Genomic DNA, 57,671 nt, shown 5'->3' on the forward strand with positions numbered 1-57,671 from the left:
GAATCAATGAGGAAAAAAATTAAAAATAAACGTTAACTTCAGCACCAAAATGAGTCGATCTCGTGCACTTGATTTGCACTGCTCAGTTTAATCCGCCGCAGGTGGTATACATTGACCGCCCTATCCAGCAAAGAACAAGGTTTAACTTCTAATTGCAAATACACTCAATAATAATGATTTCAATAACTACCTTCAACGCAAACAATTTCTTCCTTAGATACAAGTTTTCAAAAAATCTGCCTAATTCTAAATCAAAAGACTCCTTGATTGAAGCGGGAGAAGTGATTGGCTATCTTCCAGGAATAGCATTTGGGAAATATACCAAAAACTTCATTGTATGGGACTCAAAAAGAAGGAATTTAGCATCGGAAGCTTTAAAAGCTCCCGATGATAAGTTTCCTGATATAATCTGTTTTCAAGAAGTAGAAAACATTGAAGCAATCAGGATATTAAATCAGAGATATTTCAACAATGAATATCAATATTCAATGTTGATTGATTCATATGATCCAAGAAATATTGATGTTGGAATCCTATCAAAATTTCCCATTAACTCGATGAAGAGCCACATTGATGATTTCAATGATGCGGGAGACCGAATCTTTAGCAGAGATTGTCTAGAAGTAGAATTGCAAATCAAAAACGAACCTCTCTATTTGTTTCTAAATCACTTCAAATCAAAATTGGTGAAAAGGGATAAGGATGATACAGACGAAAAGTATAAAAATAAGTTACTTAAAAGCCATACTAGAAGACTTAATCAGGCTGCCGAAGTGGCAAAGATTATCAAAGAAAAATTTAAAGGGTCCTATAATACCGCTTTATTCGCTGTAATTGGTGATTTCAATGATACACCTTTCAGTCCGTGGTTGAAACCTTTAATGGATTCTCCACATTTAATCGATGTCATTTCAAGGCATCTACCTTACGAAAGTCGCTGGACATACTATTGGAAATCTAGGAGTAGAGTTTCTCAAATAGATTATTTCTTGGTTTCAAAAGAATTAAACAAAAGAATTGAAAAAGCTATTGAAGTTGATGATTCCTTTACTCCTTACATAGAAAGAAGGGGTATTGGTTTTCGAAAAATGAACGCAGCAGGTGATAATACACTGCCTGCGGAAGTCAATTATATGGCATACGAAACAGATGAAGTAACGGCAGAAAATGATGATGCTCCTGCAACCCAAAAGCAGACTTTTAGATTTCCACGGTTTGAGGAAGTACTTGCGAATCCCAAGAATAACATCTCAGATCATTGTCCAGTAAAAATCTGGTTTAAACAAAACTGATTCCAACCCAAATGAAAAAATCGATTCTCACATTATTGGTTCTATTCTCATTTCAAATTGCAACTAGTCAGGAAAAAGAGGAACAAAAACAAAAGGAACAAAAAGTCATTAGAGAAGAAAATGGATCTGTTGTTTTAAAGTCTTATCAAAATGTAACCGTTGACACCAAAAAGGAGGAGAAAAAAAAGGAAGAAAAAACAAGTTCAGAAACCCCATTTGGAATACCGTTGGAAGTAAAAGTTACATTGCCTGATAGTCTAATCCTGACTGAAAAACCTTTTTATTTAAGGACGCTTAAAAAGGAATACTCCAAAGAATACTTTAAAGAAGGTTCTCCTTTACAAATTTTTAGCAATTCAAGAAACAAGAATCCAGAACATTTCTTAGAAAAAGACGAGACCCAACTATCCTTTGAAAAGAATAAGGACAAAAGTTTTTCGGTATACGTTCCTTCACTTAGAGCCAACAAACTATATTTTCTTGAAACTAAAACTATCTCAGAAATAGTAAAAGTATTCATCTTAATTAAACAAGAAGGGGCACCTAATTATGAGTGTCCAAAGAAATGGATGGTGCTTCTTAAAAGGCTTAATGATAAAATCCTTGCAAAACCAGAAAAATTTAATGGTCAAAGCATATATTTTTTCCCAACTAAAAAGGAATTAGAGGAGTTTAGAGCAAAATTAAAATCAGAAAATCTAACTAAAGAGAATCTATTTGACCAACCAGAAGATGCCATAATTGAACTCGCGATTGAAACATTCCCTATTTTAAACTGTTCCAATCCTAAACTTGATTGTCCTGATTTCAGTAAGTCAAAAATATTACGCTTTATTGAATGGGTGCTTGACCCGAAGAAACAAGAGTTTACAAATGATGACACTTGGGTTTTTGGGGATTTTGGCCAGGAGGCATATGGTATAGGCCTGTATCTAGATTATGAGAATGTCTACGAGTTTTATGAAAAACATTTATCATCAAAGTTAGAGGTGCTAGATAATAATAGAGGAGATGAAATTACAATGATAGTAGAAAGAGAGTTTGAAAAGCAAATTAAGAGATATAATGAATTAAATGAAATACCACCAAACTACCCTTTTATAAAGCCTGGTACGAATGATGAAATTAATCCAAACCTTTTTAAAGATTTTTCAACTTATCCGGCAAAATTCGAAACCTCTTTTATCAACTCAATTACCCTTGACTTTGGTTTATCAACTTTTTTTACTAGGTCCCATAGAAGATATGGACTTTAAAGGGGCACTCTTTTTGGGGGCAAACGTGGCACTGGAGCCAGTTAACAAAAATGTTCCTATGGCACTGTCCGATTTAAGTTGTAAGCAACGGTTGGCGTTTCATACGGGAATAACCATTACTTCCTTGGAGGAATCTAACAAGAGAGAAGATTTCTTTAATAGAGTTTCGTGGATGATTGGAGGTAGTTATAAAGCTTTTACTCAGGCCACCCGATTGAATACCGGAGTAATACTTTATAACAAAATCGATGCTATTAGCGGGGACAAATCTTTGGGTTTTGCACCCTACTTTGGTCTTTCCATAGATTTGGAAATTGGCAAATGGATACAAAAATCAATCCCTTCAATCGGTGGTAACTTCAAAAATTAACAAAATGAGGAAAATCACTTTTCTAATGATACTAAGTTTAGTCTACGGGTGTGAAAATCCTGAAGATTTTAACCCTTCTAACTTAATTGACGTTATGGATATACAAGTTAGAAATGACAACACACCAGCTGATGGCATTTCTAGAATAACCGTTGTTGCTTCTTTTGATGAAGAGTTTTCTACTGAGGATGACCAAAAAATAGATTTTGTAGTCTTTAAGGATAGTTTGGAAAGCAGTAGTCAAAATTTGGTTTTCACATCGGTAAATGGTATTGAACAACGAATTTCAGAACTATTCGTTGTACATAATAAGCAGGAAAGACTTCAAGTAAAGGCAACAGCATCAGTAAACGGAGCTCAGTTCTCCAAAACTGTCGATGTGAACTTTGAAAATGCATATCCTGAAGCCATAAATGTCTTCACAGACTCCTTAACAATCAATCCAAACTCCTTTAATCAGATTAAAATAACTACGGAGCTTTCTAGGTCAGTTGGCATGGTAAATTCGGGCATAAAAGCAGAGACTCATGTTGTGGACACATTGGGAAATACCTTGGGTTTATTTAATAATTATCAAAACACATTATTTACCAGAGATTCTGGCAGAATAGAAAATAGGTTCTCATTGGGTAATGAGAGTTATTTGGGCAAATTACTTATTGTGGCCAAAACAGAAACTCCAGCAGGCGAATTAAGAGATACTACTATAATATTTTCAAAAAATAACTAAATCATGGAGTCAAAAGAATTTAGAAAAAAAATAAAGGAAATACCAACTGCAGAATTGTACTCAGAAATTGAAGTTTTATTGGCAAATAATGGATTGGAAAATGTAAGGATTAATGGGTTCTCTGTTCAGTCTGAATTTAATTTAACAGACAAGATTGAATGCGAAAATGATGAAGGCCGCTATGTATGTAGAGTGGAAAATGGAAAATTAGTATGTAAGTGCCTGGGAAGGAAAAGTGGAAGTAACTAATTAATGGATAACAAGAAAAATATCAACTATGACATCGAAAGAATTTAGAGAAAAGGTAAAAGCAGCTTCTACTGATGAATTATACTTTAAAGTAGAAGAATTGTTATCGAAGTATGGGTTGGAAAATGTTAAACTTCGAGGTTTGTCCATTTCACCAAATTTTGAAATTGCAGATCAACAACAATGTATTCAGAATGGAGGAAGATGGATATGCAGAACTTACCCTAACGGTATCATCAGATGCAAATGCGTTGTTTAGATTTAAAATTTAAGTCACCTATTCGGTGAGTATTTTTTTTGAAAAGTTCGGAAAACCCTTGCTTATTGGGCTTTTAAAAGATGGGTTCTAGTCCCTCCGGCTCCACTTCACTCAAAAATACGTGGCATATCGGCTATATAAAATTCCAAGCTTGCTTGAGTATTTTATTAAAAGTCAAGATGCCCATCGTCAATGCGATGGGTATTTTTATTTGCAAGAATGCGAGTTTCAGAGAACAACGAAGTTATTCTCCCCGACTCCACTTTTAATGCACCATTCTAAGTCATTAAACCTGTAAATTATTAATTAACAGATTTCTTAATTTTATTGATATCCTATGGAAACTGTCTACATTTATTCTGTATTTAAATCTTAAGAAAATAAATTACTTGGATTTAAAATCCAAAAAGTAACTCCACATAGCCATACGATGTATTAAATCAATCGTAAAACTTCAAGTGATTCTGAAATAAACCATTTAAGTAAATTAATAATTAGTTAGTCTTTTCAATTTCCAGACATCATTAAAAACAATCAGATAGCAAAAGTGATAAAAGGCGTAAATAATCCTAAGAGGAAATCTTTAAAAATTATCCTGTTTAATAGCATTTATTTTCTCTATCTCCCTAATCATCTAAAAATTTAGAGACGAAACCTGCATTTCAATTTTCACAGAAATATGTACAAATGACTATTTGACAATTTTGAGATTTTATTACTTAATTGCTTAGAAATAATATCCACATAAAGCTTACCCTTTCATCGATTATACTGTATTTGACAACACTTTATCGACAAAATACAACATAATATTTTAATATATAGTCAATCTATATATGTTTGAATATTCTTACATCATATATAGTTTAAATATTATAAAATGTGTTTTATTTTATCTAAAAAAAGTAGAATTTTCTTTATTGCAATTTTCTTTATCTTACTAAATCAGACATGGGCCCAGAACTGTTCAGTAAATGCCGGTGTAGCTGAAACCATTTGTGAAAATACATCGTTTAATTTATCTGGGGCAGCTACAGGTCTAATACAATCAAGCCCAATTTGGTCGCAAGTAGGCGGCCCATCAGCCATTATTGATGACCCTTCGGATTTGAACACTACTATTACCGGATTAATTGGCGGTAATGACTATACCTTTCGTTTGTCAGTAACATGTACAGACGGTAGCGACCAATTTCAAGATATTGTGATTTCAGTTGAACCTATCACAATAGCAGATGCAGGTGTTGATATGGCGTCGTGTCCTAATAATACAGGAAATGTCTCTATATCTGGAAATACACCTCTTAATCCTGGTGAAACAGGGCTTTGGAGCATTGATGGAGAAAATAATGCCGGAGTGGTAATCAACTTTCCGAATTCGGCAACTTCTACAATTACATTACCAGAAGACAGTGCAGGAGTCACTACCTTAAGATGGACCATAACCGGACCTGATTATGCCGTAGGGCAGGACTGCGAATCATTTGACACTATAACCATCACCAATTATGGTGGAGAACAGCCGGTGACTGCTGGTGCGGACCAAACCTTGGATAACTGCTATACAGTCTTTCAATCTACTAATTTAAACGGAAGCTTTGGTGGAAATGGGATTGGAGGTCAACAAGGCACTTGGTCTTTTGTAAGTGGCCCTAGCACACCAAATATTGCGGATGTAAACAACAACCAATCGAATGTTACCAATCTTATCGAAGGTACTTATGTTTTTAGGTGGACTGTCGAAGGACCTTGCGCATCTGGTCAAGATACAGTTACCATTACAGTTGGTGAAGCCACTCAAGATATAACTAATGCCAGTACTGAAAATAATGTCATTAGATTTTGTGACCCAACAATAACAAGTGCCACTCTTAATGGCTCTCAGCCTCAATATTCGGGCGAAACCGTAGAATGGACGCAGACCTCCGGGCCTACAGCAAGTATTTTAAACCCTACCAATAGTACTACACAGGTTTCCGGGTTGGATGGAAGCAGTACCTATCAGTTTACCTATACTATTACCAATGCAACTACAGGATGTGAAGATTCTGCAAGCACGACTATACGATATTCGACAAACCCAATTACGATAACTGCAAATAGCGGAAATGACATCATTGCCGCATGTGGTCAAACTGAGGTTGACATTCCATTTACTACGACTGGCAATGGTGGCAATACCTATGCTATTGTTAATGGTCCTTCAGGCTCTTCATTAATTGATTCCAATAATTTTCAAAATACTGGAAGTTCACCACTCTCAATTGATTTTGATGTAGAAGGCACATATACCGTCTTACTAAGAAGAGCGGTTGGTGGATCGGTACAAACAGGTTGTAATGTTGCGACCGATGCCATCAATGTTACCATTTCTCTTACTCCAACAAACGCAAATGCAGGCACACCTCAAATATTAGCCTGTAATGTAACCAACACCTCACTAACAGGAAATACAGTCTCAATCGGTCAGTCTTTATGGTCACAAATAAGTGGACCAAATATTGCTACCTTAAATAACCCTTATGAGCAAACCACAGGGGTTTCAAACTTAATCCCAGGTATTTATGAATTTCAATATAGTATTTCAGGAGGAAACGTTTGCTCACCATCAGCTGAGTCATTGGTAACCGTTGAGGTTTCTTCAGATGCACCTATCGTAGTTGATGCGGGTCCTGACCAAAGCATGGTGTGTTTTGAGGCTCCTATCTTTATGATAGGTGATGTGCCAACAGCAAATCTGCAGGGAACATGGTCAGTAGATAGTGCTCCTTTAGGTACTACTATAATCTTTGAAGATGAGAACGACCCTAACACTATGGTTTCTGGCTTAGACATTGCCAATGAGACCTATGTATTACGCTGGACCATAGAAAATCCCAACGATATTACATGTCCTGCACCAGGTAGTGATACCGTCACTATAACGACCGGCGGAACTCAGGGTCCTTCACTATCGGATGCCGGACCAGATCAGTGCTTACCTGTTGGAACAACTTCTGTGACCCTCTCAGCTAACTCACCTCAAGCAGGTGAAACTGGTCTATGGACAGCTTTTCCATCTACTGGAATTTCATTCAATGATGCCACACAATTTAATACATCAGCAAATATTTCAATAGAACAGAGCTATATACTTACCTGGACAATTTCTAAGACGGGTTGCCAATCAACTTTTGATGAGGTAGAGATTACAATTGGCACCATTGCTTCTGCCGATGCTGGGCCCGATCAATCGGCATGTTCAGACACATTTACCATGGCGGCAACGAGTTCAACTGGTACCGGTCGTTGGACACAGGTAAGCGGGCCCGGCGGTTTTACCATTGATAATGATACCAGTACATCCGCGCAATTTACCTTTACTTTTTCAGGCCAATATATTTTTGAATGGACTGTAAATAATGGTTCATGCTCAACAGATTCAGATCAAGTTATTCTTAATGTAGGTATTCCTCCCACTATAGCAACTGTAGGGACAGATCAAACAATTTGTAATGCAACCAACGCCATTTTATCTGGTAACGGCTTTGATTCAAACATTGAAACCGGTTTTTGGACACTTCTCTCCGGTGCTCCAAACACGCCAATCATAGCAGATGTAAATAATCCTAATACCAATGTTACCAATCTGGTTGCAGGATCCTATATCTTTAGATGGACAATAGTTGGAGATTCAAACTGTCCCAGTTCTTTTGCTGATTTAAATATCGATGTTTTTGTTCCTGCTGATGCAGGTCCGGACCTTAACTTTTGCGAGACCACAAACTTTTTATTGGAAGCGACTTTTGGTTCAACAGGAACTTGGACCCAAACACCAAACGGAGCTCCGGCGGCTACTATTACACAAAACCCGGTAAACAGTAATGTTGCAGAAGTATCAATTACTCCCGGCAACACGTATATCTTCAGATTTACCACCGATTATGGAGCCTCATGTGGATCAACTTTTGATGAGGTGACCGTTATTTCTAGTACTTCCCCATCAGTAGACCCCAATGCGGGCCCCGACCAAATTTTGTGTCAAGGAGATTTAGTGGTACCAAATCAGACAACTTTGGCTGGCAATACCCCTCCTGGGGATGTTACCAATGCCGAATGGCGCTTTGCCGAACAACCTTCTGGAAGCGTGGCAACAATAGATTTGCCCAATAACCCTTCCTCAACGTTATCAAATCTTTCTGTACCAGGCATTTATATCTTGGAGTGGAATTTCGAATCAGGAAGCTGTTCCAATACCGCAGATGTTGTTCGAATAGAAGTTTTTGAGGCTCCTTCAACGGCTGATGCAGGTGCTGATCAATCGAATGCATGCCAATTGGATGTTCAAATGAACGCGGTAGATCCTTTGGTCGGTATAGGCACTTGGTCCTTTTCAGTTGATCCATCCGGAGGGAGTGCTGTTATTGACAGTCCTAACTCACCGACTACAACACTTTCAAACATTACTACTTTAGGGACTTATGAACTGACTTGGACCGTAACGAACGGAACATCATTTTTTTCACCATCAGTTTGCTCGCCATCAACCGACACGGTTAGCATTACTTTTACAGATGACCCACCATCAACAGCTAATGCAGGGCCTGACCAAGAGTTTTGTGATGCAACACAAACCAACTTAAACGCCGTGGCATTGACTATTGGTACGGGTACTTGGTCGCAGACCGCAGGACCAGGTGTAACGGATCCAGGTACAGTTGCCAATATTACCTCGCCCAATAATCCGAATTCCTTAGTATTGAATTTAGAGCCTGGGGTTTACGAATTTACATGGACAGCTTTAAATGGTGGTTGTACGTTAACCGATGAAATGGAAGTAGAGATAATTAGCCAACCTGTTGCGGCTGAAGCCGGCCCAGATCAAAGTTTACAACAATTTTCAACCTTGACTTTAGGGGCAACACCTCCGACTTTTGGAAATGGAATTTGGTCACAGCTTTCAGGTCCTACAACCGTGTCATTCATTGATGATACTGATCCAACAACAGATGTTATTGGCACCAATGTAGGAACCTATGAGTTTCAATGGACTGTTTCTAACGGTATTTGTTCAGATGTAAGTGATACCGTCACGGTTATTATTGATGGTTTAGCAGATTTAGAATTAACCAAAACAGTCAGTCCAAATACTGTTAATCCAGGCGATACCGTGACATTTACTATTTCAATTTTCAATAATGATATTTCAGCAGGTTCCGATGCCGCAGGCGTATCTATTAGAGATGTTATTCCTAATGGATACACATTAGTTTTAGGAACTGTTAGCAATGATGGAGTATACAACTCAGGAAACTTCACTATAGATTGGTCAAATCTTTCAATTATCAATGGCAGTACATTAGATCTCACTTTTGATGCTATAGTAAATGCGACTGGAGATTATGACAACACGGCAGAAATTACGGGAAGTAATGAGTTTGATCCTGACTCAGCACCAAACAATGATATTTCGACTGAAGACGATCAAGACAATGTTTCTGTTACCATTCAATCGGCCGACCTGAGCATGAACAAAACTGTTAGCCCCTCTACGGCAAGTGTTGGCGAGACTGTGACCTTCTCATTGGAGGTAGTCAATGCAGGTACCGACAATGCGACGGGGGTGAGTATTCAAGATATTGTGCCTTCGGGGTACAACATCACCACAATCAACGATGGTGGGGTACAATCGGGTAATACCATCACCTGGTCGGGGCTTTCCGTTACAAACGGGGGGTCCACAACGGTGACCTTCACTGCTACCCTGAACCCACCAACAGGAGTCACAAACGAATACCTGAACACCGCACAGGTGATAGCCAGTGACCAAAACGACCCTGATAGCGACCCGAACAATGACAATGGAGACCAAAGCGAAGATGACGAGGACAGCGCCCAAGTGACTTTAGAACAAGTGGACCTTCAACTGGGCATCAATAATTCAACGTCCAGTGGAAATGTGAACGACACCGTAGATTACACCGTATCGGTATTCAACAACGATGCCATAGAAACTGGTGATGCGACCAATGTCGAAGTGGTAGTCACACTACCTTCCGGTATGGACATCGTACCCGGAAGCATAACCAACGGCGGAGTTTATAATCCAGGAAGCGGAACGATAACCTGGAGCGGTCTCGATGTTGCCAATGGTGTAACACTGGACTTGGAATACCAGGTCACCATCAACGATAATGGAAACTACGGTACAATAGGAGAGATTACCGCCTCTGACCTGCCTGATACCGACAGTACCCCAAACAACGATGACGGTGACCAGAGCGAGGATGATGAGGACAGTGCTGCCTTTGCCCTACAATCGGCTGACCTGAGTTTAGTTAAAGATGTTTCAGCCTCTTCTAATGATACACCCAATGTTGATGATACTATTGTCTTTGAACTAACAATAACCAATTCCGGGCCAGATACCGCAACAAATGTTAGATTGGAAGACGAGGTACCTTCAGGATATACATTAGAAACCGTAAACAATGGAGGAACTGCCATTGCAGGTACTTTTTTAAGTTGGGATATTGCATCACTTCCCGTGGGAAGCACCACGGTAACTTATGAGGTTACCGTAAACGAGCCCAACGGCTTTTCAGACGAATACTTGAACATTGCGGAAATCACTGCAAGCAACCAAGATGATCCCGACAGCGAGCCTTTCAATGATGATGGAGATCAAAGTGAGGACGATGAAGACTTTTTTATAGTAACACCCCAAGTTATTGATTTGGAGTTAAATATAAATGTTAGTAATACAAACCCAAATGTTGGCGATGTGGTCACGTTTACCATTGATATAAGCAACTTGGGTGATGTCTCAGCAAACGGAGTAGCCATTGAAAATCTTTTACCTTCAGGGTTTGGAAACATAACCGGAATAAATAACGGAGGTTCATTAGGAGCAGTTACCATCAACTGGTCCGGACTTAACGTACCAGTGGGAAACAATACCTTGACCTTGACCTTCAATGCCGAAGTATTGGAGCCTACGGGCAATGCGGATGAATATGAACATGTTGCACAGATAACTGGTGCCGATCAATTTGATACGGATAGCACCCCTAATAACGATAATGGTGACCAAAGTGAGGACGATGAGGACAATGTAGGTGTAACGCCCCAACAGGCTGATCTTAGTTTAGTAAAAACGGTAAGTGATTTAACACCAGATGTTGGTGATACCGTCATTTTCACACTGACTATGACCAATCAAGGCCCCAATGTGGCCTCGGGTGTAGCATTGGAAGACACACTTCCTACAGGATATACCCTTACAACCGTAAATGATGGGGGTAGCCAAGCTATCAATACCGCTTCATGGAACAGCCTAACCGTATTGGCCAATGGCGGAACTACTTCGGTAACCTACGAGGCAATCATCAATACCCCATCAGGAACAGCAGGTGAATATGTGAATTCTGCACAGATAACCGCAAGTGATCAATTTGACCCAGATAGCAATCCTAATACAGATACCACTGTTGATGAAGACGGTAACGGCAATGGTGACGATGACGATGAAGATACACTTACTGTTTCTCCCAATATCGGAGACCTAGAGTTAACTAAGATAGTTGTCGATGGCGACACCACACCTTTAGTCGGTAGCGAAATCAGTTTTGAAATTACCGTTCTTAATGTAGGAGACGTTGATGCCAATAATGTAGTAGTTCAAGATTTACTTCCCTCAGGGTATAACTTTGAGCTCTACAGTGCAACTTCAGGAATCTATAATGAAAATACTGGGATATGGCAGGTAGGTAATGTTTCGGCTGGTGGAAATGAGACCATAGTCATTGATGTTTTAGTAAATCCTAATGGCAATTATACCAATGTGGCTGAAGTCATTTCGGCCAGTATTTTTGACGTGGATTCTACACCGAATAATGATGTCTTGACAGAAGATGATCAAGATAATGTCGTTGTTACACCAATAGAAGTAGCCGACTTGTCGCTGACCAAGACCGTGAGCACAACTACACCCGATATAGCTGACAATGTGATCTTTACCATAACTGTCACAAATGATGGGCCAAGTAATGCAACTGGTATACAGGTTTTGGATGTTTTACCTTCTGGTTTTTCCTATAATTCAGATGATAGTGGGGGCGCATATGTATCTGGAACGGGTATCTGGAGCATTGCAAATTTAGCGAATGGCGCAAGTGCAGCTCTCAATATTACTGCTTCGGTAAACACTACTGGAAACTATACCAATGTGGCCGAAGTCATTGCCCATGATCAATTAGATGAAGATTCAACACCCAACAACACCATCGGTTCAGAAGATGATCAAGATGAGGTAGTAGTCACGCCAAGGCAGATGGTAGATATTTCAGTGACAAAGAGTGCCAATACCAATACACCAAATATAGGAAGTAACATCATTTTTACTATCACGGTCACCAATGATGGACCAAGTGATGCAACAGATGTAGTGGTAACAGATTTGCTTGAATCAGGTTATGAATATGTCAGTGCAATACCATCGGTTGGAACTTACGAACCGCTTAATGGTTCTTGGACTGTTGGAAACTTAGCCAATGCAGTAACAGAAACACTGACTATCGAAGCGACTGTTTTGACTAATGGCATTTACACTAACACCGCAGAGCTGACTGATTTAAATGAAGATGATATTGATTCTTTACCAGCAAACAATGATGATACTGAAGATGACCAACAGACCATCGAACCAATCCCTGTTTTGGTGTCCGACCTAGAATTGTCTAAGACAGTGGATAACCCCGCCCCTATGGTAGGTGAAACTATCGAATTCACGATTAACCTTACCAATAATGGACCTAGTGATACAGCCGGTGTTTCAGTATTAGATATTATTTCATCAGGTTATACCTATGTTTCCAATACCGTAACGGCAGGAAATTACAACCAAGTCTCAGGTATTTGGAGTTTAAACGGTACTCTTCCCAACGGAACTACTGAGACCTTGGAAATTACGGCAATTGTAAATCCAACTGGTAATTATGCTAATACGGCTGAAATTTGGACATCAGATAATTTAGATATCGACTCGACACCGGGGAATACAGTAACCACTGAAGATGATTATGATGAGGCTATTACCGCACCTATACCAATTGCAGATGTCTCCCTGACTAAGACAGTCGATAACGAGTTTCCAGACGTATCTGACCAAATTACGTTCACTTTAACCTTGAATAACACAGGGCCTAGTGAAGCCACAAGCATTCAGATACGTGATGTATTACCTACCGGATATAGCTATGTGAGTGATGATGGTGGTGGTACTTATAACCCTACAACAGGTATTTGGGGCGTTTCAAGTTTAGCAGCTGACACCACTACAGAACTAAACATTACGGTCGGCATCAATACCACTGGTAGTTATCTCAATATAGCTGAATTGATTGCGGTTAATGAACAAGATCCAAATTCCACTCCAAATAACAATAATCCTAGCGAAGATGATCAAGATGAACAAGTCACGCTACCGAGGGTGATTACCGATATTTCATTGGTAAAAACAGCAAATAATCTTGCCCCTTCCGTAGGTACTGATATTACCTTTACAATAACAGTAACAAATGATGGCCCTAGCGATGCCACCGGTCTGGTCATTGAAGATATTTTAGCAAGTGGCTATAATTTTGTTAGTTCAGCAGCTTCTGCTGGTTCTTACGATAATGTCATTGGTTCTTGGGATATCCCCACACTTCCCAATGGGGCAACTGAAACCTTGGAAATTATCGCAACAGTTCTATCAAACGGCGATTATTCCAATACGGCAGAACTAATCGCATTGAATACTTTTGATCCCGATTCTACCCCGGATAACAATTTGAATTCCGAGGATGATCAAGATACCGTTAATCCGGTTCCCACAGGCTTGGCCGATTTATCAATTGCAAAAACAGTAGATAACGCCAATCCGAAAGTAGGTGATATTATTGAATTTACCATTAATTTGACCAACAACGGTGATAGTAACGCAACTGGTGTGGTTGTGAACGACTTATTACCAATTGGGTTTACTTATCAAGCACATACTGCCACTGCTGGAACGTATGATGAAGACACTGGAGTATGGAATACGAACGGGGTAATTCCCAACGGTACTACGGAAACCCTACTCATTTTGGCTAGGGTTAATGCTCCCACAGGTGCGGACGGTGAGTACACCAATCAAGTTGAAATCACGGCCAGCGACCAAGCAGATCCTGACAGTGATGTTACGGTTGACAGGACTTTGGATGACTTCTCGGATGGTCTCGCCGATGATGACGAAGCCTTGGTCGTTGTTACGCCGCAATCTGTTGATATTGAAGTTCAAAAAACAGTTAGCAATCCAAGACCTAATATCGGAAGCGAAATCACCTTTACGATTATAGTTACCAATAATGGTGCCCATGAGGCAACAAATATCGGTATTGAAGAAAGGCTACCCAATGGCTATCGTCTAATCTCGGCCAACACCACACTGGGTGCCTACGATACCTCAGAAGGTTTCTGGGAAATTGACACATTAAATGAAACCGAATCAGCGACACTAACTCTTCTAGTTGAAGTACTTGATATTGAAGACTATCAAAATACTGCCGTCCTAGCATTTGTCGATCAATTTGATATCGATAATTCCAATGATTTGGCAACTGCTTCAATTGAACCTACCTGTCTAATGTTCTACAATGAATTTTCTCCCAATGGAGACGGGGTAAACGAAACCTTTGTCATTGACTGTATTTCAAAATACCCTAACAATACACTTAAAATTTATAATCGATGGGGAAATATTGTTTATGAAAAGCAAGGATACAATAACGAATTTAATGGCACTTCTAATGGTAGGGCTGTAATTCAAAAACAAGAATTTCTCCCCGTCGGAACATACTACTACATTTTGAATTTGGGTGATGGGTCAGACCCTATCACAGATTGGTTATACATCAACCGATAATATCATATCAGAAACAATGAAAAAAATAGAATCAAAAAAAATGTATAATAAAGCACTTTTGGTGCTTCTGTTACTGATAACATTTCAGTTAGAAGCGCAACAAGACCCCCAGTTTACACAATACATGTATAATACCATTACCGTGAACCCAGGGTATGCCGGTTCTCGTGGGCACCTATCAATCTTAGGCATGCACCGTTCACAATGGGTCGGTATTAATGGTGCACCTACCTCTCAGGTATTTGCCATTGATGGCCCTATGAGCGAAAAAGTCGGTTTAGGAATCGTAGCAACATATGATGAATTAGGGCCTTCAAATGAACTTTTTCTAGATGGCAATTTTGCATATAGTATTCAAGTAGGTCAAAACAACCAGAGGCTTTCATTAGGCTTAAAGGCAGGTGGGCGTATTTTTAATGTTGATTTTTCAAAAGGGCTTATTCAGAACCCTGATATTTCTTTTCAAGATAATATTGAAAACCGTTTCTTCCCCACCATTGGTGCTGGGGCCTATTATCATACCGAAAAAGCGTATTTAGGGTTTGCTGTCCCTAATTTTTTCTCTGAAGATCATTACGATGGGGCAACCCAAGAAATTGCAACAGAACGTTTGCATTATTTTCTAATTGGAGGGCTAGTACGTGACCTAACCGCAGACATAAAGTTCAAACCTGCATTTTTTATAAAATGGGTACCAGGAGCTCCTGTTATTACTGATCTATCGGCCAATTTTATGATACGTGAAACCATTACTGCAGGTATTGCCTACCGCTGGGACGATTCTTTTTCAGGATTAGTAGGGCTTCAGATTTCCCCTGGTCTGGGTATTGGTTATGCTTATGACAGAACAACCACCGATTTAAGAAATTTCAACAGCGGCACCCATGAGATATTTTTAAGATTCGAATTAGTTACACGTGAAAACCGTTTAAAATCTCCAAGATTCTATTAAGCCAACTTTTATGAAAACAAGTATTTATTTACTATTCGCACTTTTACCTCTAACAATTTTGAGAGCACAAGAAGCCAAACCAGCGGCAAAAAAGAAGTTTGATAATTTTCACTATATCGATGCTGCCAAAGAATATGAGAGAAGGATAAGGAGAGGAGATGACTCTCAGGAAACTCTTGAAAAACTCGGTGACACGTATTACAAAAATGCCAATATGGAAATGGCGGTCAAATGGTACGGTCAGTTGTTTTCTAAATATGAACGTACCTTAAGTCTAGAGTACATCTTTAAATATATACATACATTAAAAGGTGTAGGAAATTATAATCTGGCTAAAGCGCTGATGAAAATCTATTCGAAAAAAGCTGATAAAAACAAATTTGAAGTGGACCAGTTCATGGACAATGATATTGCCTTGGATGAATTGATTAACCAACAACCTAAATTTGTAGTATCTCCTTTATCACTCAATTCCTCAAATGCAGATTTTGGACCGATGTTTTATCAAAATAAAATAGTTTTTGCATCAAGTAGAGATAGTATGAACCTTCATACTAGGGTATATGAGTGGAACCAACAACCATACTTGAATTTGTATGAGGCAGATACAGTAGAACTGGGTAGTGATTTAGTGGATGTCCGTCAATTTGGCACTGATATCAATACGAAATACCATGAAGCTTCCGTGACCTTTAATAAAGAGGGAACCATCATGTATTTCACCCGAAATAACTACACAAATAAATATTTAGAACGCGATGATAAAGGCACCAATCATCTAAAATTATACCGTAGTGAATTACAAGGTGGCTATTGGACCAATCCCGAAGAAGTTTCCTTCAACAGCAATAGTTATTCCGTTGGGCAGCCTGCATTAAGTCCAGATTCCAAAAGACTGTACTTTGTTTCCGATATGCCAGGAGGCATTGGTGGCACGGACATCTATTACGTGTATATTGATAAAAATGGCACTTATTCTGAACCTATAAATTTAGGAGTCAAAATAAACACCTCAGGGCGAGAAATGTTTCCGTTTGTGACTAATGAAAAATTATACTTTGCTTCCGATGGACATCTTGGTTTAGGGGGCTTGGATGTTTTTGAAAGCAAAATTACGGATACCTTATCCGCCCCAGTAAACCTAGGCCCAGTGCTGAACAGCCGTTTTGATGATTTCGGACTCATTGTTGATGAAGTATCCAATCGCGGATACTTTTCTTCCAACCGCGAAGGAGGAGTAGGAGATGATGATATTTATTCATTCCAAAGATTAGCCACAAAATGTGAACAAACGGTAAAAGGGACAGTATTGAGAAAATCCAATGATCAAGCGATAGTAAATGCAGAAGTTCAATTGCTGTCCAATGATGGTACTAATCTCAGTAAAGGAAAAACCGATGCATACGGCGTATTCCATTTTGAGACGCTTTTGAATTGTGAGACTGAATATAAAATCATTGTTTCAAAAGAAGGATATGAATCTGTAGAGCAGCCTTTCACCACTACAGATGAATTGGGAAAGGACAATAGTATTCTATTAATCTTGACTAAAGAACTTAATAAGTTAATTGTCATGGAAAATGGCGTACTCAAAATTAAAATTGATGACATCTATTTTGATTTGAACAAGGCGAACATTCGACCAGATGCGGCCCAGGAGCTTAACAAAATTGTGGAGGTTATGAAAGAATACCCCAAAATGATTATTAAAGTAGAGTCACATACAGATTCCAGAGGTAGTGATAGATACAATGAAAATTTATCTGACCGAAGGGCAAAATCAACAGGGAACTACATTATTTCGCAAGGAATTGAAGCCAATCGCATTGAAAGTGCCATTGGCTATGGAGAAAAAAACTTACTAAACCACTGTAATAATGGTGTCAAATGTTCAAATGAAGAACATGACATCAATCGAAGATCGGAGTTTATTATCGTAAAGCTAGAATGATGGAATTGACCCTAAAACATAAGTCAAAAGAATTTTTTACGAAGTTTAAAATTTTTCCAGCATTCAACTCTACAAAACGCTTTATAAGATAGTACCTTTCAAAATCTTACTTTTTAATTAAAACCACACTAATTAGTGTAAGTTGCAAATGACGATTTGTTTATATGCGTTTTTCGATAATTCTGGTTTATCAAACTGATTAAAGAACTTAAGGTGAATTTCTTTAATATTAATGGACTGCTCTCACTAAAAAAGGCTCGTAATTATTTCACTAGTCATACTTGCAATGGCCTATACTTTCAGCATTAAATTGAGTCAAATAGTTTAGTCGACAACTCAAATACAGTCTTTAACAATAAAATTCAATGGAGCTACCAAAAAAATATGGTTCCCAGAATAGAGTATTCTACAAAGAATTTGGCAATAAGTTTTTGGATTATAGGGATATAAAAGTTTTAGATTCAGTTAAAAAAACGATCAACAGCCAAAAGGATATACCGCGCTCTTCTCATATCGCCTTGTTTTATATACTGATATGCCCTGTCTAGGAATAACTGTGGCAGGTCTTTTTTGCTTCTTTTTGAAGAAGCAGTTTTAGAGGCATTGTTGTTGGCAACTTCTTTTCGCAAAAAATAAAGGTCTTGTGCGATTTGTAAATCTTCAGGAGTATAGGACACTCCAGTATATTGCTGTAACAATTGAAGAAACATAAAACCAAATTCCTCAGTAGGTTCTATCATAGTGCCTTCGCCAAAGTCATTCCACGTAACCAACTGTATGAAATCAGCTGTTTGATGATGGGTATAATTCAAGGTTTCAACAAAGGTATTACCAGCATTCCAATCGATCGACCAATCATGAATAAGACCCCAGCCTCCTAATTCACTGAAATTATTGAAACCTGGATAGACACTTCCAACAGTCAACTTATCGGTTAGATCCATATGCCAGTAATAGTGACCGTGGGCTTCCAAATGTGTACTGTCCACCCATGCAAACTCACCAGTAGCGCTTTCGCCTACCCATTGGTTAGAAGTAGCCCACAAAGAAAGATAATTGGGTTTTTCATTCTCTTGAAAAACGGTGAAAATTTCATCCCAAGAAGTGACATCTTGAATATGGTGGGGGCCGAAGACAAACATAGTAGGTTTTTCACCCCATTTCATGTAGCGTACACTCGTCATGTAAGTATCCCTAATGTACTCGAAATCTTCTTTTGCTGCAGTAACTATATCTGGTGCATAACCCAATTCATATGCCTGAACAGCAGTTCTATCTTCATACATAATTGAAAAGTCAAGACCTAAATCTTCAAGCCGCCACATAAAGGTCTCCGTTGCCTGTTTCATGATTCCATAATCATAAAAATCACGACTGCCATACCAATCAAATATAACTCCATCTATGCCCGCCAGCTTCATCATCAAAAAATGATATTCTTGCAAATCGGGATCAGTCGAAGAATAAGGCCCTATTTCTGGGTAAAAGAACGAAGCAATTTCCCGTCTTCCATTTGCATCGATAACATTGGGATCTTTATTGGCCATAGTCCAGTGTTGACCCCACCGACCATCAAAATCCAAACTTTGAAACCATGGCATATAATGGGCATACACTTTTTTGGGATTCTCTTTCGCTACCTCCATACCTTGAATATCAAAAATTTTACCTGATTGAACTTGCTTGATCATATCTTCTTCTTCTTCTAAGATGCTCAAAAGAAGGGAATCAGATATTGTTTGGGTAACATCTAAAGAATGTTCTTCAACAATTTCTCTCTCAATTATTTCAGATGAACAAGAAATCAGTAAAAAAGTAAAAAAAACAAAGAACAAAAGGCATTTAAAGTACTGGAGTATCATTTTCAATATATTTTTGTAAGTTTTATACTACTTTAACGAAAGTTTTATACTTTTCTTACGCGTTTCTATTAAAATGGCATCAAAAAACAATCAATCTCTTTTCATTTTATTTTAACTATCTATTATTCAGTTGTTTAAATTTTAATAGTATTAAATAAAAATTTGTTCAACTCTTCTTCAGACAATAAAAATCTAATCAATAATTTACATATTAAGAACGAATAAGGACTAAATGAATCATAAAATCACATATTTGGATAAGTTTTAAATAATTGATTTTAAGCATTTTAAAATTTATCTGATATAAAAAATAATAAAATGTAAGATTTTTCTGTAATATTTATAAAGTTATTACGTTATTATCTTGGTGCGATAAATATCCAACCAAAATTGAGTCCCAAACTCAACTTAAAATTTAACCTATGAAAGTATTAGCAATAGACGATCAACGAATCGTTCTTATGTATTTAAAAAAATGTCTTATAAAATTAGGATATGAAGTAAAAGTAGCCACAAGTGGGCACATGGGAATTAGTATAATGAAAGAATTTCAGCCAGACGTGGTCATGGTTGACTTCAATATGCCGAGTATATCTGGGTTAGGAGTTGTGGAGCATATCCGCAAAAATATGCAATCAAACATTCCTATCATTATGCTTTCCGGAAATGATGACCCAGAGGTTGTTTCAAAAGCATTTAATTATGGTGCTAATGATTATATACGAAAGCCTGTAAGCCTAAAAGAGATATCTGCAAGGTTAAAAGCAATTGCGAATAGCACCAAAACCATAAAGGCATGCGAACCTGACACTGCCAATCAGTTTATTCAAGATAGTATCATTGGAGTAGTAATACCCTGTTACAATGAAGAGAAAAGGCTACCTGTTCAAGAATTTAGAAAGTTTTTACATGAAAACCTTGGATATCATCTATGTTTTGTAAATGATGGTAGTAGTGACCGTACCATAGATGTTCTTCTTTCAATAAAAGAAGAGTTTCCATTAAGTGTCAGTGTTCATGATTGCAAACAGAACGGTGGAAAAGCTGAAGCAGTCCGAAAAGGTGCAATGCTATTAACAGAGAATACTGATATCGAATATATTGGTTATTTAGATGCAGATCTATCAACCGACTTTATAGATTTTAAAAATTTGATGCATGTTTTAAAGAACTCCAATCATCGAGTTGTAAGTGGTTCAAGAATGCTACGAATGGGAGCCAAAATTTCTAAGGATTCAGCACGTGCCATAATTAGCAAAATGATAAACCTGATCATTAGATTCATCTTAAAAATGCCCTTCAACGATACACAATGTGGAGCCAAGATTATGGATGTAGAAATTGCAAAAATTGTATTTAACCGTCCATTTCTAACTCGATGGTTATTTGATGTTGAAATATTCAAAAGAATCGGAGTAAACTTTGGCAGAAAAAAAGCATTGGAAATAATCAGTGAATCCCCGCTTGACAGGTGGGTGCATGTAGATGATTCGAAACTCTCAATGAAAGATTCCTTTAAGATCTTTTTTCAGCTTTTTGATATTTATCGAGGTTACAAAACGTATAGTTTGTCATCTAAAGAGTCTTCTGGCAGTCTAGGCACAGAACCAGTTTTTTATTCACAGAATGAGCTTCAAAACAATCCAAGTAAAGACCGACCAAAAGTAGCTTAAAAGGTTTTAGCTGTAATTACCGTTTGATATTAAACCTCCTCAAATTGTGAAAGAGGTTTAATATCAAATGCTACCAAGAAATTTAGTAAATCGATTAATCAAACTAAGAGCATGTATACTCTAAAAATTCAGAAAGTGGTCTAAAATAATGGCTGACATTTCATATAACTAAAGTTGGCTCAAATGAGAAGTAAAAAAATTCATTTATCACTTTACACATATGCATGAAAATAGTAATCATTCGCTGTTTTAATTCCCTTATGTGAGCTTAATGCACCAAAGAACGAAAATAATAGTATCCTTTAATAAGCTAAATAAACTCTATAAGTGCGTGCTCTTTCGTGTAGCCTATGTCTATCACACTGTTGGTCGGCCTCCTACTCGTTAGCAAATAAATTGCCTAGCAAGTTCATCGACCCAGCAAAAATTGTTAAAACTTTACCATGCGAATTTTGGCATGGTTAATAGGTTCGCACCTTAAGACGCTGGTTCTATAGAGTTTTGATAACCTGAAAGCCCTTATATATCTAGGTTTTGAAAGGCAGGTTCGTTCAAAACACACAACAATTAAAATATTCGCTAATTTTAAGGGGTGTACACCATTATAGACATAGAAACTACCGGAAATGGTATTAAGGGAAATAAAATTACCGAAATTGCTATTTTTAAGTTCGATGGAAGTAAAATAGTCGATGAATTCACGAGCCTGGTAAACCCAGAGTGCCCCATCCCTTATTTTATAACAGGTCTTACAGGTATCGATGACCAAATGGTAGCCAGTGCACCTACCTTCAAAGAAATATCCAATAAAATCCTAGAAGTAACCGATGATACCATATTCGTAGCGCATGCGGTCAACTTTGATTATGGGGTTATTAAAGAAGAGTTTCGCCGAATTGGTATAGATTTTAGCAGAAAGAAACTATGTACTGTGCGGCTTTCCCGTAAGTTGATTCCTGGGCTTCAATCGTACAGCCTTGGCAAATTATGCTCTGCAATTGGTATTCCGTTAAGAGATAGGCATAGGGCCAGAGGTGATGCACATGCCACGGTTTTGCTTTTTCAAAAACTGCTAGGAACGCCAGATTCACAAACAACCATACAAGGTTTTCTTAATGCAAGAAGCCAAGAAGCAACACTTCCACCTTTAGTTTCTAGAAAAAATATAGATGAACTGCCCACAACTCCAGGAATCTACTACTTTAAAAATACCACGGGCCAAATTATCTATGTAGGCAAGGCCATCAATATCAAAAAAAGAGTACTTGGGCATTTTTATACTAAAAGTAATCGCGAACTTCTTTTGTGCAATGAGGTGGCCAAAATAGATTTTGAACTTTCGGGTAGTGAATTGATTGCCCTTTTGATGGAGTCAGCTGCAATTAAAAAGTATTTTCCGAAATACAATCGGGCCCAAAAAAGGAATACTACCAAATATGCAATCTTTAGCTATGAAGATAGAAGTGGTATTTTACATTTGGCATTCAATACTTTAAAAAACAGTTACAATCCAATACTTATTCTCAACAATAAAACAGATTGTAGAACCTATTTAGCAGAGCTCTGCAAAATATACGCTTTATGCCCTAGGTACTGTCAATTACAACAAACTTCTACCGAATGTTCGCACCATAAAATCATGATATGCGACGGTATCTGCTGTGGTAAAGAAAGCCCGACCACTTACAATTTAAAGGTGAAAAGTGCCATTGAGGGAATACAGCAAAACACCAGCAATGTCATTCTACAGCGAAAGGGACGACATATAAACGAGAAGGCCTTTGTAGTAATTAAAGATGGTATGTATTTGGGTTATGGTTTTGTTGAAAATGATGTAGAGATTACTTCCTATTCTTCTCTAGAAGCCTTTCTTGTTCCTCAAAAGCATACTGCTGAAACCGATAGCATTCTGAAGAATGCGCTGAAAAATGAAATCAAAAACTCAACAAACCAAGTAATTACCCCGTTTTACTAGAAAAATATCTTATCTTTTACATAGATTTAGATTGTGCATAAAACCTTAGATCCAATAAAGTTAGTAATTGTCGAAGATGAGCCCATATCGGCTACGTATCTTAAAAAACACATCAAAGATACCGGTATAGAATGCAAAGTAGTTGCAGAAATGGCAAAGACTACAGAAGCAGCCGCTTTTTTTACTACTAACAATGATTATGATTTGGTGTTTATGGATATTCAATTAGAAGATGGCGATTGTTTTAAAATTCTTAATAATGTAAGCATTGAAAAACCAATCGTATTCTGCACCACTTTTGATACCTACGCACTTAAAGCCTTTAAATATAATAGCATTGATTATCTCTTAAAACCACTTAATAAAGAAGCTGTTCAAGAAGCGATAAAAAAATACCAAGCACTAAGAAGAAATCACGATAGCAGTCATTTGGCCCGCATGGATAAAATGATTGAGACTATGGCACCCACTGCGTACAAGAAAAGATTTTTGGTGCGTTCTGGCAACAAATTAAAGTTGGTTCAGATAAGTGATGTTGTCTGTTTTTATTCCAATGGAGGAGATACCCGATTGATAGATAAAAACGGGGGCGAACATTTAATAGATTTCACCATGGAACGCCTTGAAAGACTTGCCGACCCTGCCAGCTTTTTTCGAATAAATAGAAAAATGACCATCAATATGGATTACATACACTCGGTCGAAGACTATTTTAACAATAGACTTATGGTGAAAATGTTAAAAAAAGTTCCTTTTGATTTAGTAGTAAGCAGAAATAGGGCCAAAGAGTTTAAATTCTGGTTGAAAGGGATAGCCTAATACCTTATTCTTTCATTTTACGATACATCTTGGCAACAAAGAGCAGCCAAATTAAAAATATGGTTGCTACAATTATGGAATAAACCAAGATAAAATCCACTACTTCTTGTATTTAAGGTAATTCATAAAACCCAAAATGGTCGGCGCCCAAAATGCAATAAAAATCGCATCTAATTTTTTTCCGCTTAGGAAAAGTACTTCTGAGACAATGATAATTGAAACTACCACTAAGAGCAGGATGCAATTCATTAAACCCACTCGCTCAATAAAATCTTTCAACATTAGTATTCTGCGTAAGCTATTCTAGCTCTAAGGTAGTTATTATAAAGCAAGAAACGTTAAAGAAATTGTGATTTTTTTAACGTTTTCAATTTAACTTTTAGTTCTAAAGAAAACTTTAAAGTGAGCCGAATCTTCCAAGATTTGAAATCCGTTATTCAGGTTTTCTTGAGAAACGGCATAAGGGTAAAATGAAATCGGTTCGATACAGACCATATTCTCCACTTCGGTCCAACACATAAAATGCCCAAAACCTTCTGTTTTTATGGTGATTTCTTTTTTATCTTTCAATATAACCATATCACAGTTCGATACCTCTAACGCCCTACTGCCTACGACCAACACTTCATCTAAGGTAATCTGTCTTTTCCCTGCATGAATAATAGGGTTTTCAGTATGTATCTTAAAATTCGGATGATACCCCAACATAAATGGCATACCCTTATCGCCCGATATTGAAAATTCGATTTCAAGACCACTATCGGTAAGTTCAAATGATTTCTCAAACTCAAAACTATAAGGCCAATCAAGCCATTCGACATTGGATTTTTTAGGATATTTCGAATTTTTTATGGCTGTACCCGCCACATATATCTTTCTGTATGTAGCCTTTGTAGAATTACTGAAAATTAAGTCATATTCCATTTGCCTAAAATGCCCATGTTGATCCTGAACGGCAATACCCTTTGGTGTTTGAACCTTGAATCCGGCTAAGTTGACCGGACCGATAATAGGAAACATTTCGGTATCCGATGAGCTCCAACCAGGACTTCCCTTTTGGTGAATAAACTCGTGATCAGTTACTTTAAAGCTTATTAATTCTCCTTCTTCAATAGCTACGAACCTATCATTAAGTTCAAGTTGAACAATACTATTCATTAATGAGTCTATAAATTAAAATTGCAGTTCGCTTAGTTAAAGCTTCGATAGTATTTAAGTTTACCGTTTCTTGCGGCGTATGGGCGCCCGAACCCATGGTACCTAATCCATCTAAACAATCTACATACTCTGCAACAAAAGATACATCGGCAGCTCCTCTTTTTCCAGGGTCATAAGCTAAAACTTCTCCTTGTCCCAAGTCAAGGCTAACCGTATTTAAGGTATTCAACAAACTGAGATTACCCTCTGTTGGCCCCATTGACGGGTAACTGTCGTTAAATGTAATGTTCGCAGAAGTTTGGGGTAGGTTATTAGAAACTATCTCACGCATTTTTGTCCTAGCATTCTCTTTTTGCTCTTCGGATATAAAACGAAGCCCTCCTTGAACTACTGCCTTTTGGGCTACAACGTTCGATTTGCCAAAAACATCACCTTTGCTCGTGTTCTTATCAAAATTGACAAAGGTACCTCCTAGTAGGGTTCCTGGATTAAAGGTTAGCAACTCCTCCCCTTTTACATCGGTATAAAATTGGTGTAGTATTCTTGACATTTCAAAAATAGCACCAGCACCAGTACGTTCGTTAAATATACCAGAAGAATGTGCACGTTTACCCGATACCTCAACAGCCCAGCCAGAAGCTCCTCTTCTTGCTACGGTCGCATAGTTAAATCCGGTTGAAGTTTCAAAACCTAGCGCGATATCGCTCTTTTTGGCAGCTTCAATCAAGTCTTTTCTACTGGTTGTTAATGGCTTACCGGTGCTTTCCTCGTCACCTGTAAAGGCAACAATGATTTGAGCATCTTTTAAAAGACCATTTTTCTGCAATGATTTTAAGGCATAAAGCACAATTACATCTCCGCCCTTCATATCATTACCACCAGGTGCATGCGCTATACTATCATTTACCATTTCAAATTTTTGAAACGGACTGTCTTCTTCGAAAACGGTATCTAAATGACCTATCAGCAATAATTTTTTACCTTTTTCCCCTGATGTTTCGGCAAATAAATGTCCTGCACGATTCATTTCTAAAGGCATGTCAATCCACTTGGTATCAAAGCCAATGTTCTCAAAGGCATCCTTAAACACCATACCCACTTGCTTAACCCCTTTTGGGTTAAGGGTTCCGCTATTGATGTTCACTACTTTTTCCAGAAATGAAATCGCTTCTGTATTATTCAGCTCAATGGTAGAAAGTATCTTTTTTTCTGTACGGCTCAAATTTTGAGCTTTTAATGGAACCCAAAGCAAAAGGCTGAGCGCAGTCGTAGCAATTAATTGTTTCATAGTAATCTAATATTAAGAAAGGACTGTTTTCTATCAAAACTATTCTATATACCCCATTTGGCGCATCCAATCATCATTAAACATCTTGCCTACATAACGACTTCCATGATCATGAAATAAAACCACTACCACATCATCTTTTGTAAAATGTTCTTTTAATTGCAACAAACCTTTTATTGCTGCCCCTGCGGAATTACCAAGAAACATACCCTCTTCTTTCGCTAGTTTTTGGGTGTATACGGCTGCATCTTTATCTGTAACCTTCGTAAAACCATCGATAACACTAAAGTTAACGTTTAACGGCAAAATATCTTCACCTATTCCTTCCGTAACATACGGATAAATCTCATTTTCGTCAAAAATACCGGTCTCATGATATTTTTTAAAAACCGAACCATAGGTGTCTATTCCCCAAACCTTAACATTAGGATTCTTCATTTTTAGATAAGAGCCAACCCCTGATATGGTGCCACCTGTACCTACACCAACGACAAAGTGGGTAACCTTACCATTTGTCTGTTCCCAAATTTCTGGACCCGTACTTAAAAAGTGCGCCTTACAGTTTGATGGATTATCATATTGATTTACATACCAAGAATTGGGAATCTCTTGAGATAACCTTTTAGCAGTGGAATAATAACTACGAGGGTCTTCGGGGGCTACATCAGTAGGGCAAACATGAACTTCACTGCCCACAGCTTTTAAAATGTCTATTTTTTCTTTGGATTGTTTATCACTGATAACACAAATCATCTTATAGCCCTTTACGACAGCAGCCAAGGCCAAGCCCATTCCCGTATTTCCCGAAGTACCTTCAATGATGGTACCGCCTGGTTGTAAAACACCAGCCTCTTCAGCATCTTCCACCATTTGTAGTGCCATACGGTCTTTCACCGAATTACCAGGGTTAAAGGTTTCATATTTTGCAAGTACCAAACAAGGCAGTTCGGCAGTTAACTTATTTAGTTTTACCAAGGGCGTATTGCCGATAGTTTCTAGAATGTTATTAGCGTAGTCCATAATTGGCGCAAAGGTAAGTTTTTGAATTGCTATCAGAAATACAAATGCAGAATGAATGCTAATTTTCTAAACCAATTTACTTAAACTTCATCGCTTTTACGGGAGCTATTTTGGTAATGGCATAAGAAGGAACCAAAAGCATCAAAAGACATAAAAGCATAACCCCTATGTTCAATAAAAGAACAGTAACAAAATCGATATGCATGGGTACGTATTCGATATAATATTCTTCAGGGTTCGGAAACTTTAAAAATCGAAATTTTTCTTGTAAAAAAATAAGTCCCAAACCGATTAAATTGCCCCAAAACAGCCCAAGAATGATCAAGTATGATGCATTGTACAAAAACACCTTGCGAACACTCCAGTTTGCAGCACCCAAGGCCTTTAAAACACCTATCATTTGTGTGCGTTCTAGAATTAACACTAAAAGCGCAGTAATCATATTAATACCTCCGACAAGAATCATGATACCGATTATCAATGCGGTATTAAAGTCGAAAAGTCCGATCCATTCAAAGATTTTGTGATATTTTTTTTTGATGTTTTGGGTATCCAAGGTAGAAACAACAGCACCGTAAATAGCATTGCTTTTGGCTTCTATCTGGTCAAAATCTTCTAGAAAAACTTCAAAGTTACCAACTTCCTTTTCAGACCATTTATTCATACGCTGAATGTGTCTTATGTCCACAAAAATATGGTCCCTATCGAGCTCTTCAAATCCACTATCATATATCCCCACGATATCAAATTTTCTATTGTTAGGTGGTTTTGAAGCATCATTATCTTTCAGAAAGATTGCAAAGAAAGAGTCACCAAGCTTTAAACCTAAAAGATTGGCCTTTAGTCTAGATATTAAAACTTCGTTATTTAGGTCAGCTGAAAAATTAGGCAGTCGTCCTTCTACCAAATACTCTTTAAAATTGGTCCAATTATAATCTTTTCCGACACCTTTGGCCAACATGCCTTCAAAAGTATTTTCTGTTCGTATAATACCGCCTTTAGTAGCCACTGCCTGCACATGTGAGATACCATCGATATTTTTAAACTCTGGATAAAAGTCTTGCTCGATAGAAACTGGAACTACGGAAACATCGGAGCTATTATTGTCATAATTGTAGATTTGAATATGCCCATTAAAAGCCGAAACTTTCTCTCGTATCTTAAGCTGAAGCCCCGCAGCAGAGGAAATTGCTATTAACATCATTACAACTCCAATTGCAATGGCAGCGATAGCAATTTTTATTATCGGGGCGGAAATACTAATTTTATGTTCCTTCCCTGTAATAAGGCGTTTGGCTATAAAAAATTCTAAATTCAACGGATGCCCATTTTTTCTGGTTTCAAAAGTACATTTTTATTGTTGTTTATCCTTTTTTCCGCTTGCGCGCAAAAACAGGGCAAAAAAATGAACGAGTCTTCTTTGTCATCTAATACAATTGAAAAAGAAATTATTGTTGCGGCAAATAGAACGGAAGCCTACATACCCCTTTTGAAAAATAAAAGGGTCGCTATTGTTGCCAATCAAACCTCGGTAATATTTAATGCCGATGGCCATACCCATCTTGTGGACTCTCTGCTAGCAATGAATATTGAATTAAAAAAAGTCTTTGCACCAGAACATGGTTTTCGCGGAAAAGCAGACGCAGGTGAAAAAGTAAAAGATGGTTTCGATAAAAAAACAGGTCTTAAAATTCTTTCGTTACATGGTAAAAACCGGAAACCTTCTAAAGAACAGCTAGAAGATGTAGAACTAGTATTATTTGATATACAAGATGTTGGAGTTCGTTTTTACACCTACATTGCAACCTTACAATTGGTAATGGAAGCTTGTGCCGAAAGTGGCATACCTATTATTGTTTTGGATAGACCCAACCCAAATGCCCATTATATTGATGGCCCAACAATGGAAACTGAACATACCGGGTTTTTAGGTATGCAAACCATACCCTTGGTATACGGAATGACCATAGGGGAGTATGCAACAATGATAAACGAAGAAGGATGGTTAGCTGAAGGGCTAAAGGCCGATTTGAAAATAATTCGCCTTGAAAACTGGACTCATGACCGTTCTTACTCCTTACCAATAAGACCTTCACCAAATTTACCTAATGACATTTCTATTAATTTGTATCCTAGTTTGGGCTTATTTGAAGGCACAAATATAAACGCCGGGCGGGGTACTGAATTTCAATTTCAACGTTACGGTGCTTCTTTTTTAGACAGCACAGAACTTGATTTCAGTTATACTCCCAAACCCAACTTTGGTTCTAAGCATCCGAAGGAAGAAGGAAAGATTTGCTATGGAGAAAATTTATCCAAAACCGCTCGCATGGATCAAGTTAGTTTGAAATGGCTTATAGACGCCTATCAAAATAGTACGGACAAATCCAAATTTTTTATTACCTCTGGGTTTACAAAACACGCAGGTACAGAAAAACTACAACAACAAATTGAAGCGGAACTTTCAGAAAAGGAAATTAAGGCTACTTGGCAAAAAGATATCGAAACTTTTAAAGAGATAAGAACAAAGTACCTACTTTATGATTGACCCGTTGTAGGTTTCCGGTATTTATGAAACGGCTGTTTTAGCAAACCTAAAATGCTACTATTTTCTTTCTCATCAGGAAATGTATCTACACCGTAAGTAATCTTATCAGGGTCTAGTTTCATGTAGGTACCAAAAATCCGGTCCCATATTGAAAAAATATTGCCATAATTAGAGTCTGTGTAGGGCAATACAAAATGATGATGTACTTTATGCATATCGGGTGAAACTATAAACCAACTTAAAGCATTATCTATTTTTCTGGGCAATCTAATGTTTGCATGATTAAATTGAGATAAAACAACAGAAATACTTTGGTACAACATAATAAGACCAATTGGTGCACCGACTACAAAAACACCAAGTAATGTAAATAAATATCTTATTAAACTCTCTAATGGGTGATGCCTGTTCGCCGTAGTGGTATCTACATTATGGTCTGAGTGGTGTACCAAGTGCACCATCCAAAGGGGTTTAACCTTATGCTCTACCAAATGGGCCGTATAAGCACCGATTAAATCAAGCAGCATCAAGCCCAACACCACATATAGCCACAAGGGCATTTCTGGCAACCAATTGATAATGCCAAAGTTATTTTCAACAGTCCAATCCGAAGTTTTTAATAATAAAAATGCCAAAGGAAAGTTGACAATAATTGTTGTTAATGTAAAAAAGAGATTTGGCAGGGCATGCCTCCATTTTTTGTATTTAACACTGAACAAGGGAACAATTCCTTCTAAAATCCAAAAAAAAGTAATTCCCCCAACTAAAATAAGGCTTCTGTGTAAGGCCGGTATATTTTCAAAATACGTTATTAGCTGTTCCATTTTCTCTGGTTTTTGGAGACTATATTTTAATACGCTCTTTCATTTTCTCAACAATGTTAAAGGCTGCTGGGCAGATAGCAACATTCTTTAGCGTTAAATTACTTATTTGCTGAAACTTTTTCCTATCCGTATGGGGAAATTCTCTGCAAGCCTTAGGTCTTACATCATAAATAGCACAGTAATTGTCTTCACCTAAAAAAGTACACGGCACCCTCTGTAATACATAGTCGTTCTCTTCATCAAGTCTAAGATATCTATCTATAAAATCTACTGCTTTCATTCTAAAGAACTTTGCAATACGTTCAATGTCGGTGTTCGTAAAAAGAGGTCCGGTAGTTTTGCAGCAATTCGCACAAGTAAGACAATCCGTCTGGGTGAACTCCTTATCATGCAGCTCTTGCATAAGATAATCCAAATTCTTTGGAGCTTTCTTTTTAAGCTTCACAAAGAATTTTTTGTTTTCGCTATGTTTCTCCATTGCCCTTTTTGGTAACTGCTCTAAAACTTCTTTCATTCTTCTTTTAAAAGTAAAACAGCAGTTTGATATAAATCTTTACTCCAATATTCCGATACTGCGGCAATTTCAACAGAAAGTAATTCTTGCTTATCTTTTATTTTGGCACCCACTTTTGAATTAAAAAAATCGTTGACTTTCTTTTGCTGAGCATTTGTCAATTTTGTTCTATCCATTACCAATTGCACCCCCGCATCACTGGTATAAAATTGTTCCATTTTAGCTATATCTACTTCGGAAAAGTGTTTGATATAAACAGGTACCAACATATCACGAATTTCCTTTAACGCCTTTATTTCGTTACGTTCAAGGTATATCCATCCATTGTTATTTCTATCCGATTTCGGAAACTGTCTTTCCATCAAGTTTAAAAGCTCCAAATAAGCTTGTTTATATTGCTTCATGGTACCATTACTTTCAAGATACGTTGAGACTTTAGCTATTAAATCAGTTTCTTGACCTATAGTTGGTACTGAAAACAACAATACACACAGAAAAAATAAAGCTTTGTAAGGTTTCATATCGAATAAAAAAGGAACTTTGGCCCAAAATACGAATAATTACGATTTGGATATTTTTGGAGAAGCTCTTTTAGATTATCAAAAAGGAGAATATACGGAAGATATTATAACATTCTCATCTTTAGAGGAAGAAGACTGTATTCCTCTACCTTACATTTTTCGTTCTTTTACCGAAATGCCTTCTTTAGAAAAGGAAGCCTTAAAAAAGTGCAAAGGCACCATCTTAGATATTGGTTGCGGAGCAGGAAGCCACAGTTTGCACCTTCAAAACCAAGGACTTAGCGCGGTAGCACTAGATATATCAGAAGGAGCAATAGAAACCTGTAAATTAAGAGGCGTGAAAAACACCATTAATTCTAATATTCTTGATTATTCTGGAATAAAATTTGATACGCTATTACTATTGATGAACGGCATAGGTATTGTTGAAAAGCTTTCAAATTTAGATATGTATTTAAAACACTTTAAATCTTTATTAAAGACTTCTGGTCAAATTCTATTGGATTCCAGTAATATTATTTACATGTATGAAGAAGATAATGATGGAGGATATTGGATTCCGGAACATTCTGACTATTATGGCCAAGTAGAATTCACCATGCAATACAAAAACGTTAAAAGCGAGCCTTTTGGGTGGTTATATTTAGATTACAATACCTTAAAAAATGCGGCAGAAACTAATAATTTTAATTGCGAACTTGTAAGTGAAGGCAAGCATTACGACTATTTAGCCAGACTTACAGTTAAATCATAATAGAAAATGAATTTATACGTTTTCTATTATAACATATAAAATGCTATGAAAAAATCGGTCATACTCTTTCTTTCTTTATTTCTAATTGTCTTTTTAGCATGCTCAAAAAGCGCTTCTGATGATAATCCAACGCCAGATGATGATCAAAGTCAAGTGCCTCAAAATCCGCAGCAATTGTTCCCAGCCAATTTTCGGGCCACGGGTTCTTCTGCCAATGATATTTTGTCAAACACAAATTTTGACAACCTTAAAATAGAGATTGCCTACGTTACCGGTTTTAGACCCACCCAAGCAGCGATGGACCAATTTCAAGATTTTTTAAGGAGATTTACTTTTAAAGGGACTATTGAGCTTATTTTCAATGAGCTGCCCTCGCCGAATAAAGAGAGTCTTAATTTAAATGACGATATCGGACCTTTGGAAATTGAAAATAGAACAGTCTATAATGATGGTAGAACCTTGGGTATCTATATCTATTTTGCAGATGCTCCTTCCGAAGGTGATGATTTGGATGAAGGTCTGGTAACATTAGGTGCGGTGTACAGAAATACTTCAATGATTATTTTTGAAAAAACAGTAAAAACCCTAGCCGATAGAGCTAATTCTCTTGAAGATGAAGATGTTGAAATAGCAACGCTAAACCATGAATTTGGTCATTTAATGGGCCTAGTAAACCTTGGAACAGATGCAGTGAACGACCATGAAGACACAGATTCAGATAATCATTGTAATGTAGATCCATGTTTAATGCGTGCTGAACTCGAATTTGGAGGTGCAGGCAAATCACCTCTTCAAACGCTCTCTAAGGGAGATTTACATTCATCGTGTACTTTAGACGGTATGGGATTGTTAAAACAAATGGAAGCCAATGTGTCTCGCGGAGCAGCTGCGGCCCCTGATTTAGATGCAGAATGTCAGTTGGATCTAGAAACTAATGGCGGTAGACCAAATACCAACGGTTAAGGAATATTCAGGTACTTATGGGTCTGTAAAGAAACCTTCCATTTCGGGTTTTTCATTACATAATCAACAATCAAGGGAGTAACTTTATCACGAACACTCCATTCAGGTTGTAGATAGAGAATGCAGTTCTCACCAACTTTTTCGGCCTGCTCTTCTGCAAAAATCAAGTCATGCTTATTATAAACAATGACTTTTAATTCATCGGCTTTGTTATAAACTTCGCCAACCGGAAGTTTATTTTTCTTTGGAGACAAACAAATCCAATCCCAAACACCTGTTAACCTATATGCCCCCGAAGTTTCAACATGGGTTTTCAAACCCTTTTCTTTAAGAGCTACAGTTAGCGGTTTCATATCCCATGTTAATGGCTCACCTCCTGTCACTACAATGGTATCTGAATAATTAGCTGCATTGGCAACTATTTTTGAAATCTTGGTAGGTGGATGCGTTTCTGCATTCCAACTTTCCTTAACATCACACCAATGACAGCCTACATCACAACCACCAATGCGAACGAAATACGCAGCAGTTCCTTTATGAAACCCTTCCCCTTGTATGGTGTAAAATTCCTCCATTAAAGGGAGCATCTCCCCTTTATCAACTAAATGCATTACCTCTTTTAAAACCATTTCGCAAAGATAGTATTACTTCACGGCAATCACATCAATCTCAATTTTAGCTCCAACAGCCAAACCAGCGGCAGCGTAGGTAGTTCTTGCCGGTTTTTTGGTAAAGTATTTGACATAAACCTCGTTAAAAGCCTTAAAGTCATTAATATCGCTCAAAATAACCGTACATTTTACAACATTGTCCAAACTAAGTCCGTGATGTTCTAAAACTCCTTGAATATTCTTTATAGCTTGTTCAGTCTCACCTTTGATTCCGTTCTCGGCTAATTTCCCCACTGACCTATCAATACCAATCTGCCCGGCAAGAAAAAATAAGTTGCCCGCCTGCACCATTTCACTGAAAGGAGCTTTAGCTCTAGCTGGGTTCGCTGGTTCATGAAAAATAATCTCGGTATCTTCTTGGGCGATGACTAGTGTGGAAAATAACAGTCCTACACAAATTGGAAGCCATTTATTTATTTTTTTCATCTTGTAAACTCTTTGCTGTACTCTTCTAATCTTTTTCTCTTCTACGAAATTACCCTATTTTTATCGGAAATTGAATGCAATGAGCAACAAAGAAAAATTCTTTGCACATATCGAAAAGGGCTATACCACCAAGGGTGATTTCATTACTATGGGTGCCGGAATGATTGAAGGCGAAACCGTAAACAAGGCTTTTGTTAAAATTCCATTGAAGACCTTAAACAGGCATGGTCTAATCGCGGGTGCTACAGGTACCGGAAAGACCAAAACACTTCAAGTAATTGCCGAAAATCTTTCAGACAAAGGTATTCCTGTGCTGTTAATGGATTTAAAAGGGGACTTAAGTGGTATTGCACAACCAAGTCCTGGGCATCGTAAAATAGACGAACGTCATGAGGCGATTGGCCTTCCTTTTGATGCTAAGGGTTTCCCAGTTGAAATACTTTCGCTATCCGAACAAGAAGGTGTACGCCTTAGGGCAACTGTGTCCGAATTTGGCCCAATCTTACTTTCCAGAATTTTAGATTTGACCGTGACGCAAGAAGGTATCGTTGCTGTTGTTTTTAAATATTGCGATGACAATAAACTACCTCTTTTAGATTTAAAAGATTTTAAAAAGGTCCTGCAATATGCAACTGGAGAGGGTAAAGCGGAATTTCAAAAAGAATATGGTAGAATGTCTACCAGTTCAACAGGAACCATTCTCAGAAAAATCATTGAATTAGAACAACAGGGTGCGGACCTATTCTTTGGCGAAAAATCGTTTGATGTGGACGATTTAACACGAATCGATGAAAATGGACGTGGTTACATCAATATTATTAGACTAACCGACATACAAGATAAACCAAAGCTATTCTCCACCTTTATGCTAAGTCTATTAGCGGAAATCTATGCAACTTTCCCGGAACAGGGAGATAGCGATAGACCAGAACTAATTCTGTTCATCGATGAGGCACATTTAATATTTAAAGAAGCCTCAAAAGCACTTTTAGATCAGATTGAAAGTATCGTAAAATTGATACGTTCTAAAGGCATTGGGCTTTATTTTGTTACACAAAACCCTACCGATGTTCCAGATGCAGTATTGTCGCAATTAGGTTTAAAAGTACAACACGCATTACGTGCTTTCACTGCGAAAGACAGAAAAGCCATTAAATTGACCGCCGAAAATTATCCGGACTCTGAATTTTATGATACCAAAGAGATTTTGACATCTTTGGGTATTGGGGAGGCCTTGATTTCTGCGCTTGATGAAAAAGGCCGACCAACACCTTTGGCAGCCACAATGCTTAGGGCACCAATGAGTAGAATGGATGTACTTACCGATTCTGAATTAAAATCCGTTATTACGTCTTCAAAACTTGTAAAGAAATACAACGAAGAAATTGATAGGGAAAGTGCCTACGAAATTCTAAATGAAAAAATAGAAAAGGCAGAGAAAGAAGCCGAAAAAGAAAAGGCAAAGCCCACTACCAGAAAAACCTCATCTCGAAGAAAGAGCACTCGCATGAACCCGATTGTAAAGGTACTGACCAGTGCAACTTTTATTAGAGGTGTGCTCGGTGTAATGAAAAAAGTGATTCGGTAATTTACCCCAACATAAACAAAAATCTAATGAAGAAAATAACTTTGTTACTTGGTCTTTGTACCACATTACTATTGTCTTGTGAAGAAAAAGACACCACATATTTAATTACCGAAAATAGCATAGGAAAACTTGACAAAATTAGTCTTGCGCGCGATTTAGAGCTTATCTATGCAGACGATTCGATCGTCAAAGACACTTTCAATTCTAAACTTGGCCCTGCTTATCAAAAAGTAAAGGTTTTTGAAAAGGGCGGAAAACACCTTTTGACCTTAACCCCTAGCGATGACAGTATTCCGGTAATAGAGAATATTCGTGTTTTTGATTCACGTTTTACGACCGAAAATGGTATCGGTCTAAATAGCACTTTTAAGGACATTCAAGATAATTATACCGTAAAGAAAATCGTCACCACCCTAAACAGCGTGGTAGTTTTTGTAAAAGAAAGCGATATGTATTTTACCATTGACAAACAAGAATTACCAGCCAATCTTAGGTTTGGCAGCAATACTATTGAAGAAGTTCAAATTCCTGCAGAGGCTAAGGTGAAATATCTCATGATTGGGTGGAATTAAAAATCAAGTCTTAATGAGTGCAAACTATACCATTCAAAAAGAACCTTTTGTTGTACCCACTGATGATGGCAAACATATCGCTGAACATTTTGGTAAAGCCACAGATGGAAACGGTGCTATAAGTATTGCCCATATGAAAGCCCCACCGGGGTGGAGCGAACCATTTCAAACCCCAGAATTTGACGAATTCACCTTTGTAATATCCGGCAAAAAACAGTTTCTGATTAATGGTGAAAAAGTAATTTTAAATGCTGGGGAATCGATTAAAATTCATAAAAACACAAGAGTTCAATACTCCAATCCGTTTAACGAAGAATGTGAGTATTTAGCCATTTGCACCCCTGCATTCGATATAACTACCGTTAACAGAGAGCAATAAACCTATGTTAATTTCTTATTAATCCGGGGCTACGCTAGTTTCATTTTTGATAATTTGTATGTAAACCTGTCCAAAAATGAAAACGAATTATCTTTTGTTAGCACTAAGTATTCCCTTATTCTCTTTAGCACAATATGACTACGAACCGTCACCAGAAAATCCCTTTGGCGCGCCAAACCCTGAAGCTCCAAAAGAGCTGCTTGATTATGCCCCCTTAATTGGCGAATGCGACTGTAAATCACAATCTCGAAAGCAAGACCAAACATGGGCAGAGCCCATACCCATGAAATGGCGATTTAAATATATAATGAATGGTATGGCAATTCAAGATGAAACCCTTAAAGCAGACGGCAGGCATTCTGGCAGCATAAGACAATTCATAGCCGATAGTACGAAATGGTATGTGCATTATTACAGTGCTGCAGCACCTACCCCAACCTTAGGAACCTGGAAAGGAGGTAAAACCAAAGAAGGTGCAATTGTACTGTACAAAGATCAAAAAGCACCAAACGGCACCGAAGGCTATTCTAGGTTGACATTCTCGAATATTAATGAAAAAGGATTTAAATGGATTGGGGAATGGGTCGATACGACGGAAAGTGTAGCATTTCCTTTTTGGAAAATTGATTGTACCAATGGAAAAAGAGAATGAGTATTAGACTATTCCGTATTTCTCTCTATTAGCCAATACTTTTGGGCTGTTTTGTTGCATCCATTCGGTTAGTTCCAATAGTCGTTCCACATAAGATTGCCCAAATTCCGTTAATGCATATTCAACACGAATTGGCACTTCTGGGAACGCTTTTCTAGAAATATAGCCATCAGCCTCCAAGACCTTCAAGCGTTGACTTAGCACTTTGTTAGATATACCATAAACATATTTTTTCAGCTTATTAAAACGAAGGGTTTCAAAATAGCCCAACCACAATATTATTAAAGTACTCCATTGATCAGAAGCTACCGACATCACATCTCTTACGGGGCACAACTCGGGCGGATTCTTATAATCGATATGCCCAAACATTTTTTCGATTTTTTTTGCGGTCTTAACTCTCTGATTTTCAGCAATAGTTTCCATAAACATACTTAGTTGCTACATAGAACCCCCTTTTTTCTTAACAAAGGAATATGTAATTTTAGTTTCTTTAAAAGAGTAAGTTACAAAAAGTAACCATATGAAAAAACTGTTCGCTCAAATCATTCCTCTGTTTTATGGAAAGCTTTTTAACCTCATGGTTATTTTTAACCCTAGGCAAACAGCAATAAAAGCTTTCGATGTTTTTTGCACCATTCGGCAAGGTCGTATTAGAGCCAATCAAAAGGTGTTTTTAGACCAAGCAAAACTTGTGCTCGAAACTATTGGAGAACATAACATACAAACCTACAATTGGCCCGGTACTGGCGATACCATATTACTCATACATGGTTGGGAGAGCAATACGTTTAGATGGAGAAACCTGATTGAAAAATTAAAGGAAAAAGACTATAATATTATTGCTTTTGATGCTCCTGCACATGGCTATTCCTCCGGAAAAAGATTGCACGTACCGCTGTATTCAAAATCCTCACGATTTGTAATGGACAAACACAAACCAACACATATCATTGCGCATTCCGTTGGAGGCATGACTACGCTTTATGATCATTACGTAAATCAAGATTCTTCCGTAAAAAAAATTATAACTATTGGTGCTCCGGCGGAGTTTTCACAATTTATGGACCATTATCAACACCTTTTAAAATTTAATAACAAGGTCAGAGATGCTATGAACCAAAGGTTAAAAGAATGGTTAGGGTTTAATTTTCATGAATTTTCAAGCAGAATCTTTGTTGCAAACAATACTAAAGAAGGATTACTTATACACGATACAAAAGACTTACAAGTTCCCTATGAAGCTTCCGTTGAAGTTCATAAAAGCTGGAAAGGCAGTAAATTAATTACCACAACAGGGTTTGGTCACTCTATGCACCAAGAAGAAGTTAATAACCAAATTATTGAATTTCTACAATCTTGACCAAATCGTTATTTTTATAGTGTATTTAATCTACAACAAATGGCAACATCAGTAACTCCTTTCCATATTGCAATTCCGGTACATAACCTTGCGGAATGCAGAACCTTTTATCGCGAAATTCTGAATTGTGAAGAAGGCCGTAGTAGTGACCATTGGGTAGATTTTAATTTTTTTGGGCATCAATTAGTCATCCATTACAAACCAGTCCCGATAGCTATCGGGAATAAAGAAGAAGAATTACATACCAACCCCGTTGATGGTAAAAATGTACCCGTTCCGCATTATGGTGTGGTATTGCCTTGGGATACTTTTGAATCTTTTTCTACAGAATTGAAAGCTAAAGGGGTGGATTTTGTAATTGAGCCCTATGTTCGATTTAAAGGTGAAGTTGGCGAACAAGCCACCATGTTCTTTTTAGACCCCGCAGGCAATGCCATAGAGTTTAAAGCTTTTAAAGATATGGGGCAGCTGTTTGCTAAATAGTATTCTTTCTTGAGAAAGCTATAGGTAGTTAAGCTAGTTTTCTTAATTAACTCGAATTCGATTCAAGATAATCCATATCAACATCATCTTCCATTGTTTATGGTTAACTGTCAGGTCGAGCGGAGTCGAGACCTACTTGAAGGATATATTTTAAGACTTCTTGACTGCGTTCGAAGTGACAATGCCCGTTTTCGTTGTTCTTTCGAGCACAAAGGTTTAGGTTTTATACCGACCTCACGTTAATTAAAAGGGTCACTCCATTTAGCCTCACTGCTAACACTATCGTCTGTTAGTGTTTTTAAGAATGCCACTAAAGCGGCTTTTTCTGACTCCGTAAAATTTAACCGCACAGGATTGCCGTTGTCATCTATTAAAGCTGGTGAAAGCGTTGGGTGGTTTTGAATACCACTATTATAATGCTCGACTACTTCTTCTAAACTGCCAAATCTACCGTCGTGCATATACGGCGCCGTTAATTCAATATTTCTCAAACTTGTGGTCTTAAAGCGACCAACAAAAATAGAATTCGTGAATACATCACCTGCACCCAAATCCGTAACGGAAGCTATATCAAGTCCATTATTTTGTGGCCCTGGGTTGGCACTAACAAAAGCTTCTGTTGTATGGCAGCCAAAACAAGCACCACCACCATTAGGAATGGTTTGAAAGAACAAATTTTTGCCTAAATTTTCCTCATCCGTGAAATTGGTGAAATTGGCACCTGGCGAGGCTGCCGATGCTCGGCCTTCATCATATTTACTTGAATAGCTAACAATACTCCTTACAAATTGAGCCAATGCTTTCGATATGTTTTCACTACTCACTTCTTGTGAGCCAAATGCACTTTCAAATAGCTCAGGATAATATTCTTGTGCCGCTACAGTGCTTACGACCTCCTCCAATGTCATTCCCATCTCTACAGGATCCTGAAAAGGTATTAGCACCTGTTCTTCTAGCGTACTGGCTCTTTCATCCCAAAAGAAACGACCCCTTTGGTAAAACCTTGAATTAATTAGCGTCATAGAATGTCTGCCTGTTAATCCTCCATCGAAACTAATACTTAATATTTCATCATCTGAAAAACCTTTATCCTGTATATGGCAAGAAGCACAGGCAATAGTACCATTAGCACTTAATTTTTTATCGTAAAAAAGTACTCTCCCAAGGGTGGCACCTTCATTAGTAATTGGGTTATCGGCCGGAGTATTATCTAAACCAGAAACAGAGGTTGGCAAAGGCTGCCCAGCTACATTTGTTGTAAAATGAGCTGGTAGATTTAAACTTGCATAATCAAATGAATCTGCAGGTAAATTTAATGCAGCTTCCTCGATTACTAGAAATTCATCTTGGTCTCCATCCGAACTGCAGGAAAAGAATAAAAAGGCACATAAAAATAGAATTGAAAAATGAATCGGCTTAGTCATATTGATCTGGGTATTTTTAAAGTTAGACTAAACCTACCTTAAAAGGTTTAATCTGCAGCTTTTTAATTGCCGCTCTAATGTCTTTACAACAAGGAAGTACTAAACGTAGTATACTGATTTTTAGTATTTAAAAATGCTAAAACCAGCAGAAAGGAAAATGCAAATATTGACCGATAAATGACCAGTATATAGTATCGCTACCAATTTCTGAGGGGTATATGCGCCGCGGCCTCGGAGTTTAAAGCTTTAAGGATATAGTGCGGTTGTTTGTTAAATAACAGTATTACTTATTTGGTTTTTTAGCAATTTAAGTCATTATTTTGTTGCGGAAAATGTCCAAATATTTTTGCGTTTAGTCCAAGGTTAGCGAATTTGTGTTGGATTTCCCAATTAGAAAAATCAGCAAACAATGCATTATAGTCAATTTTAGTAATTGTTAGTTTAATAGTTTGTATTTTCTGATGGCAATATAATGAAGTAGACTTAAGGCCTTAAGGCTATTAGTTTCGTTTCCATATTCGGTAGAATTGCCGTGCATAATACCATGACGCATCAATTCTGACTTAGGCGAATTTTTAGGATTGAATTTTTGGTTGACAGGATTCTTATTAGTAAAAATATCTAATAGAAAATGTGCACTATTCTTTTTCTTTATCTTCTCAAAATAAGATTTCGTAAACAATTTCCCATTTGCGAGACCATCAGTTAGTGAAAGATATAATATTGTGGAGGCATAGTACAATTTACTATTGTGGCAGATGAATGCCTCTTTTATAACATGGCTTGATTCAGGAATAATTTTTATAAGGTCATTCTCTATTTCATCAAGATTATTAAGAAATACTTCTTTAATAGTTTTCTGTGCCAACTCGCTCTTCTCTTGATTAAAAAGCTTTAAAATGATTAGAACATCTTCAACGGTACATCCATCATAGATATACCAGCCATAATCTGAAAAAACTTGACTATGATCCTTAAATATCATAGCCATTTCGTTTGGATATTCCCTCCTTAATCGTTCTAAAACGTTAGTTAATCTAGTGAATATTTCCTGAAGTTCTGGCGAGATGAAGCTATCTTGTTCCATTCTATAATTGCAGTCGAAATTATATATAATTATAATTTTTTTATATCAGAAACTAATTTAAAAACTTAACATAGTCCCTAATAGACCTAAAAACAAATTTTTAAAATAGAATACTTGAAGTGTATGCGAATATTTTACGTTTACAATCTTTTGATTATACATTAAAACTCTCGATACGGAGCATCTAAATATTGGTTTGCTTCCTCTTCATCAAACTGTGCTGTTTCGTTATTCCAATGCAAGGTTTTGTTGGGGAAACGCCCTGCAATGACCCCTAAGAGAATGGTTTCCGTTAACCGAGCGGCATACAAAAAGGGAGCGGTAACCTCATCTTTTCCTAAACAGGCATCTATAAACTGGTGATAGTGCTTAGGCCCTTCAGAAGCATAATCACGGATAGGTGCCCCCATATTATTAGCCTTTTCAACAGCTGCGATTTCTGCTGAGATATCCACATAGTTACCATCTACTATCTTTTTTGGCATTTGCATAAAGTGGGGCAATAACAAACGTCCTTTTTCACCCACAAACATGGCGCCTTGATCGGGCAATTTTCCTTCTTCTGCAACTTTAGCGTCCAAGGCTATTTTGTCTTCCATTGATTCGGAATCTTCGGAGCTACTTTCTGCACTTGCGACCGCATTGGGCAACACCAAATCTTCATGGTTTTCTGGCGCCCCAGTGCCATCATACCAAATCCATTTGAATTCATCCGTGGTATATTTTGTGCCCGGAAATTGATATGTCACCACATTATTTTCGGGAAAACCAAATCCATTGGGTTCCCTACAATTATTGGTTATGGTCTTAGGTACATCCAATGCCAAAGCATTGTAGGGCGTGTCAAAAATATGGACCCCCATATCCCCTAAAGTACCACAACCATAGTCTAGTAGTTTCCGCCAATTACCAGGGTGGTAAATATCATTCTTATACGGACGTTCTGCCGAAGTGCCTAACCAAAGGTTCCAATCCAAATTTTCTGGAACAGGGTCGCTCCCTTCGGGAGCGGGACCATCATATCCCCAATTTTTAGGCGACCAAGCATGCACGGTATGCACTTTACCGATAATTCCAGATTGGATCAATAGTGTTGCCAACTTATAATCATAAAACGAATGTACTTGTATCCCCATCTGCGTGACCAAATTCTTCTCTTTGGCCAATTTTCGCATTTGTCTAGCCTCGGAAACATGGTGCGTTAAGGGTTTTTGGCAATACACAGGTTTGTCTAAATTCATTGCCATTAAAGAAGCAGGTGCATGGGTATGGTCTGGTGTAGAAACAATGACCGCATCAATCTCATCGGCCATTTCACTAAGCATTTTTCGGTAATCGGCATATAACTTAGCATTAGGATGCTTTTCTGCGGCTTCTTTCAGTTTATTGGAATCAACATCGCACAAGGCGACCACATCAACTTTAGCATGCGATGAAATATCCCGTAAATCCTCAGCACCCATATTTCCGACGCCAATATGGGCAGTACGTATGCGTGCTTTTGCTTTTAATATGGTTTTCTTTTCTTTTTCTTTGCAAGAAAACGTCACCGCAGGAATAACAGCAGTAGAAGCTGCAAATAAACTGGATTTTTTTAAGAATTCTCTTTTTTTCATCTTTAGTTGGTTTTTTATAGTCTTTTAATTTTTATGTTTTTGAACCAAATAGGGCTTGCGTGATCCTGCAATCCTATAAAACCAGTTTTAAATTTTGCATAATCAGGAGCGTTGTCCCATTTTCCAGAGTTTTTCTTTTTGTGCCAATCTTCGGACCATGGTTCAAATTCCAATAACTTTTTACCATTGAGCCAATGCTCCACTTTCTCTGGCGTAAAAACAATCTTTGAAGAATTCCACTCCCCAACAGGGTTTAGCTTTTTTTGAGATTCATCGGCCACATGCATGGCATAATCCGCCCCAGTCTTTTGCCAGTCTTGCAGCAATTCTGGATTTTCAGACCCAAACTGGGAATTATATCCCCTTAAGTCATGAATATTGGCATAGTTTTCATCATCTATCAATTGATATTCTGGCGAGACCACAGGTGGGCCGTCATAACCTTCCTTTACATGGTAAAAGATTCCACTGTTACCGCCCTCGGGCAATTTCCACTCCAGATACAGCTCAAAATTGCCGAATTCCTCGGCAGCATAAATAATGTCTTTTCCACCCTCATAATCCTGCTCAAGTCCTAAATCTGTTTTAAAGGTAAGCGTACTATCTTCCACAACCCATCCCGGTGGCAAGGTCTTTCCATTGTAACCACGCCAACCATCGGTACTGGTGCCATCAAAAAGATACACCCAATCATTCCCAGCAACCTCTTGCTTTTCAACCTTTTTTGTTTCTTTCTTTTCTTCTTTACAGGAAACCACTAACATAGCTACCATAAGTAAATAGAGCGAAAACTTCATTTCTTTCATTTGCTTGTTTATTTATGTTTATTGATACCTCCAACTTCTTAGGTCTGCTCCTGCCGGGGCACTTTCGGCAATACGTTTCATGATTTTTGGTACGTACATAGAGTTGTACCGCATTCTCGTAATATGGTTGGGCAGTTCTGGATCACCATTCCAACAATGTTCGGCCCTATCTCCGTATAAAACCTCGCCATCGTAGTAAGGGTCTGTGGTCTGCTCTAAAAAATCTTCCATTAAATACACCGCATTGTTCAGGTAATAATTATCCATATCTCCGCAATAGATATGAATTTTGCCTTTTAAATTATCTCCAAGCTTATCCCAGTCCCGTTCTAAAATATGTCGCAGGTCAAAATTCTCTTTCCAGTATGCTGCAACTTCTGGGTTGATATCACCGGTTTTTTTATCCCATATCCGTTCTGGATATCCTTCATCATTCTGCGGAGAATAGGTAGCCTCCCAAATATCCCATTGTTGTCCTGATCTTGATTTTGTTCCTAACACCAGTTCTAAATGGTTTTCATCTTTTATCGTAGAACTTATTTGGCCTAGGTAATCACGATGGGCCGGCACTTCTAATTTTTTATGATCGCTCTCATAGTAGTATGCGTTTTTATCTTCATAGATATTGGTTAAACAATAGGCCCTAAAATCAATTGGGTCAGGGCAAGCCGCAAAACAACCATTGTATTCTTCAGGATATTTTACCTGTACCGCCAAGGCTTCCCATCCGCCCGTAGAACCACCGTACAAAAACCGTGACCAACCTTCGCCCATGCCCCGAAACTCTTTTTCTATATGCGGAATAAGCTCGTAAGTGATTGCATCTCCATAAGGTCCCTGACTGGCAGAATTGACCGCATATGAATCATCATAATAAGGGGTCGGATGCTGAATCTCAATAATCAAAAAACGCGGAAAATCAGGTTCGTTCCACCTTTTATAAAAATCGTAGGCTTCTTGTTGCTGCACAATATTATAGCCCTCTACATTGAAACGGGCCGAAAATTCAGGTTTTGTGTCAGGATCTGGCGGAGTAGTTCCAAATCCTCCAAAATCAGAAGGAAAATGACCCTGAAAAACCATTAGCGGGTATTTCGCTTCAGGATGTTCATCAAAACCTTTTGGTAATAAAATATGCGCCCCTAAATACATATCTCGACCCCAAAACTTCGAAAGCTTTTCAGATTTTATTTTAATGTGCTTAATCCACTTGGTATCCTCTGCCTCTTCAATAGGCGGAATTACCTTATCCATGGATATCTTTAAGTCTTGAATACCATTTTTGCCAATGGTAATTTTAAATGGTTCATTGTACACGTTTCCTGGAGAGCGGTTCCATTGTTGGCCTTCACCGTTATCCATGGGTAATTTTACCGTGTGCCCGGTTTCAAGATTAAAAGTTTCATAAGTATGTAATAAAGCCTGAACGTAATAGTCTCCCGATGGCACGTCTTTTAGGCTAGCATATGGAAATCCGAATACGGAATCATCAAAACTGATTTCATCACCGGCCTTCATATTTTCAACATCAACCCCAAAAATAAGCTGTGGTGTTAACCCTGAATTTATCTGAAAACGAGGTTCTTTCTCATTATTTGTGGAAAGCATCAATAAAAGACGCCCATCTAAGGCCTTATCACTTGCACTTTCAGCAAAAGAAACATTTATAAGATTGTTATTTATCTCGGTGGTATCACAAGAACTTAAGAGCGTGAAACCTAGAAATACTAGTAAAAAACGGATTTTCATGGCTGGTTGAAATTAGTACTAAAAGATACTAATTATAATACTGTTTCTACCGCCAAACAAAATCAATTGATTTACCTGCGCATTCTATGGCGCTCTCTGGCCAACAAGGTGTTTTTAAGCAACATGGCAATGGTCATTGGTCCAACGCCGCCAGGAACTGGAGTAATATAAGAAGCTTTCTTGCTCACATTTTCAAAATCTACATCACCTGTAATGTAGTATCCTCGTTCACGGGTCTCATCAGGCACGCGGGTAATACCTACATCTATAACAACCGCATCATCTTTAACCATTTCTGCCTTTAAGAAATTAGGCACTCCCAACGCAGAAATAACAATGTCTGCTTGTGATATAATTTGTGTAATGTTTTTGGTATGGCTGTGAGTTAAGGTAACAGTAGAATTACCCGGCCAACCCTTACGCCCCATCAAAATACTCATAGGTCGACCTACAATATGACTTCTACCGATAACAACGGTATGCTTTCCTTTGGTATCAACATTATAACGCTCTAAAAGTTCTAAAATACCAAATGGGGTTGCAGGGATAAAGGTGCTCATATCCAATGCCATTTTTCCAAAATTGGCAGGATGAAATCCATCTACATCTTTATCTGGATGAATGGCCATTATTACTTCTTGCGTACCTATTTGTTCTGGTAAAGGAAGCTGAACAATAAAACCGTCTATGTTTTCATCCTTATTAAGCTCATCGATTTTTTTCAGTAATTCTTGCTCTGAAGTAGTGCTGGGCATCTTAATCAACGTAGATTCAAACCCGATACGCTCGCACGACCTTACTTTGCTGCCGACATAGGTTAAGCTAGCCCCATCATTACCCACTATTATCGCGGCTAAATGTGGTACTTTTTCACCATTCGCCTTCATTTTTGCAACCTCGGCCGCAATTTCATTTTTGATATCGTTCGATACTTTTTTACCGTCAAGAATCTCCATTTTAATTTTTATAGTTTTTCCTTACTACTAACTACTAACTACTAACTACTAACTACTAACTACTAACAAATCAACGCATATTCTGCATCATCTGCATCATTTTTTTACCGCCACCACCTTGCATCATCTTCATCATTTTACTCATCTGCTCAAATTGTTTCAAAAGCTGATTTACATCTTGTATGGTTCTACCACTGCCCGCGGCTATACGTTTCTTTCTACTTGAATTTAATTTTGAAGGATTTGAACGCTCATCTGGGGTCATTGAGTGGATTATAGCTTCGATATGTTTAAATGCATCATCATCGATATCAAGGCCTTTTAGCGCTTTTCCAGCACCAGGAATCATTCCCATAAGGTCCTTCATGTTCCCCATTTTCTTGATTTGCTGGATCTGGCTTAAAAAATCGTCAAAACCAAAACGGTTCTTTGCAATTTTCTTTTGAATCTTACGTGCCTGTTCTTCATCGAACTGTTCTTGTGCGCGTTCAACCAGTGATACCACATCACCCATACCTAAAATACGGTCGGCCATACGTGAAGGATAGAAAACGTCTATCGCTTCCATTTTTTCACCGGTACCGATAAACTTTATAGGCTTGTCGACTACGGATTTAATGGATATTGCAGCACCACCTCTGGTATCACCATCTAATTTGGTTAAAATAACACCATCAAAATTCAATATATCATTAAAAGCTTTTGCTGTATTAACAGCATCTTGCCCAGTCATGGAGTCTACAACAAACAGGGTTTCTTGAGGGTTGATGGCCTTATGGATGTTTGAAATCTCATCCATCATTGCTTCATCAACGGCCAAACGACCTGCGGTATCTATGATAACAACATTACAACCGTTTTCTTTGGCATGTTTAACACCCGCTTTTGCAATGGCAATAGGGTCATTATTATCACGGTCAGAGAATACTTCTACACCTATTTGCTCACCAACAACATGTAACTGATCAATTGCCGCAGGACGATACACGTCACAAGCTACCAAAAGCGGTTTTTTAGTCTTCTTATTCTTAAGATAATTGGCCAGTTTACCAGAAAAAGTGGTTTTACCCGAACCTTGCAAACCAGACATTAGAATCACCGAAGGGCTACCCGTTAAATTTAACTCTTCAGCGTCACCACCCATTAAGGTGGTTAATTCATCTTTAACGATTTTAACCATTAACTGGCCAGGCTGTAGATTGGTCAAAACATTTTGACCTAAGGCTTTTTCTTTTACGGTATTTGTAAATTCTTTTGCAATCTTAAAATTAACATCGGCATCCAATAAAGCCCTGCGGACTTCTTTCATGGTCTCCGCCACGTTAATTTCAGTGATTTGACCACGTCCTTTAAGTACGTGTAATGCCTTATCTAGTTTCTCGCTTAAATTATCGAACATGCGCTTACATCATTTTTTTGAAGAAGCACAAATTTAAGAATAACTCTTGGATTACTGATAGCCAAAGTCTAGGTTGAATTTTTGCAAAAAGAAAAAGGACGACTTTTTCAAGTCGTCCTTTTTAAATTGATGTGGGGCAAAAATTATTTTTTTTTCTCAAATACTAAATTGTCAATTCCTCCATTCCCTCCGCTTACATCTTTGAGCTCTATTCTTGAGCTTGTATAAGAGACAATATCCCAATCATCGCTCAGTTCTTCAAAATCTAGGGGAGTAGAAAAGAAGATGTTAAAATCTACATCGCTTTCACTATTGCTGTCGTCATCAGAACTGGAATCAGTTATCGACCATGTGCCATTTATCTCATTAGTACCATTAACAGCTAATAGTGCGCCACTTGCATTAAAAGTGAAACTAAACCCATTAAAGTTTGAGGTTTCTTCCTTATCAGTATCAAAAAAGTAAGCTATTTCCCAAGTACCTTCAACCGCAATGGATTTAAGCTCAGTAATTTGCTCGGCAGAAAAATTGCCCGTCTGGTCCTTTGTTTCATCACAGCTTATTCCAGAAATAAGGGTGAATACGACCAACAATTTTAAAAATATTTTTTTCATTTTATATAGTGTTCTCGATTATCGATTAAAATTATTATGGTTTTTCAAAAACCAGCACATCAATGCTTCCATCACCTCCGCTCACACTTCTTAGCTCTATTCTATCCGCTGAGACTTCAACAATATCCCAATCATCGGTAAGGTCGCCATAGATTCCATCTTCATCAAAGTTCAAATAAAACTTTAACTCTTGGTCTTTGTTCCTTAAAACTCTCCAAAGCCCTGTCAAGAAAGGATCATCATTTACAGATAATTCCACTTGGTGCATGTTAGAGAAGCTAAAATCAACTCCGTTATATGCTGCGGTCATATCAACTTCAGCTTCTGAATATAAAGCTACATTCCATTGACCACCCAGCATGATATTTCTAATTTCCGAAACATCGGCATCACCAGCATTGTCATCACAAACACGTTGCAAGACCAATTCGTAATCAGTACCATCAACTTCGAACTTTAATCTTTCATTGGTAAGTTCTCGTAACGGCCAGTTGAAATTAACGGCTTGCTCGTCACCAAAGCTTATCAGTAAGGCAAGTTTCATCTCGGCATTCAGACCAACTTCCCAAGTACCCTCTGAAACCATTATTCCATTACTTAAGGTTACAACACCTTCAGCCATAAATTTAAATTCGTAACCTAAAAGTCTATCAATTTCTACACCTTCATTCTTCACTCTTTTAATAATCCACTCACACTCCTTTAAAATCTCTCTAAGGGTGTTTGGATCCTCGCCATTGGTGTCATTTTCACAATATTGCTTAAGAATGATTTTGTTGTTATCATCTCCAAAAAGTTTTATTCTACCTTCGCCTACCTCATAGACCAACCACTGTAAGTTAAAGTCAACAAGAACTTCAAACTCTAAATCCAATACTACACCATGGTCAGAAATACTTGTTTCCCATTCGCCAGTTAGCATATTACCTTCTCTATCTCTAACAGTAACTGCACCATCTTCGGTAAAGTTCATTAGGTACTCGAAATATTGATCTGTTTGATCTGTACCATCTCTTTTTAATTCACGAACCAACCAAGGACATTCTACCAAGTAAGCGTCTAATCTTTCTTCACTAAAGTCGTCATCATTATAATCATTGTCATCATCTTCATCGCATTCGTCTTTAGCTGCATCTAAAGCCGCAGCCAGTTCAGCATTGTTACTTACCATAACCTCGGTACCATCAAACTTTTTTAATGTGATGGGGAAATCAATACTTACCAGGTCATCATCCTCAAGACCTTCAAAGAATCTTCTTAACTCTTTATCACTGTTAATGGTAACTGAACCTGTTTGCTGTTCGTTAACATCAAAAGTGAAAAGAGTAATAGGGTAAACAAAATCGATACACTCAATATCATCATCATCGCCTTCTGTACATTCGGCAATTAGCTCACGGAGCGCTTCTTTATTTTCAATTGTGATTTCTGTAAAATCACCTAGTGTAATCGTAATAGGGAAGATTATTTCTAAAATATCTTCATCATCATCGAATTCATCAAAGATTTCTTCGATTAAATGAAGGTCTTCAATGGAATCAATAGTTATTTGAATTCCTGCTACCTCAACGGTATATGGAAAGTTGATTGCAAAACAACTTGCGCCATCAACAATATTATCAAAAGAACCATCTTTTGTAGAAGTGTTCTTTATCAAGCTTGCTGTCGTAGAACTTGCTGTTATAGTTTCTTGGTCGCTGCCGCCATTAACTTCTTCGAACTCTTCTTGACAAGAGTTAAAAATTAGAGCCATGCTAAAAAGCCCTAGATACATTAAATTTTTGATTATCTTTTTCATAATGATTTGGATTTATTCATTGCTTATTTGCTAGTAAAACAACATGGCTTAAAAATACCCTACCTCTTTTTTAATTTTTTTTAAAATATCTTTGAGCAAGCCAAGCGATACCTTTCTAAATGAGCAACGTATGTGAGGAGCAAATCTTTAGCTCCGTATTTAAAGCTAATTCTAAAACGATTTTCAACTATATATATTATAAGTTCGGAAATGAAGAAAAAGCAAATGATGCCGTACAGGAAGCATTTGTAAAACTCTGGGAGAATTGTGCCAAGGTAACTCCAGAGAAAGCAAAGTCTTATTTATATACCGTTGCCAACAATTTATATTTAAATGTTATAAAGGCAGAAAAGGTTCGCCTAAAATATGCAGATATGTATTCCAATTCGATCTCCAACGAGTCTCCTGAGTTCGTTTTGGAAGAAAAACAATTTAAACAGAAATTAGATAAGGCCTTAAATACTTTACCAGAAAACCAACGCACCACTTTTCTTTTGAATCGTATTGATGGAAAAAAATATGCAGAAATAGCAGAAATGGAAGGTGTAAGTATTAAGGCGATTGAAAAAAGAATGCATTTGGCATTAAAAACGCTAAGGGAAAAGATTGATGGGATATGATTTGGTTGAAAGTTGAAAGTGAAAGGTGACAACTGATTACTGATTACTGATTACTGATTACGAAAAAAAAAGTAGGGTTTTTGATTACTAGATTGTTATAAAGACATAAAGCATAGTGTTATGCAAGAAAATTATTTAGCAAAATGGCTCAATAACGAGCTTACCGAAGCAGAGCTCTCAGAATTTAAAAAATCTGATGAGTATGCCTCATATATAAGAATCTCTGAGGTTTCAAAGCAATTGAAAGCACCTGATTTTGATGCGGACAATGCTTATGAGAACTTTAAAAATGCTCAAGATTTTCATGAAACCAAAGTAGTTCCATTGCGTCCCTTTAAATCATTTTTAAGGGTTGCAGCAGCTATTGCCATATTACTGGCGGGCTCTTACTTCTTTTTGAATACGCTTGACCAATCATACAGCACGCAACTTGCCGAAAGAACGGAAGTGCAATTACCAGATAATTCTCAAGTAATATTAAATGCAGACTCTCAAATTTCTTTCAGTGAAAAGAAATGGACTAAAGAAAGAAATGTTGAACTAGATGGCGAAGCATTCTTTAAGGTAGCCAAAGGAAAAAAATTCACGGTTTCGACTGCATCAGGTACTGTATCCGTTTTAGGAACCCAGTTTAATGTTGAGAATAGAACTGATTTTTTTGAAGTTACTTGTTACGAAGGTTTGGTAAGTGTTCTATATAACAACAAAGAACGGAAATTACCGGCAGGAACTTCTTTTCTCGTAGTCAATGGAAAAGTAATGGATGATACTGCCATAAAAAATGGTCAACCATCATGGGTAAACAATGAGAGTTCTTTTAAAAGCATACCCTTGAAATATGTTTTGGCAGAGTTCGAAAGGCAGTTCAATGTTAAAGTTGAAACAGAAAATATTAATGATAATCAGTTATTTACTGGCAGCTTTAGCAACACAGCCATAAAAATTGCGTTAGAAAGTATAAGTACACCTTCAAAGATTAATTATAAATTAGAGGGTAATAATGTGCTTTTCTATGGCGAGAACACTCCGTAGCACTTTAGTCAAAATTCTTTTTTCGTTATTTTTCTTATTGTCAATACCATCTATTTTGGCACAAGAAGAAAACGAGGTATCCCTTAAATCTTATTTAACGGAACTCGAAAGTAAGTATGCTATTAAATTCTCATTTGTTGACGAAGATCTTTTCGGAGTGAAAATAACTGTTCCGAACTTCAATAATTTAAACTCCATTATCACAGCGCTTGAAACCCAGACGAAGTTAAAGATTGAAAAATTAAACCAGCGCTATTACACCTTAACAAAAAGTTCTTTGGTCTCGATATGTGCAAACGTATTAGACAATTATGCCCAAAATACCATACCTGGGGCTACTGTAGAAGTTTTAGGAAGCGAAATAGCTATTGTGACCGATTCAAACGGTAGTTTTTCACTTAATGATATCCCAAGAAACGCATCGCTCAAAGTTCGATACCTAGGCTATATAACAAGGTACATTGCCATCGACGACCTAGCGGATACCACTGAGTGTACGAACATCTTACTTGATGAAAATTTAGAAAGGCTCGAAGAGGTCGTGGTTTATGAATTTCTGACTTCGGGTCTTGTAAAACAAGCCGACGCTAGCATTACATTGAATACTGCGGAGTTAGGAATATTACCGGGCCTCATTGAACCTGACGTACTACAATCGGTTCAGGCATTACCCGGTGTTAAGAGTATTGATGAAACTGTTTCCGATATCAATGTCCGCGGGGGTACAAATGATCAGAACCTTATACTATGGAACAGAATTAAAATGTATCAATCTGGTCACTTTTTTGGATTAATTTCTGCCTTTAACCCTTATCTAACCGATAAGGTAACGCTGTACAAAAATGGCACACCAACGAATTATGGAGATGGCGTCAGTAGTGTTATTAGCATGCAAACCAAAGATGATATTGAGGGATTGTTTGTCGGTGGAGCGGGTATAAACCTCATTAGCGGAGATGTATATGGTCAATTTCCAATAAATGATAAAGTAGCTTTTCAATTCTCTGCACGTCGTTCGACCACCGATTTTTTAAACACACCGACCTATAACAGTTTTACAGAACGCGCTTTTCAAGATTCAGAAATACAGAATCAGCAGAATCAAACCATTGATGAAAATATTGATAGGGATGTTACTTTTCTTTTCTATGATTTTACTGCAAAACTCCTTTATGACATTAATGAAAATCAAAAGTTGCGTCTCAATTTTATCGGCATGACCAATGATTTACGGTATATACAAACAAATACGAACACCAGTGAAACCACACAAAGTTTTTTAGAACAGGCCAATGTTTCGCTTGGCTTACAACTTCAAAGTCAATGGAATTCTAAATTCTCATCACATTTAAACGTATATGTGTCCAGATATGACCTAGGTGCAGAAAACTTTTTTAATAATAATCAGCTGCTCATTCAAGAAAATACAGTTATCGAAAATGCCCTGAAATTTGATTCTACCTACGCCATTTCTGACCGGTTATCTTGGGGTAATGGCTACCAATATATTGAAACGGGCATAACAAATATTACCGATGTCACACAACCTCCTTTCGACTCAAATATTAGAGGTGTAATTCGAATACACGCTCCCTACTCACAAATCAACTATACTTCTTTTGAAAATAGGCTTATTGCGAGTGGCGGACTACGTGTCAACTACATCGAAAATCTTGATACTTTTTCTAAATGGTTGTTAGAGCCTAGATTAAATGTGAATTTTAGGTTAGCTAAAAACCTACGGGCGCAACTCTTAGGAGAATTCAAAAGTCAGTCTACCAATCAAGTAATAGACTTAGAACAGAACTTTTTAGGTGTCGAAAAAAGGCGTTGGATTCTTTCAGATGAAAATGAATTACCTATCACACGTAGCAAACAAGGTTCTATTGGACTTAACTACGAGAAAAATTCTTTTTATGTCGGATTGGAAGCGTTCTATAAAAAGGTTGAAGGTATTAGCACCAGAACCCAAGGTTTTCAAAATCAAAATCAATTTAGTGGAGAAATAGGCGAATACGATGTCAAAGGCCTTGAATTTTTAATCAATAAAAGAGGTAGCAATTATAGTACTTGGCTTAGTTATACCTACAATAAGAATGACTATAATTTCGACAGCATTCCTCCAAACCTTTTTCCAAACAATTTGGATGTGCGCCATGCGATAACCTTAGCCGGCACCTACAACATAAAAAAACTCAAGTTAGGCTTAGGGATTAATTATAGAACAGGTAAGCCATTTACTGCACCACAAGAAGGAGATGCAGCTTTAGATACTACCTCATTTCCCAATAGAATCAATTACGAAGAGCCCAATAGCAGCAGACTACCCGAATACTTGAGGGTTGATGCCTCTGCCAACTATGGTTTCAATATTACCAGAAGATTAAAAGGTAGCGCAAGTATTTCAGTCTTGAACTTGACCAATCGAAAAAATATATTAAATCAATATTACCGTGTTTCAGAAAACAATGAAATTGAAACGGTCATAAATAGCTCGTTAGGCATTACACCTAATGTGAGTTTTAGAGTTAAATTTTAAGAATGTTTAAGTCTAGACATCACTATAACATGAGGAAAAGTGATAGCTGCCAAGAAATAAATTAATATAGAAATAAGGTGTGCCCTATTATCAATAAAAAAAGCAAATAAAATACAAAGACCCACTACCGATACTGCCCAATAAACCCAAGAAGAATGCAAATACTTAATAAAGTGTTGCCTACTTGAATTGCCATATAAAAATTTAATCTGGTCTTTAAGTGAAGGTAGACTATGCCAGATTACAAAATAAATACAAAACCCCCAAAGAAGATTTGCAGTGGCAAATACAACGAAAAGTACCAATAAGTAAAAAAATTCTTCAACGAGATTAACCATTATCTTTTTTGTAACACTCATATACGCCAGAATTGTAGTAAGAAAAATGCCTGCCCCTAACAATCCATATCCAAAAAAGACATCTATAATTTCAAACCCGGTTACCTCTTCAAGTATTGAAGCCACCTTGTTTATATTTAAATAAAATATCATAAACAGTATTGTTAATCCATAAAAGAAGTACAATAGTTTCGAAAATAGTGACTCCTTGGTAGACTTACTGCTCAAATGTTGCTCACCAAAATGGTAACCGCTCAACATAATAAATAAGATGAGTGCAGCCGATGGATAGCACAAAAATAAGAGTGATATACTGCAAACTGTAAGAATATAGTAGCCTAAAACCCTATAAAAACCAAAAGAGAGACCATTCTTTTTTGCGCTTATGCGAATTACACTAATATCGTTCGCTCCATGCAAAACACCAAATGTTAGTATTAGAGCATAGGCCAAATAAGTTTGAATCGAACCACTGAACATCGTTGAAATCCAAAGACAAAAAAATGTACTTACAATAATCCAGTTCTTCAAAATACAAGAATTTTCATTTTGTTTAAATATATTAAAAAAATATTAAACAATATTATCTATTTTTTGTTTAAGTTTTATTAGATTTGATTCAACAAAATGCAAACAATTAACTTTTATATATATGAAAACAATGTTTCTAAACATGCCTCTTTTGGCAGACGTATCAAAAATTGCCACTGACGACTACGTCGGTTTTACATTCTTTGTGGGATGCATGGCTATGATGGCAGCTTCGGCTTTCTTCTTTTTATCAATGAACGATTTTGACAAAAAATGGAAAACTTCCATTTTAGTTTCTGGTCTTATCACCTTTATTGCAGCTGTGCACTATTGGTACATGCGTGATTACTGGGCTGCATTTGAAGAATCTCCAACATTTTTCCGTTATGTCGACTGGGTTTTAACGGTACCTTTAATGTGTGTAGAGTTTTACTTGATTCTTAAGGTAGCGGGCGCTAGAAAATCATTAATGTGGAAGCTTATTCTTGCATCCGTAGTAATGCTTGTTACAGGTTACTTTGGCGAAGCAGTATACAATACTGGTAGCGGACCTGCAGTTTGGGGTCTCATTTCAGGTATAGCTTATTTCTACATCGTATATGAAATTTGGTTAGGTAGTGCCAAAAAATTGGCGACCGAAGCGGGCGGTGCAGTTTTAAAAGCACATAAATTGCTTTGTTGGTTCGTATTAGTAGGGTGGGCAATTTATCCACTTGGATATATGGCCGGAACACCGGGCTGGTATGACGGACTTGCAAATTTAGGCCTTAATATGGATGTTATCTACAACATTGGAGACGCCATAAATAAAATAGGATTTGGTCTTGTGGTTTACGGTGCTGCAATTGCAGCTCGGGACAAGAACTAATCTTATAATTTTAGTTGGTTACTAAATTAAGGTCCAGACTTAAATCTGGACCTTTTACTTTTAGGGCTTGTACTTTAATTATTCAGCATTTTGCTCAAGTAGAAAAATATTTCTGGAAACTCGCGCTCTAAATCTCTTGGGCTTTCAAAAAAACTTTCAATCAATACCGCAAAAAATTCTACAAAATTGGTTTTGGCATAATCTCTTAAATAATCAGATTCTCTCATCTTTTCTTCAAAGCTGATAGAATCAAAG

The 57,671-nt window shown here is 37.4% G+C and carries 47 protein-coding genes (1 of these 47 running past the window's edge); 25 read left to right on the forward strand and 22 right to left on the reverse strand.

Annotated features, from left to right (window positions below; all coding sequences use genetic code 11):
- The first annotated feature begins 173 nt into the window (after positions 1 to 173).
- The 9 genes from ACFSQJ_RS18790 (at position 174) to ACFSQJ_RS18830 (ending at position 17,986) form a co-directional block, all read left to right on the forward strand.
- On the forward strand, positions 174 to 1,292 hold the full coding sequence (locus ACFSQJ_RS18790; RefSeq protein WP_377768456.1) for an endonuclease/exonuclease/phosphatase family protein: 1,119 nt from the start codon (positions 174 to 176) through the stop codon (positions 1,290 to 1,292).
- 11 nt (positions 1,293 to 1,303) lie between these two features.
- The gene (locus ACFSQJ_RS18795; protein WP_377768457.1) at positions 1,304 to 2,548 is read left to right on the forward strand and encodes a hypothetical protein; all 1,245 of its coding nucleotides are present in this window, start codon (positions 1,304 to 1,306) and stop codon (positions 2,546 to 2,548) included.
- Complete coding sequence (locus ACFSQJ_RS18800) at positions 2,538 to 2,918, forward strand: hypothetical protein (RefSeq protein ID WP_377768458.1); 381 nt, start codon at positions 2,538 to 2,540, stop codon at positions 2,916 to 2,918. Before ACFSQJ_RS18795 ends, ACFSQJ_RS18800 begins: the two co-directional genes overlap by 11 nt.
- A gap of 4 nt (positions 2,919 to 2,922) precedes the next feature.
- The gene (locus ACFSQJ_RS18805; protein ID WP_377768459.1) at positions 2,923 to 3,648 is read left to right on the forward strand and encodes a hypothetical protein; all 726 of its coding nucleotides are present in this window, start codon (positions 2,923 to 2,925) and stop codon (positions 3,646 to 3,648) included.
- Between the two features lie 3 nt (positions 3,649 to 3,651).
- Entirely contained in the window at positions 3,652 to 3,897 is a 246-nt protein-coding gene (locus ACFSQJ_RS18810; RefSeq protein ID WP_377768460.1) for a hypothetical protein, read from the forward strand.
- 28 nt (positions 3,898 to 3,925) lie between these two features.
- Complete coding sequence (locus ACFSQJ_RS18815) at positions 3,926 to 4,156, forward strand: hypothetical protein (RefSeq protein WP_377768461.1); 231 nt, start codon at positions 3,926 to 3,928, stop codon at positions 4,154 to 4,156.
- A gap of 880 nt (positions 4,157 to 5,036) precedes the next feature.
- On the forward strand, positions 5,037 to 15,083 hold the full coding sequence (locus ACFSQJ_RS18820; RefSeq protein ID WP_377768462.1) for a PKD domain-containing protein: 10,047 nt from the start codon (positions 5,037 to 5,039) through the stop codon (positions 15,081 to 15,083).
- A gap of 16 nt (positions 15,084 to 15,099) precedes the next feature.
- The gene (locus tag ACFSQJ_RS18825) at positions 15,100 to 16,035 is read left to right on the forward strand and encodes a PorP/SprF family type IX secretion system membrane protein (RefSeq protein WP_377768463.1); all 936 of its coding nucleotides are present in this window, start codon (positions 15,100 to 15,102) and stop codon (positions 16,033 to 16,035) included.
- 10 nt (positions 16,036 to 16,045) lie between these two features.
- Positions 16,046 to 17,986 carry an OmpA family protein gene (locus ACFSQJ_RS18830; protein WP_377768464.1) on the forward strand — a complete coding sequence of 647 codons (1,941 nt, stop codon included), beginning with the start codon at positions 16,046 to 16,048 and terminating at the stop codon, positions 17,984 to 17,986.
- 461 nt (positions 17,987 to 18,447) lie between these two features.
- On the opposite strand, the gene ACFSQJ_RS18835 is transcribed toward ACFSQJ_RS18830, so the two are convergent.
- Complete coding sequence (locus ACFSQJ_RS18835; RefSeq protein WP_377768465.1) at positions 18,448 to 19,848, reverse strand: glycoside hydrolase family 71/99-like protein; 1,401 nt, start codon at positions 19,846 to 19,848, stop codon at positions 18,448 to 18,450.
- Between the two features lie 422 nt (positions 19,849 to 20,270).
- Here ACFSQJ_RS18835 and ACFSQJ_RS18840 point away from each other — a divergent pair, with 422 nt between their 5' ends.
- From ACFSQJ_RS18840 to ACFSQJ_RS18850, 3 genes are all read left to right on the forward strand, one after another.
- Positions 20,271 to 21,521, forward strand: coding sequence for a response regulator (locus ACFSQJ_RS18840; protein WP_377768466.1), 1,251 nt, complete (start codon positions 20,271 to 20,273; stop codon positions 21,519 to 21,521).
- 592 nt (positions 21,522 to 22,113) lie between these two features.
- On the forward strand, positions 22,114 to 23,496 hold the full coding sequence (locus ACFSQJ_RS18845; protein WP_377768467.1) for an exonuclease domain-containing protein: 1,383 nt from the start codon (positions 22,114 to 22,116) through the stop codon (positions 23,494 to 23,496).
- A gap of 33 nt (positions 23,497 to 23,529) precedes the next feature.
- The gene (locus ACFSQJ_RS18850; RefSeq protein WP_377768468.1) at positions 23,530 to 24,315 is read left to right on the forward strand and encodes a LytR/AlgR family response regulator transcription factor; all 786 of its coding nucleotides are present in this window, start codon (positions 23,530 to 23,532) and stop codon (positions 24,313 to 24,315) included.
- A 372-nt stretch (positions 24,316 to 24,687) separates the two neighbouring features.
- On the opposite strand, the gene ACFSQJ_RS18855 is transcribed toward ACFSQJ_RS18850, so the two are convergent.
- The 4 genes from ACFSQJ_RS18855 to ACFSQJ_RS18870 form a co-directional block, all read right to left on the reverse strand.
- A complete protein-coding gene (locus ACFSQJ_RS18855) occupies positions 24,688 to 25,473 on the reverse strand; it encodes an aldose epimerase family protein (RefSeq protein ID WP_377768470.1) in 786 nt (261 codons plus the stop codon).
- The gene (locus tag ACFSQJ_RS18860; RefSeq protein WP_377768471.1) at positions 25,466 to 26,761 is read right to left on the reverse strand and encodes a M20/M25/M40 family metallo-hydrolase; all 1,296 of its coding nucleotides are present in this window, start codon (positions 26,759 to 26,761) and stop codon (positions 25,466 to 25,468) included. The genes ACFSQJ_RS18855 and ACFSQJ_RS18860 overlap by 8 nt, the downstream gene beginning before the upstream one ends.
- 39 nt (positions 26,762 to 26,800) lie before the next feature.
- Positions 26,801 to 27,781, reverse strand: a complete 981-nt coding sequence (locus ACFSQJ_RS18865) for a PLP-dependent cysteine synthase family protein (RefSeq protein WP_377768472.1) — start codon at positions 27,779 to 27,781, stop codon at positions 26,801 to 26,803.
- Positions 27,782 to 27,857: 76 nt separating this feature from the next.
- Positions 27,858 to 29,099 carry an ABC transporter permease gene (locus ACFSQJ_RS18870; protein ID WP_377768473.1) on the reverse strand — a complete coding sequence of 414 codons (1,242 nt, stop codon included), beginning with the start codon at positions 29,097 to 29,099 and terminating at the stop codon, positions 27,858 to 27,860.
- 3 nt (positions 29,100 to 29,102) lie between these two features.
- Here ACFSQJ_RS18870 and ACFSQJ_RS18875 point away from each other — a divergent pair, with 3 nt between their 5' ends.
- Positions 29,103 to 30,329 carry an exo-beta-N-acetylmuramidase NamZ family protein gene (locus tag ACFSQJ_RS18875; protein WP_377768474.1) on the forward strand — a complete coding sequence of 409 codons (1,227 nt, stop codon included), beginning with the start codon at positions 29,103 to 29,105 and terminating at the stop codon, positions 30,327 to 30,329.
- On the opposite strand, the gene ACFSQJ_RS18880 is transcribed toward ACFSQJ_RS18875, so the two are convergent.
- Genes ACFSQJ_RS18880 through ACFSQJ_RS18890 form a run of 3 tightly spaced genes read right to left on the reverse strand, consistent with a single transcriptional unit; the run spans position 30,320 to position 32,071 of the window.
- Positions 30,320 to 31,153: a sterol desaturase family protein gene (locus ACFSQJ_RS18880; RefSeq protein WP_377768475.1), complete on the reverse strand. Its 834-nt coding sequence runs from the start codon at positions 31,151 to 31,153 to the stop codon at positions 30,320 to 30,322. The genes ACFSQJ_RS18875 and ACFSQJ_RS18880 overlap by 10 nt on opposite strands.
- Before the next feature lie 19 nt (positions 31,154 to 31,172).
- Positions 31,173 to 31,667: a YkgJ family cysteine cluster protein gene (locus ACFSQJ_RS18885; RefSeq protein WP_377768476.1), complete on the reverse strand. Its 495-nt coding sequence runs from the start codon at positions 31,665 to 31,667 to the stop codon at positions 31,173 to 31,175.
- Positions 31,664 to 32,071 (reverse strand): DUF2059 domain-containing protein, encoded by a 408-nt coding sequence (locus tag ACFSQJ_RS18890; RefSeq protein WP_377768477.1) that lies wholly within the window; start codon positions 32,069 to 32,071, stop codon positions 31,664 to 31,666. The genes ACFSQJ_RS18885 and ACFSQJ_RS18890 overlap by 4 nt, the downstream gene beginning before the upstream one ends.
- A gap of 136 nt (positions 32,072 to 32,207) precedes the next feature.
- On the opposite strand from ACFSQJ_RS18890, the gene ACFSQJ_RS18895 reads away from it, so the two are divergent.
- Positions 32,208 to 32,942: a class I SAM-dependent methyltransferase gene (locus ACFSQJ_RS18895; RefSeq protein ID WP_377768478.1), complete on the forward strand. Its 735-nt coding sequence runs from the start codon at positions 32,208 to 32,210 to the stop codon at positions 32,940 to 32,942.
- A 45-nt stretch (positions 32,943 to 32,987) separates the two neighbouring features.
- Positions 32,988 to 33,905 (forward strand): hypothetical protein, encoded by a 918-nt coding sequence (locus ACFSQJ_RS18900; protein WP_377768479.1) that lies wholly within the window; start codon positions 32,988 to 32,990, stop codon positions 33,903 to 33,905.
- On the opposite strand, the gene ACFSQJ_RS18905 is transcribed toward ACFSQJ_RS18900, so the two are convergent.
- Complete coding sequence (locus ACFSQJ_RS18905) at positions 33,902 to 34,534, reverse strand: 7-carboxy-7-deazaguanine synthase QueE (protein WP_377768480.1); 633 nt, start codon at positions 34,532 to 34,534, stop codon at positions 33,902 to 33,904. The genes ACFSQJ_RS18900 and ACFSQJ_RS18905 overlap by 4 nt on opposite strands.
- Positions 34,535 to 34,549: 15 nt before the next feature.
- On the reverse strand, positions 34,550 to 35,002 hold the full coding sequence (locus tag ACFSQJ_RS18910; RefSeq protein WP_377768481.1) for a RidA family protein: 453 nt from the start codon (positions 35,000 to 35,002) through the stop codon (positions 34,550 to 34,552).
- A 79-nt stretch (positions 35,003 to 35,081) separates the two neighbouring features.
- Between ACFSQJ_RS18910 and ACFSQJ_RS18915 the strand changes: the two genes are divergently transcribed.
- From ACFSQJ_RS18915 to ACFSQJ_RS18930, 4 genes are all read left to right on the forward strand, one after another.
- Positions 35,082 to 36,590 carry a helicase HerA-like domain-containing protein gene (locus ACFSQJ_RS18915; protein WP_377768482.1) on the forward strand — a complete coding sequence of 503 codons (1,509 nt, stop codon included), beginning with the start codon at positions 35,082 to 35,084 and terminating at the stop codon, positions 36,588 to 36,590.
- A gap of 26 nt (positions 36,591 to 36,616) precedes the next feature.
- Positions 36,617 to 37,162 carry a hypothetical protein gene (locus ACFSQJ_RS18920; protein ID WP_377768483.1) on the forward strand — a complete coding sequence of 182 codons (546 nt, stop codon included), beginning with the start codon at positions 36,617 to 36,619 and terminating at the stop codon, positions 37,160 to 37,162.
- A 13-nt stretch (positions 37,163 to 37,175) separates the two neighbouring features.
- Positions 37,176 to 37,541: a cupin domain-containing protein gene (locus ACFSQJ_RS18925; protein WP_377768484.1), complete on the forward strand. Its 366-nt coding sequence runs from the start codon at positions 37,176 to 37,178 to the stop codon at positions 37,539 to 37,541.
- Positions 37,542 to 37,617: 76 nt separating this feature from the next.
- Entirely contained in the window at positions 37,618 to 38,193 is a 576-nt protein-coding gene (locus ACFSQJ_RS18930) for a hypothetical protein (RefSeq protein WP_377768485.1), read from the forward strand.
- 3 nt (positions 38,194 to 38,196) lie between these two features.
- On the opposite strand, the gene ACFSQJ_RS18935 is transcribed toward ACFSQJ_RS18930, so the two are convergent.
- Positions 38,197 to 38,619, reverse strand: coding sequence for a winged helix-turn-helix transcriptional regulator (locus ACFSQJ_RS18935; RefSeq protein ID WP_377768486.1), 423 nt, complete (start codon positions 38,617 to 38,619; stop codon positions 38,197 to 38,199).
- Positions 38,620 to 38,716: 97 nt separating this feature from the next.
- On the opposite strand from ACFSQJ_RS18935, the gene ACFSQJ_RS18940 reads away from it, so the two are divergent.
- Positions 38,717 to 39,556 carry an alpha/beta fold hydrolase gene (locus tag ACFSQJ_RS18940; protein ID WP_377768487.1) on the forward strand — a complete coding sequence of 280 codons (840 nt, stop codon included), beginning with the start codon at positions 38,717 to 38,719 and terminating at the stop codon, positions 39,554 to 39,556.
- A gap of 39 nt (positions 39,557 to 39,595) precedes the next feature.
- On the forward strand, positions 39,596 to 40,039 hold the full coding sequence (locus ACFSQJ_RS18945) for a VOC family protein (protein ID WP_377768488.1): 444 nt from the start codon (positions 39,596 to 39,598) through the stop codon (positions 40,037 to 40,039).
- A 239-nt stretch (positions 40,040 to 40,278) separates the two neighbouring features.
- Here ACFSQJ_RS18945 and ACFSQJ_RS18950 read toward each other — a convergent pair whose 3' ends face one another.
- The 9 genes from ACFSQJ_RS18950 to ACFSQJ_RS18990 form a co-directional block, all read right to left on the reverse strand.
- The gene (locus ACFSQJ_RS18950) at positions 40,279 to 41,463 is read right to left on the reverse strand and encodes a cytochrome-c peroxidase (RefSeq protein WP_377768489.1); all 1,185 of its coding nucleotides are present in this window, start codon (positions 41,461 to 41,463) and stop codon (positions 40,279 to 40,281) included.
- Positions 41,464 to 41,899: 436 nt separating this feature from the next.
- A complete protein-coding gene (locus ACFSQJ_RS18955) occupies positions 41,900 to 42,550 on the reverse strand; it encodes a hypothetical protein (RefSeq protein ID WP_377768490.1) in 651 nt (216 codons plus the stop codon).
- Positions 42,551 to 42,711: 161 nt separating this feature from the next.
- Complete coding sequence (locus tag ACFSQJ_RS18960) at positions 42,712 to 44,166, reverse strand: Gfo/Idh/MocA family protein (protein WP_377768491.1); 1,455 nt, start codon at positions 44,164 to 44,166, stop codon at positions 42,712 to 42,714.
- 14 nt (positions 44,167 to 44,180) lie between these two features.
- Positions 44,181 to 44,972, reverse strand: coding sequence for a 3-keto-disaccharide hydrolase (locus tag ACFSQJ_RS18965; protein ID WP_377768492.1), 792 nt, complete (start codon positions 44,970 to 44,972; stop codon positions 44,181 to 44,183).
- An 18-nt stretch (positions 44,973 to 44,990) separates the two neighbouring features.
- Complete coding sequence (locus ACFSQJ_RS18970) at positions 44,991 to 46,721, reverse strand: alpha/beta hydrolase-fold protein (protein ID WP_377768493.1); 1,731 nt, start codon at positions 46,719 to 46,721, stop codon at positions 44,991 to 44,993.
- Positions 46,722 to 46,792: 71 nt separating this feature from the next.
- Positions 46,793 to 47,677: a bifunctional 5,10-methylenetetrahydrofolate dehydrogenase/5,10-methenyltetrahydrofolate cyclohydrolase gene (locus ACFSQJ_RS18975; RefSeq protein ID WP_377768494.1), complete on the reverse strand. Its 885-nt coding sequence runs from the start codon at positions 47,675 to 47,677 to the stop codon at positions 46,793 to 46,795.
- Positions 47,678 to 47,747: 70 nt separating this feature from the next.
- Complete coding sequence (ffh, locus tag ACFSQJ_RS18980; RefSeq protein WP_377768495.1) at positions 47,748 to 49,076, reverse strand: signal recognition particle protein; 1,329 nt, start codon at positions 49,074 to 49,076, stop codon at positions 47,748 to 47,750.
- Between the two features lie 143 nt (positions 49,077 to 49,219).
- The gene (locus ACFSQJ_RS18985) at positions 49,220 to 49,690 is read right to left on the reverse strand and encodes a hypothetical protein (protein ID WP_377768496.1); all 471 of its coding nucleotides are present in this window, start codon (positions 49,688 to 49,690) and stop codon (positions 49,220 to 49,222) included.
- A gap of 34 nt (positions 49,691 to 49,724) precedes the next feature.
- Complete coding sequence (locus tag ACFSQJ_RS18990) at positions 49,725 to 51,488, reverse strand: hypothetical protein (protein ID WP_377768497.1); 1,764 nt, start codon at positions 51,486 to 51,488, stop codon at positions 49,725 to 49,727.
- Between the two features lie 119 nt (positions 51,489 to 51,607).
- On the opposite strand from ACFSQJ_RS18990, the gene ACFSQJ_RS18995 reads away from it, so the two are divergent.
- The 3 genes from ACFSQJ_RS18995 (at position 51,608) to ACFSQJ_RS19005 (ending at position 55,679) form a co-directional block, all read left to right on the forward strand.
- On the forward strand, positions 51,608 to 52,108 hold the full coding sequence (locus ACFSQJ_RS18995) for an RNA polymerase sigma factor (RefSeq protein ID WP_377768499.1): 501 nt from the start codon (positions 51,608 to 51,610) through the stop codon (positions 52,106 to 52,108).
- Between the two features lie 120 nt (positions 52,109 to 52,228).
- Complete coding sequence (locus ACFSQJ_RS19000) at positions 52,229 to 53,140, forward strand: FecR family protein (RefSeq protein WP_377768501.1); 912 nt, start codon at positions 52,229 to 52,231, stop codon at positions 53,138 to 53,140.
- On the forward strand, positions 53,121 to 55,679 hold the full coding sequence (locus tag ACFSQJ_RS19005) for a TonB-dependent receptor (protein ID WP_377768502.1): 2,559 nt from the start codon (positions 53,121 to 53,123) through the stop codon (positions 55,677 to 55,679). The genes ACFSQJ_RS19000 and ACFSQJ_RS19005 overlap by 20 nt, the downstream gene beginning before the upstream one ends.
- On the opposite strand, the gene ACFSQJ_RS19010 is transcribed toward ACFSQJ_RS19005, so the two are convergent.
- Positions 55,676 to 56,548, reverse strand: coding sequence for a Brp/Blh family beta-carotene 15,15'-dioxygenase (locus tag ACFSQJ_RS19010; RefSeq protein ID WP_377768503.1), 873 nt, complete (start codon positions 56,546 to 56,548; stop codon positions 55,676 to 55,678). The genes ACFSQJ_RS19005 and ACFSQJ_RS19010 overlap by 4 nt on opposite strands.
- 121 nt (positions 56,549 to 56,669) lie before the next feature.
- On the opposite strand from ACFSQJ_RS19010, the gene ACFSQJ_RS19015 reads away from it, so the two are divergent.
- Positions 56,670 to 57,416 carry a bacteriorhodopsin-like gene (locus ACFSQJ_RS19015; protein ID WP_377768504.1) on the forward strand — a complete coding sequence of 249 codons (747 nt, stop codon included), beginning with the start codon at positions 56,670 to 56,672 and terminating at the stop codon, positions 57,414 to 57,416.
- Positions 57,417 to 57,490: 74 nt separating this feature from the next.
- Here ACFSQJ_RS19015 and ACFSQJ_RS19020 read toward each other — a convergent pair whose 3' ends face one another.
- On the reverse strand, positions 57,491 to 57,671 hold the 3' end of the coding sequence (locus ACFSQJ_RS19020) for a zinc-dependent peptidase (protein ID WP_377768505.1). It continues 623 nt past the right edge of the window; 181 of the gene's 804 nt are visible here — the last part of the coding sequence; the start codon falls outside the window, past its right edge; its stop codon occupies positions 57,491 to 57,493.

The sequence above is a fragment of the Croceitalea marina genome (genome assembly GCF_042684265.1).
In the GTDB taxonomy this organism is placed as follows: domain Bacteria; phylum Bacteroidota; class Bacteroidia; order Flavobacteriales; family Flavobacteriaceae; genus Croceitalea; species Croceitalea marina.

Coding starts and splice junctions, on each gene's coding strand:
- ACFSQJ_RS18790 (WP_377768456.1), top strand. CDS start 174: ATGATTTCAATAACTACCTTCAACGCAAACAATTTCTTCCTTAGATAC.
- ACFSQJ_RS18795 (WP_377768457.1), top strand. CDS start 1,304: ATGAAAAAATCGATTCTCACATTATTGGTTCTATTCTCATTTCAAATT.
- ACFSQJ_RS18800 (WP_377768458.1), top strand. CDS start 2,538: ATGGACTTTAAAGGGGCACTCTTTTTGGGGGCAAACGTGGCACTGGAG.
- ACFSQJ_RS18805 (WP_377768459.1), top strand. CDS start 2,923: ATGAGGAAAATCACTTTTCTAATGATACTAAGTTTAGTCTACGGGTGT.
- ACFSQJ_RS18810 (WP_377768460.1), top strand. CDS start 3,652: ATGGAGTCAAAAGAATTTAGAAAAAAAATAAAGGAAATACCAACTGCA.
- ACFSQJ_RS18815 (WP_377768461.1), top strand. CDS start 3,926: ATGACATCGAAAGAATTTAGAGAAAAGGTAAAAGCAGCTTCTACTGAT.
- ACFSQJ_RS18820 (WP_377768462.1), top strand. CDS start 5,037: ATGTGTTTTATTTTATCTAAAAAAAGTAGAATTTTCTTTATTGCAATT.
- ACFSQJ_RS18825 (WP_377768463.1), top strand. CDS start 15,100: ATGAAAAAAATAGAATCAAAAAAAATGTATAATAAAGCACTTTTGGTG.
- ACFSQJ_RS18830 (WP_377768464.1), top strand. CDS start 16,046: ATGAAAACAAGTATTTATTTACTATTCGCACTTTTACCTCTAACAATT.
- ACFSQJ_RS18835 (WP_377768465.1), bottom strand. CDS start 19,848: ATGATACTCCAGTACTTTAAATGCCTTTTGTTCTTTGTTTTTTTTACT.
- ACFSQJ_RS18840 (WP_377768466.1), top strand. CDS start 20,271: ATGAAAGTATTAGCAATAGACGATCAACGAATCGTTCTTATGTATTTA.
- ACFSQJ_RS18855 (WP_377768470.1), bottom strand. CDS start 25,473: ATGAATAGTATTGTTCAACTTGAACTTAATGATAGGTTCGTAGCTATT.
- ACFSQJ_RS18860 (WP_377768471.1), bottom strand. CDS start 26,761: ATGAAACAATTAATTGCTACGACTGCGCTCAGCCTTTTGCTTTGGGTT.
- ACFSQJ_RS18865 (WP_377768472.1), bottom strand. CDS start 27,781: ATGGACTACGCTAATAACATTCTAGAAACTATCGGCAATACGCCCTTG.
- ACFSQJ_RS18875 (WP_377768474.1), top strand. CDS start 29,103: ATGCCCATTTTTTCTGGTTTCAAAAGTACATTTTTATTGTTGTTTATC.
- ACFSQJ_RS18880 (WP_377768475.1), bottom strand. CDS start 31,153: ATGGAACAGCTAATAACGTATTTTGAAAATATACCGGCCTTACACAGA.
- ACFSQJ_RS18885 (WP_377768476.1), bottom strand. CDS start 31,667: ATGAAAGAAGTTTTAGAGCAGTTACCAAAAAGGGCAATGGAGAAACAT.
- ACFSQJ_RS18890 (WP_377768477.1), bottom strand. CDS start 32,071: ATGAAGCAATATAAACAAGCTTATTTGGAGCTTTTAAACTTGATGGAA.
- ACFSQJ_RS18900 (WP_377768479.1), top strand. CDS start 32,988: ATGAAAAAATCGGTCATACTCTTTCTTTCTTTATTTCTAATTGTCTTT.
- ACFSQJ_RS18905 (WP_377768480.1), bottom strand. CDS start 34,534: ATGGTTTTAAAAGAGGTAATGCATTTAGTTGATAAAGGGGAGATGCTC.
- ACFSQJ_RS18910 (WP_377768481.1), bottom strand. CDS start 35,002: ATGAAAAAAATAAATAAATGGCTTCCAATTTGTGTAGGACTGTTATTT.
- ACFSQJ_RS18915 (WP_377768482.1), top strand. CDS start 35,082: ATGAGCAACAAAGAAAAATTCTTTGCACATATCGAAAAGGGCTATACC.
- ACFSQJ_RS18920 (WP_377768483.1), top strand. CDS start 36,617: ATGAAGAAAATAACTTTGTTACTTGGTCTTTGTACCACATTACTATTG.
- ACFSQJ_RS18925 (WP_377768484.1), top strand. CDS start 37,176: ATGAGTGCAAACTATACCATTCAAAAAGAACCTTTTGTTGTACCCACT.
- ACFSQJ_RS18930 (WP_377768485.1), top strand. CDS start 37,618: ATGAAAACGAATTATCTTTTGTTAGCACTAAGTATTCCCTTATTCTCT.
- ACFSQJ_RS18935 (WP_377768486.1), bottom strand. CDS start 38,619: ATGGAAACTATTGCTGAAAATCAGAGAGTTAAGACCGCAAAAAAAATC.
- ACFSQJ_RS18940 (WP_377768487.1), top strand. CDS start 38,717: ATGAAAAAACTGTTCGCTCAAATCATTCCTCTGTTTTATGGAAAGCTT.
- ACFSQJ_RS18945 (WP_377768488.1), top strand. CDS start 39,596: ATGGCAACATCAGTAACTCCTTTCCATATTGCAATTCCGGTACATAAC.
- ACFSQJ_RS18950 (WP_377768489.1), bottom strand. CDS start 41,463: ATGACTAAGCCGATTCATTTTTCAATTCTATTTTTATGTGCCTTTTTA.
- ACFSQJ_RS18955 (WP_377768490.1), bottom strand. CDS start 42,550: ATGGAACAAGATAGCTTCATCTCGCCAGAACTTCAGGAAATATTCACT.
- ACFSQJ_RS18960 (WP_377768491.1), bottom strand. CDS start 44,166: ATGAAAAAAAGAGAATTCTTAAAAAAATCCAGTTTATTTGCAGCTTCT.
- ACFSQJ_RS18965 (WP_377768492.1), bottom strand. CDS start 44,972: ATGAAAGAAATGAAGTTTTCGCTCTATTTACTTATGGTAGCTATGTTA.
- ACFSQJ_RS18970 (WP_377768493.1), bottom strand. CDS start 46,721: ATGAAAATCCGTTTTTTACTAGTATTTCTAGGTTTCACGCTCTTAAGT.
- ACFSQJ_RS18975 (WP_377768494.1), bottom strand. CDS start 47,677: ATGGAGATTCTTGACGGTAAAAAAGTATCGAACGATATCAAAAATGAA.
- ffh (WP_377768495.1), bottom strand. CDS start 49,076: ATGTTCGATAATTTAAGCGAGAAACTAGATAAGGCATTACACGTACTT.
- ACFSQJ_RS18985 (WP_377768496.1), bottom strand. CDS start 49,690: ATGAAAAAAATATTTTTAAAATTGTTGGTCGTATTCACCCTTATTTCT.
- ACFSQJ_RS18990 (WP_377768497.1), bottom strand. CDS start 51,488: ATGAAAAAGATAATCAAAAATTTAATGTATCTAGGGCTTTTTAGCATG.
- ACFSQJ_RS18995 (WP_377768499.1), top strand. CDS start 51,608: ATGAGCAACGTATGTGAGGAGCAAATCTTTAGCTCCGTATTTAAAGCT.
- ACFSQJ_RS19000 (WP_377768501.1), top strand. CDS start 52,229: ATGCAAGAAAATTATTTAGCAAAATGGCTCAATAACGAGCTTACCGAA.
- ACFSQJ_RS19005 (WP_377768502.1), top strand. CDS start 53,121: ATGGCGAGAACACTCCGTAGCACTTTAGTCAAAATTCTTTTTTCGTTA.
- ACFSQJ_RS19015 (WP_377768504.1), top strand. CDS start 56,670: ATGAAAACAATGTTTCTAAACATGCCTCTTTTGGCAGACGTATCAAAA.